Consider the following 49,812-nt stretch of genomic DNA (forward strand, 5'->3'; position numbering starts at 1 on the left):
GGTCGCCCTGTCCAAGCTCGTCAACAGCCTCAAAGGCGTCAGCTCCCGATACCTGCGCGCGGAGTACACCGGCCGGATCAACCGGATCGGCACGGACTCGGTGTTCTGGTCCCCGTCCTACTTCGCGGGATCCTGCGGCGGCGCCCCCCTGAGCATCGTCAAGGACTACATCGAGAACCAGAAGCGCCCAGCCTGACCGTCACCACGCAGGCGCAGAGATCTCCGGCACTTCGCGCCTCCGGGCCCAGGATCGCATTCCCCCCCGGCCTGAAGACCGGGATTCCCTGCGAAGAACAAGGGATGGAAGGCGAAAAGCGCTCTCCCGGTCGGGTCGGCCGGGTTCACACCCCGGGCTCCGGGTACTCGCGGCTAGGCACTGTCCGGAGCAGCCGCCGGTTGCCATCGAGGGATGTGAGGTCCATGGCCGACTCCGACCGCAGCACACTGCCCCTACCCGACTACGACCATCTGCCCCTCGGGGGCCTGGAGAGCCGCGTTCGCGCGCTCAACGCCGAGGAGGTGGAGGAACTGCTCGCGTACGAGCGGACGCATGCCGACCGCCTGCCGGTGACGGAGGTGCTGACGGCGCGCCTCGAGCAGCTGCGCGAGGGTGCCGAACCGACGTCCGGCGACCCCGGTGCCATACGGCCCGAGCAGCGGGCCACTCAGGCGGGCTCGCCGGTTTCACCAGCGACGTCGCCGGAGCCGAGCAGCCCGCCGCCGCACGGCACACCGGATCAGCCGGGCCGCCCCAAGGGCAATCGCACCTGACCACATGTCCACGGCGAGGCGCCCGCTGTCAGGCGCCCGCCGCCTCACGCGAGATCCGCTCGAACTGCGCCCCCATGGCCTCGGAGAGCGCGTGGGCCGCCGACAGCGGACGGACCATGACCATGAGGTCGTCGATCCTGCCGTCCTCGTCGAAGTGCAGGAAGTCGCACCCGTCGATCTCCTTGTCGCCCACCTTCGCCCGGAAGACCAGGGCATGGTCGCGACCGTCGGCGCCGGCGATCTCGCGCACGTAGCGGAAATCGGTGAAGACGCGGGAGACCGCCCGCAGGATGGCCGCGGTGATCGCCTTGCCGGGGTAGGGCTTGAAGGCGACGGGACTGGTGAACACGACGTCGTCGGCCAGCATGTCCTCGATCGCGGCGAAGTCTCCGGCTTCCACGGCCTTGCGGAAGGTATGCATGAACGCCCCGCCCCACTCTGTCCACTACTTGATCAGGTGCGGATGAGACTAGCCGAGCAGCCGTCCGGCCTCCAGGTATCGGGGCCGGCATTTCCCGCTGCCTCGTCTCATTGGTTGTCCTATGCCTGCAAGCGGGTTTCCTATTGGTCACCTGTGTGCGACACGCCCTAACGTCGAGGACATCGCCGCCCTGACGTGCTGGATGGAGAGCGCGAGGGCGTACGACCGGAATCAGCTGCCAGGTCCCTCGGGGCCCGCACCCTCGGAGAAACGCACCATGTCGAAGATCCTTTTCGTGATGACCGGCGCCGACCACTGGACGCTCGCCGACGGCACCCTGCACCCGACCGGCTTCTGGGCCGAGGAGGCCGTCGCCCCGTACGAGCTGTTCAAGGCGGCGGGGCACGAGGTCGTCGTCGCCACGCCGGGCGGTGTCCTGCCGAGCGTGGACAAGGGCAGCCTGGCGCCCGAGGTGAACGGCGGCCAGGAGGGCGCCGACCGGATCGCCGACGCCCTCGCGTCGATCGTCGAGTTCCAGCGGCCGATCAAGCTGGAGGGAGTGGACGTGGACGGCTACGCGGCGGTCTTCTACCCGGGCGGACACGGGCCGATGGAGGACCTCGCGGTCAACGCCGACTCCGGCCGGCTGCTCACCGACGCCCTGGACTCGGGCAAGCCGCTGGGTGTGGTGTGCCACGGCCCGGCCGCGCTGCTGGCGGCGCGGCGCGAGGACGGCGGCAACGCCTTCGCGGGCTACCGGGTCTCCGGCTTCACCAACACCGAGGAGGCGCAGGCGGGTTTCGCCGACAAGGCCAAGTGGCTGCTGCAGGACCGGCTCGTGGAGGCGGGCGTCGACTTCCAGGAGGGCGAGCCGTGGGCCCCGAAGGTCGTCGTCGACCGCAACCTGGTCACTGGCCAGAACCCGGCCTCCTCCGCCCCGCTCGCCGCCGAACTGCTGACGAAGCTGGCCTGAGGGACTCTTGGCCGAGTACACCTAGCCGTCATCGCCGCGCGGCGCCGCCGCCGTACCGCGCACCTCGAGAACCGGGTCGGCGAGGACGAGCGCGGCCGGGCGAGCGGGGTCGGCGATCCGGTCGAGCAGGCACTGGGCGGCGCGGCGGCCGACGTCGTGGCCGGCGTTGTCCACGGTGGTGAGCCACAGGTGTCGCAGGCGTGCCAGGTATGTGTTGTCGTAGCCGACGAGGGAGAGGTCGCGCGGCACGTGGAGGCCGAGTTCCTCGGCGGCCGACAGGGCGCCGACACAGGCGATGTCGTTGAACGCGAAGACGGCGGTGGGCCGTTCGCGGGCGCTGAGCAGCCGGACCGTTGCGCGGTAGCCGCCCTCCTCGGTCAGGTCGCCCTGCTCCACGACCGCTGTCTGGCCCAACCCGTGTTCGCGCATGACCGCCTCGAAGCCGCGCCGGCGCAGCTCGCCGACCCTGCCCTGCCCCGCGATATGGGCGATGCGCCGGTGGCCGAGGTCAATGAGGTGCTCGGTGGCGAGGCGGGCGCCGTGCTCGTCGTCATTGGCGACGATGTCCACGCCGGGCAGTTCCGGTTCGCGGGCGCCCGCGACCACGGTCGGGATCCGCCCCGCGGCCGTACGCAGCGCTTCGGAGACCGGGAGCGTGCCGACGGCGATCAGACCGTCGACCCGCAGGTCCATGAAGGTACGGGTGAGGTCCTCGCCGAGGCGCCGGCTGAGGTGGCCGTCGGCGAGCAGCATGTGCAGGCCGGAGTCGTGCAGCCGAGAGTTCAGGCCGTCGAGCAGTTCGACGAACCAGGGGTTGCGCATATCGTTGAGGAGCACGCCGACGGTGCGGGTGCGCCGCTCGCTGAGGCTGCGCGCGGCGGTGTTGGGCCGGTAGCCGAGCTCCTCGACGGCGGCCAGAACGGCCTGCCGTTTCTCGTCGCGGACCTGATCGGAACCGCGCAGCACGAGGGAAACCAGCGATTTCGACACTCCGGCCCGCTCGGCGACGTCGCGGATCGTCGGCGCTCTCATGGTCTGGACCGTTCCACACACGATGGGGCGGTGTCAAAGGTGTTGACACCTCCAGGAACGCGGTTCAGTGTGAGTCACGCAGGATTTGGACCGGTCCAAAGAGGGGCAGTCATGGTGCGTACGGTCGGCGTCGCGGTGGTGGGGTTCGGCTGGATGGGGCGGGTGCACACCCAGGCGTACGTCCGCGTTCCGCACCATTTCCCGGGGCTGTTCGTACGGCCCGAACTGGTCACCGTCGCCGATGAGGTGCCCGGCCGCGCCGAGGAGGCCGCCGAGCAGTACGGGTTCTCCTCCGCCACCCGCGACTGGCGCACGGTGGCCGCCGACCCGCGGGTCCAGGCGGTGAGCATCGCCGCGCCGAACTTCCTGCACCGCGAGATCGGCGTCGCCATGGCCGAGGCGGGCAAGCACATCTGGATCGAGAAGCCGGTGGGCGTGAGCGCCGAGGATGCCCGAGCCGTGTCGGACGCGGTCGCCAAGGCCGGGATCCAGGGCACCGTCGGCTTCAACTACCGGTGCGCGCCCGGCGTCGCCGCCGCCCGGGAACTGATCGCCACCGGCGAGATCGGCACCGTCACCCATGTCCGCGTCCGGCTCTTCAGCGACTACGCGGCACATCCACAAGGGGCGCTGACCTGGCGATACGAGCGGGAGCGCGGCGGCAGCGGGGTGCTCGGCGACCTGGCTTCGCACGGCGTCGACCTCGCGCGGTTCCTGCTCGGCGAGATCGCGGCGCTGACCGCAGACACCGCGATCTTCCTGCCACAGCGGGCCCGCCCGACGGGCGCCACCGCCGGTCACGCGCGTGCCGCGGGCGGCGAGCCGGGCCCGGTCGAGAACGAGGACTACGTCAACTGCCTGTTGCGCTTCGCGTCCGGCGCGCGGGGTGTCCTGGAGGCGTGCCGTGTCTCGGTGGGCGAGCAGAACAACTACGGCTTCGAGATCCACGGCACCAAGGGCGCTCTCTTCTGGGACTTCCGCCGCATGGGCGAGCTGGGGGTCAGCCGGGGCGCGACGTACCAGGACCAGCCGGTGAGCACGGTGTATGTCGGTCCGGGACACGGGGAGTACGGCGCATTCCAGCCGGGCGCGGCCAACAGCATGGGCTATGACGATCTGAAGGTCATCGAGGCGCACAATTTCCTGCGGTCCATCGCTGACAACACGCCTCACGGCGCGACGCTGGTTGACGCGGTTCACAGCGCGACCGCGCTGGATGCCATGTCACGCTCCGCCGAGCAGGGAACGTGGGTTTCACTGGCGTGAGCGCTCCCTGAGTTCACATCGGATCAGCGCGCCGTCCGACTTTCTGTTATCGGCCGCGTGCCACGACGTCTCCTGTGCGTAGGCGTCCCCAGGCACCCGACCGTGAAGGAACGAAGTCAGTGACAGCACAGATCAGTCGCCGGAACATGCTGAGGATCGCCGGTGCGGCCGCGAGCGCCGCCGGGACCGGCACGGCCCTCGGGGCGGCTGCGGCATCGGCGGCGGCCAGGGCCCTCGCGCACCCCGGGATGCTGCACAGCCAGGCCGACCTGAACCGCATGGCGGCCAAGGTGAAGGCGGGCGCGCAGCCCTACACGGCCGGCTTCGCCAAGCTGACGGCCAACGCGCATGCGCAGAGCACCTGAAAGGCCAACCCGCTGGCCACCGTCTACCGGGGGTCCGGCACCCCCGAGAACTACGCCACGCTCTACAACGACATCCACGCCGCCTACCAGAACGCCCTGCGCTGGCACGTCACGGGCGACACCGCGCACGCCGACACGGCCCGCGACATCCTCAACGCCTGGTCGGCCAAGCTCACCAAGCTCGACGGCAGCGCGGACCGGTTCCTCGCATCCGGCCTGTACGGCTACCAGTTCGCCAACGCCGCCGAGCTGATACGCGGCCACGACGGCTTCGAACTGCCCCGCTTCCAGAAGATGATGCTCGAGGTCTTCCACCCGCTGAGCGAGGACTTCCTCGCCCACCACAACGGCGCGTACATCACCAACTACTGGGCCAACTGGGATCTGACCAACATCGCCTCCGTGCTCGCCATCGGCATCCTGTGCGACGACCGCGCCAAGGTCGACCGCGCCGTCGACTACTTCAAGCACGGTGCGGGGATGGGCTCCATCAAGCACGCCATCCCGGTCGTGTACTCCGGCACTCTCGCCGAGTGGGCCGAGGCGGGCCGCGACCAGGGCCACGCCCTGCTGGGTGTCGGTCTGATGGGCACCATCTGCGAAATGGCCTGGAACCAGGGCATCGACCTGTACGGCTACGACGACAGCCGTTTCCTCAAGGGCGCCCAGTACGTGGCCAAATGGAGCATGGGCGGGGACGTGTCCTACACCTCGTACACGCGGAAGAAGGGCGCGCCCGGCGTCTGGTCGGGCACGGAGACCGCTTCCGCGGCGGCGCCCGTGGACCCGGCGATGGCCCGGCCGATCTGGGCCATGATCGCCAACCACTACACCAGGCGCCGGGGGCTGGACGCGCAGTACCTCACGCGGATCGCCGCCCGGTTCGCGCCCGAGGGCGGCGGCGGGGACTACGGCCCCAACAGCGGCGGCTACGACCAACTCGGTTTCGGCACCCTGGCCTTCACCCGGAGCCGGGCCTCCGCGGCCGAGACGACGGCGTCGCCCACGCCCGCCGCCACCGCGTCCGGCGCCGCGGGCTCCGCCAGCGCGTCCGCCGCCCCCTCATCCTCGGCGAGCCCGCTCGGCGGGAAGGGCGACGACCTGGCAGCCACCGGCTCCTCCGACCTCCCCGCGTGGACCGCCGCAACCGGTATCACCGCCCTCGCCGGCGGGCTGCTCCTGCTGCGCCGGCGCGGCAGGGCCCGACGCGGCACCGAGCAGTGAGGCAGACCGGCTCACGGGCGGACGAGCAACTGGAACTCGAACGCGTACCGGGAGGCGCGGTAGATGTGGGTGCCGTACTCGACCGCGCGGCCGGTGTCGTCGTAGGCCGTGCGCTCCATGGTGAGCAGGGCGGTGCCCTCGGGCTCGTCCAGCAGGCCGCCCTCCGGCGCCGTCGCCGAGCGGGCACCCACGCACTGGCGGGCGCTGTGCAGAGTGATGCCGGCGGCGCGCATCATCCGGTACAGGCCGGTCGACTCCAGCCGGGCGGTGTCGACGTCCAGCAGTCCCTGCGGGATGTAGTTGCACAGGGCGGCCACGGGCCCGCCGTGGGTGAGGCGCAGCCGCTCCACGCGGTGCACGCCGCCGCCCTCGGTGATGCCCAGGGCGGCGGCGGTCTCGGCGGACGCCGGTTCGATCCGGTTGAGCAGCACACGGGTCGTAGGGCTCTGCCCGGCGCTCTCCAAGTCGTCGTAGAGGCTGCTGAGTTCCAGTGGGCGCTTGATCTGGCGGTGCACGACCTGGGTGCCCACGCCGCGGCGGCGGACGAGGAGCCCCTTGTCCACCAGGGTCTGGATGGCCTGGCGGACGGTGGGGCGGGACAGGCCGAGGCGTCCGGCGAGCTTGGTCTCGTTGCCCAGCAGGCTCCCCGAGGCCAGCACGCCGCTCTGGATCGCGGACTCCAACTGCCGCGCGAGCTGGTAGTAGAGCGGGACGGGGCTGCCGCGGTCGAGCGCGAAGTCGAGATCGGCCGGCGTGGCGGCGCTCTTGGCCCGCGGGGATCGGGCGGTTCGGTCGACGGGAACCCTTGCCATCAGATCAGGAGTGGCTCGGGAAGCCGAGGTGGCTGCCGGCGTCGGCAGGATCCGGCCGGCGGGTGGTGATGACCTTGCCGTGGGTGCAGCAGGCGATGCCGCCGTTGCCGTAGACGTGCAGATCGCCGCGGAAGGAGGCCTTCGAGCCGCCGAAGGAGCCGCAGAAGGAGGCCTTCCAGCCGCCGAAGGAGTGGTGGCCGACGGACCCGTCCTGGGCGCCGGTGGCCGGGTGGTGGACCGGACCGAAGCGTCCGGAGGCGGACTCGACGGGCTTGCCGTCTGTCCAGTGGGTGAGGGTCTTCATGGTGCGGGGGCCTTTCGGTGGCGGGAGTTCAGAGGGGGCGGTGACGGCCTGCGGCGTGGCGCTCGTAGCGTTCGCGGGCGTGCGAAGCCGCTTCCCGCGCGGCCACTTCGGCGACGGGTACGTCCCACCAGGCCTCGGCCGGAGGGGAGGTGGGCGTCGGGTCGGTCTCGACGTACACGCAGGTCGGCCGGATGGAGGCGCGCGCTTCGGTGAGAGCGTCGCGCAGTTCCCGTACGGTCTTGGCGCGGAGGACGTCCATGCCGAGGCTGGCGGCGTTGGCGGCGAGGTCCACCGGGAGCGGGGCTCCGGTGAAGGTGCCGTCGGCGGCGCGATAGCGGTAGGCGGTGCCAAAACGTTCGCCGCCGGTCTCCTCGGAGAGGCCGCCGATGGAGGCGTAGCCGTGGTTCTGGATCAGGACCAGGTTGACCGGGAGGCCCTCCTGGACGGCGGTGACGATCTCGGTCGGCATCATCAGATACGTGCCGTCGCCGACCAGCGACCAGACCGGTGTGCCGGGGGCGGCCTGCTGGACTCCGATGCCGGCCGGGATCTCGTAGCCCATGCAGGAGTAGCCGTACTCCAGGTGGTACTGGCGCGGGCTGCGCGCCCTCCACAGTTTGTGCAGATCGCCGGGGAGTGAGCCGGCCGCGTTGATGACCACGTCGTCGTCACCGACGACCGAGTCCAGGGCGCCGAGGACCTGGGTCTGGGTGGGAACGGCGGAGTCTTCGGCCCGGTAGGCGGCCTCGACCACCTCGTCCCAACGCGCCTTGCCCGCACGGTACTCGGCCTCGTACGCCTCGTCGACGCGGTGGCCGGACAGCGCCTCGGTGAGTGCGGTGAGACCCGTCCGCGCGTCCGCGACGAGGGTGCGCGCGGCCAGCTTGTGGGCGTCGAAGGCAGTGATGTTGAGGTTGACGAAGCGCACGCCGGGCCTCTGGAAGAGGGTGCCCGACGCCGTGGTGAAGTCGGTGTATCTCGTCGCCACTCCGATCACCAGGTCCGCGGTGCGCGCGATGTCGTCGGCGACCGCCGTGCCGGTGTGGCCGATGCCGCCGAGGTCCGCGGGGTGGTCGTACCGCAGCGAGCCCTTGCCCGCCTGGGTGGAGGCGACCGGGATGCCGGTGGCGTCGACCAGGGCCTTGAGCGCTCGTTCTGCCTCGCTGTGGTGGACTCCCCCGCCGACGACGATCAGCGGGCGTTCGGCGGCGCGGATCGCCCGTACCGCTTCGGCGAGTTCGAGCGGGTCCGGGGCGGGACGGCGTACGTGCCACACTCGCTCGGCGAAGAACTCCTCGGGCCAGTCGTACGCCTCCGCCTGCACGTCCTGCGGCAGGGCGAGGGTGACGGCGCCGGTCTCGGCCGGGTCGGCCAGGACCCGCATGGCGCTCAGGGCGGACGGGATGAGCATTTCGGGGCGGGTGATCCGGTCGAAGTACTTCGACACGGGCCGCAGGGTGTCGTTCACGGACACGTCCGCCTCGACGGGGTGTTCCAGCTGCTGGAGCAGTGGGTCGGCCGGGCGGGTCGCGAAGTAGTCGCCGGGCAGGAGCAGTACGGGGAGGCGGTTGACCGTCGCGAGGGCCGCGCCCGTGACGAGGTTCGTGGCGCCGGGGCCGATGGACGTGGTGACGGCCTGCGCCGACAGGCGGTTGAGGTGGCGGGCGTAGCCGACCGCCGCATGCACCATCGACTGTTCGTTGCGGCCCTGGTGGAAGGGCATGGTTTCCTCGCCGGCCTGCAGGAGCGCCTGGCCGATGCCCGCCACATTGCCGTGGCCGAAGATGCCCCACGTGCCGGCGATCAGCCGGTGGCGTACGCCGTCGCGCTCGCTGTACTGGGCCGACAGGAAGCGCACCAGAGCCTGGGCGGTCGTCAGGCGACGGGTGGTGGTGCTCATCAGGACCTCTCGGGGGACGGGGCAGGCCCGGAGCGGGCGTGCGGTCGGCGGGTGCGGGGCTCTGGTACCGGTTTCACAGCACGGGTTCAGAGCAGGCCGACGGCGGTGTCGACCGCGGTCTCCACGCTGCCTTCGGCCGGATACAGCAGCGAGCGGCCGACGACCATGCCCTGGACGGTGGGCAGCCGCAGGGCCTTGCGCCATCTCTCGTACGCGCCGTCCTGATCCCTGCCGACCTCGCCGCCGAGCAGCACGGCGGGCAGCGTGGAGGCCTCCAGCACTTCGGCCATGTCGTCGGGATCGCTGGTGACAGGCAGCTTGAGCCAGGTGTAGGCGGAGGTGCCGCCAAGGCCCGAGGCGATGGCGATGGACCGTGTGACGGCCTCCGCGCTCAGGTCGTTGCGGACTGTGCCCTCGACTCGGCGGGATATGAACGGCTCGATGAACAGGGGCAGTCGGCGCGCCGCCATGTCGTCGACCGCGCGGGCGGTGGTCCGCAGGGTCTCCAGGGAGCCGGTGTCGTCGTAGTCGATGCGCAGCAGGAGTTTTCCGGCGTCGAAGCGGAGCCGCTCGATGTCCTCGGCACGGTGGCCGGTGAAGCGGTCGTCCATCTCGTAGGAGGCCCCGGCGAGCCCGCCGCGGTTCATGGATCCCATCACGACCTTGTTCTCCAGGACGCCGAGGAGCAGCAGGTCGTCCAGGATGTCGGCGGTGGCGAGCACCCCGTCCACTCCGGGCCGGGACAGCGCTACGCAGACGCGTTCGAGGAGGTCGGCCCGGTTCGCCATGGCCAGCCGGTGCTCGCCGACGCCGAGGGCTCCGCGCGCGGGATGGTCGGCGGCCACGATCATCAGGCGGCCGCTGTCGCCGATCAGCGGACGGCGGACACGCCGGGCGGCCGCTTCGGCGATGGCCTCCGGATGCCGGGCGCGCACCGTGACGAGGTCGGAGATGCTGATGGTCAAGACGGGCTCCGTTCAGGGGGTGGCGTCGGTCGGCGTGGCTCGTACTCGGCCGACCGCGCGCGAGGAGGGCTTCCGCCCCGGGCTCGGTCAGCCGCGCGCGAGGAGGTCCTCGACCTCGGACTCGGTCGGCATCGCGGAGGAACAGGCGAGCCGGGAGGCGACGAGCGCGCCGGCGGCGTTGGCGTACCGCACGGTCTTCTCCAGCTCCCAGCCGGACAGCAGACCGTGGCAGAGCGCTCCGCCGAAGGCGTCCCCCGCCCCGAGGCCGTTGACGACCTCCACCGGCACCGGCGGTATCTCGGCCACGGTGCCGTCGCGGTGGACGGCGAGGACGCCCTTGGGGCCCTGTTTGACGACGGCGAATTCGACACCGGCGTCGAGCAGGGCCTCGGCACAGGCCTGCGGTTCGCGTACGCCGGTGGCGATCTCGCACTCGTCGAGGTTGCCGACGGCGACCGTGGCGTGGCGCAGAGCCTCGGCGTAGTACGGGCGTGCGGCCTCCGGATCGCTCCAGAACATCGGGCGCCAGTCCAGGTCGAAGACCGTGGTGGCGGACTTGGCGCGGGCCTTCAGCGCGGCGAGGGTGGCCGAGCGGCTGGGTTCCTCGCTCAGGCCGGTGCCGGTGATCCAGAAGACGCGCGCCGCGCGGATGGCGAAGAAGTCCAGCTCGTCGGTGTGGATTTCGAGGTCCGGCGCCTTGGGCTGCCGGTAGAAGTACAACGGGAAGTCGTCCGGCGGGAAGATCTCGCAGAACGTGACCGGGGTGGGGTACGCGTCGACGGGTGCGACCCAGCGGTCGTCGACCCCGAACTCCCCCAGCGCCTGGTGGAGATAGCTGCCGAACGGGTCCTGTCCGGTGCGGGTGATCACCGCGGTGGCCCGGCCCAGGCGCGCGGCGGCCACCGCGACATTGGCCGCCGAGCCGCCGAGGAACTTTCCGAAGGACTCGACCCGCGCGAGCGGCACGCCCGCCTGGAGGGGGTAGATGTCGACGCCGATGCGTCCCATGGTGATGAGGTCGAAGGATTCAGCGGACTCAGGCATGCGCGAGCTCCTGATGCGGGGGATGCGGGCAACCTGGCGCCCGGTGCCTCCTAGGTGTAGGACCCACAGCAACAGCATGTCAAGGCTTTGTATGGACATTCGGACCTGCGCCTGAAGTGATGTCTTAACAAAGTATTGACAGGTGGGTGCAACAGGGACTTGTATCCCGTCCCAACGAAACAGCCATGACATCCCAGACGGCCCGGACGTCCCGTCCGGGCCCCGCACGGGCTAGCGCCCCGAGCCGTCCCCTTCCCTTTCCCCCGTCGCACAGTGAGGTGCTGGAAAGATGGACCGCACGTTTCACCCCCGCTCTCGCGGAGTCGCCCCACTCGTCGCGATGGCAGCGGCCTCCGCGCTGCTCATCGCCGGCTGCTCCAGCAGCTCCGGCGGCAAGAAGGCCGAGGAAGGCGGGGACAACGCCTCCGCGGGCAAGGCGAGCACCCCCCGTATGACGGTCGCGCTGGTCACCCACGCGCCGCCCGGCGACACCTTCTGGGACACCGTCCGCAAGGGCGCCATCGCCGCCGCGGCCAAGGACAACATCAAGCTCGTCTACTCCAGCGACCCGAACGCGGGCAGCCAGGCCAACCTGGTCCAGAACGCGATCGACCAGAAGGTCGACGGCATCGCGATCACCCTCGCCAAGCCGGACGCCATGAAGGACGTCGTCAGCAAGGCGGAGAAGGCGGGCATCCCCGTGGTCGGCCTCAACTCGGGCCTGAGCGACTGGAAGTCCCTCGGCCTGATGGAGTTCTTCGGGCAGGACGAGAGCGTGGCGGGCGAGGCGTTCGGCAACAAGCTGAACTCGACCGGCGCCAAGAAGATCGCCTGTGTGATCCACGAGCAGGGCAACGTCGGGCTCACCCAGCGCTGCGCCGGCGTGAAGAAGACGTTCAAGGGCACGACGGAGACCCTCTACGTCAACGGCACCGACATGCCGTCGGTGAAGTCGACGATCACCGCGAAGCTCAAGCAGGACACCTCCATCGACCACGTCGTCACCCTCGGCGCCCCGTTCGCGCTGACCGCCGTGCAGTCGGTGAGCGACGCGGGCAGCAAGGCGAAGGTCGCCACCTTCGACCTCAACAAGGACCTGGTGAAGGGCGTCCAGGACGGAACCATCCAGTTCGCCGTCGACCAACAGCCCTACCTGCAGGGCTACTTGGCGGTCGACTCCCTGTGGCTCTACAAGAACAACGGCAACTACAGCGGCGGCGGTGTGCAGCCGGTGCTCACCGGCCCGGCCTTCGTCGACAAGAGCAACGTCGACACGGTCGCCAAGTTCGCGGCGAAGGGCACCCGGTGATCTGAGATGACGCAAGCAACGGCACCGGCGACGAGCCCCTCGTCGCCGGCTTCGCCGGCCGCCCGGAAGGACGGCCGCACCAGCCGGCGGTCCCTCGGTCGCAGGATCCTCGCCCGCCCGGAGGTCGGGGCCCTGATCGCCGCCGTCGGCGTATACGTCTTCTTCTTCGCGGTGGCTCCCTCTTTCCGCGATGTGAGCGCCTTGTCCACCGTGCTCTACCAGGCATCGGTCATGGGCATCATGGCGCTGCCGGTGGCCCTGCTGATGATCGGCGGCGAGTTCGACCTGTCCGCCGGTGTCGCGGTCACCACCTCGGCGCTCACCGCCGCCATCCTCAGCTTCCAGCTGACGGTGAACGTGTGGACCGGCGTCTTCCTCGCACTGATCGTCTCCCTGGCCGTCGGCGCGTTCAACGGCTGGCTGCTGATCAAGACCGGGCTGCCCAGCTTCCTGGTGACCCTGGGCTCCTTCCTGATCCTCCAGGGCGCCAACCTCGCCGTCACCAAGATCTTCACCGGCAATGTGGCCAGCGACTCGATCGCCGACATGGACGGCTTCGACCAGGCCAAGAGAATCTTCGCCTCCGACTTCAGCATCGGTGGAGTGAGCTTCAAAATCACCATCGTCTACTGGCTGGTGTTCGCCGCGGCCGCCACCTGGCTGTTGCTGCGAACCAAGTTCGGCAACTGGATCTTCGCGGTCGGCGGCAACAAGGACAGCGCCCGGGCGGTCGGCGTGCCCGTCAACTTCACCAAGATCGCACTGTTCATGGGCGTGGGCGCCGGTGCCTGGTTCGTCGGCATGCATCTGCTGTTCTCGTTCAACACCGTGCAGTCCGGTGAGGGCGTCGGCAACGAGTTCCTCTACATCATCGCCGCGGTCATCGGCGGCTGTCTGCTCACCGGCGGCTACGGCTCGGCGATCGGCCCGGTCATCGGCGCCTTCATCTTCGGCATGGTCTCCCAGGGCATCGTCTACGCCAACTGGAACCCGGACTGGTTCAAGGCCTTCCTCGGCGTCATGCTCCTGATCGCCGCCCTCGTCAATCTGTGGGTCCGCCGCACGGCGACCCGGAGGTGAACCCGTGACAACCAACGGAACCGGAACCCATGGCGCCATCCTCAAGGACACCGCGCCCGAGGAGGACCGGCCCATCGTCGAACTGCGCGCCGCCGGAAAGTCGTACGGCAACATCCGTGCCCTGCACGGCGTGCACCTCAGTGTCCGTCCCGGCCAGGTGACCTGCGTCCTGGGCGACAACGGCGCCGGCAAGTCGACGCTGATCAAGATCGTCTCCGGGCTGCATCAGCACACCGAAGGCGAGTTCGTCGTGGACGGTGAGGCGGTGCGCTTCAGCACGCCCCGCGAGGCCCTGAACCGCGGCATCGCCACCGTCTACCAGGACCTGGCGACCGTGCCGCTGATGCCGGTCTGGCGGAACTTCTTCCTCGGCTCCGAGATGACCAAGGGCCCCTGGCCCGTGCGCCGTCTCGACATCGCCCGCATGAAGCGGACCGCCGACGAGGAACTGCGCAACATGGGCATCGTCCTGGACGACCTCGACCAGCCCATCGGCACCCTCTCCGGCGGCCAGCGCCAGTCCGTGGCCATCGCCCGCGCCGTCTACTTCGGCGCCCGTGTGCTCATCCTCGACGAACCGACCGCCGCGCTCGGCGTCAAGCAGTCCGGTGTCGTGCTGAAGTACATCGCCGCGGCCCGCGACCGCGGTCTCGGCGTCATCTTCATCACCCACAACCCGCATCACGCCTATATGGTCGGCGACCACTTCAGCGTGCTCCGGCTCGGCACCATGGAGCTCAGCGCCGAGCGCAGCGAGGTCAGCCTCGAAGAGCTCACCAACCACATGGCTGGCGGAGCCGAACTCGCCGCACTCAAGCACGAGTTGGCGCAGGTGAGCGGCGTCGCTGTCGAGGAGCTCCCCGAGGCGGACGACCTCCAGGCACCTGTGGCGGCCACTTCCGAAGGGACCCCCTGACATGACCACTGCCCTGGACCGCATCCGGGTCGGCTCCGCCCCGGACTCCTGGGGCGTCTGGTTCCCCGACGACCCGCGCCAGGTGCCCTGGGACCGGTTCCTGGACGAGGTCGCCGAGGCCGGCTACTCCTGGATCGAGCTCGGCCCGTACGGCTATCTGCCGACCGACTCCGCCCGGCTCACCGACGAGGTGGCCAAGCGCGACCTGAGGGTGTCGGCCGGCACCGTCTTCACCTCCCTGCACCGCGGACCGGCCGTGTGGGAGTCCACCTGGCAGCACGTCGGCCAGGTCGCCGCACTCACCCAGGCCATGGGCGCGCGGCACCTGGTGGTCATCCCGTCCTTCTGGCGGGACGACAAGACCGCCGAGATCATCGAGCCGCCGGAGCTGACCGCCGAGCAGTGGGCGCACCTGACCAAGGGCATGGAACGGCTCGGCCACGAGGTCAAGGAGACCTACGGTCTCGACATCGTCGTCCACCCGCACGCGGACACCCACATCGACACCGAGGACCACGTCGAACGCTTCCTCGACTCCACCGACTCCGACCTGGTCAACCTCTGCCTCGACACCGGGCACAACGCCTACTGCGGCGGCGACAGCGTCAAGCTCATCGAGAACTACGGCGAGCGCATCGGCTATCTGCACCTCAAGCAGGTCGACCCCGGCATCCTCGCCGACGTCGTCAAGAACGAGGTGCCGTTCGGCCCCGCCGTACAGCGGGGCGTGATGTGCGAACCCCCGGCCGGCGTACCGGAGTTGGAGCCGGTGCTGGTCGCCGCCCAGCGCCTCGGGGTGGAGCTGTTCGCCATCGTCGAGCAGGACATGTACCCCTGCGAGCCGGACAGGCCGCTGCCCATCGCCGTACGCACCCGCACGTTCCTCCGCTCCTGCGGCGCCTGACCCCGAAAGGACCACTCAGCACCATGACCCAGCGCGGAACACTCGGGATCGCCGTCGTCGGCACCGGCCGAATGGGAGCCGACCACGTACGCCGGATCACCGAGGTCATCAGCGGGGCGCGCGTGAGTGCCGTCGTCGACATCGACGCCGAGCGGGCCAAGCAGCTCGCCGACGGCATCGACGGCTGCACCGCCTACACCGACCCGGCCGCCGCCCTGGCCGCGGATGACGTCGACGCCGTGATCATCGCCTCGCCCGGCCCCGCGCACGAGGCCGCGCTGCTCACCGCCTTCGCGCACGATCTGCCGGTGCTGTGCGAGAAGCCGCTCACGCCGGACGCGGCCTCCGCGCTGCGTGTCATGGAGGCCGAGCAAAAACTCGGCCACCGGCGGGTCCAGGTCGGGTTCATGCGCCGGTACGACGCCGAGTATCTGCAGCTCAAGGCGCTGCTGGACAGCGGCGAACTGGGCCGGCCGCTGATGCTGCACAATCGGCACCGCAATGCGGATGTCCTGCCGTACTTCACCGAGCAGATGCTGATCAACGACTCCGTCGTACACGAGATGGACGTCGCCCGCTGGCTCCTCGACCAGGAGATCACCGCGATCACGGTGATGAAGCCGAAGCCCTCGGGCAACGCCCCCGAGGGCCTTTCCGACCCGCAGTTCGTTGTCCTCGAGACGGACGGGGGCGTCCTGGTCGACGTGGAGATCTACGTCAACTGCCGCTTCGGCTACCAGGTACAGGCGGAGGCCGTCTGCGAGAACGGCACGGCACGGATCGGCGAGGCCCACGGAATGCTGGTGAACACGGCCGGCCGGTGGGGCGGATCCATCGCACCGGACTTCGTGGAGCGGTTCGTGGACGCCTACGACCGCGAGGTCCAGGCCTGGGTCGACGCCACGCTGCGCGGCCAGGTCACCGGCCCCAGCAGCTGGGACGGATACGCGGCGGCAGCCGTCTGCGAGGCGGGTGTCCGCGCCCAGGCCGAGGGCCGCCGGACCGAGGTGGAGCTGATCGAACGTCCCGCCCTCTACCGCTGACCTCTACCGCTGACAGCGCCGAGAACGTCCGTACACATGACCATTGCCGTCCCAGAGCAGATAATTCCCACAGCGGACTGATCTGACCGGGAGGTTCCCATGAAGATGCTCATCAACGTGGCGGAGACGGTGGTCGCGGACGCGCTGCGGGGTATGGCGGCCGCACATCCGGAGCTGACGGTGGACGTGGACAACCGCGTGATCGTACGGCGGGACGCCCCAGTGGCCGGAAAGGTGGGCCTCATCTCCGGCGGCGGCTCGGGGCACGAGCCGCTGCACGGCGGTTTCGTAGGTCTCGGAATGCTGTCGGCGGCCTGTCCCGGCGAGGTCTTCACCTCCCCGGTGCCGGACCAGATGGCGCGGGCCGCGGCCGCCGTGGACAGCGGTGCGGGCGTGCTGTTCATCGTGAAGAACTACACGGGTGACGTGCTCAACTTCGACATGGCGGCGGAGCTGGCCGAGGACGAGGGCATCCAGGTCGCGAAGGTCCTCGTCAACGACGACGTCGCGGTCACCGACAGCCTCTACACGGCCGGGCGGCGCGGCACGGGCGCGACGCTGTTCGTGGAGAAGATCGCGGGCGCCGCCGCCGAGGAGGGCGCGCCGCTGGAGCGGGTCGAGTCGCTGGCCCGGCAGGTCAACGAGAACTCCCGCAGTTTCGGCGTCGCGCTCAGCGCCGGCACCACTCCGGCCAAGGGCACTCCGACCTTCGACCTGCCGCCCGGGGAGCTGGAACTGGGTGTCGGGATCCACGGCGAGCCGGGCCGCGAGCGGCGCGCGATGATGACCTCGCGGGAGATCGCCGACTTCTCGGTGCACGCGATCCTGGAGGACCTCAATCCGCGCAATCCCGTGCTGCTGCTGGTCAACGGAATGGGCGGGACGCCACTCCTCGAGCTGTACGGCTTCAACGCGGAGGTGCAGCGGGTACTGACCGAGCGCGGGGTAGCGGTGGCGCGCACCCTGGTCGGCAACTACGTCACCTCGCTTGACATGGCCGGCGCCTCGGTGACGCTGTGCCAGGTGGACGAGGAACTGCTGCGGCTCTGGGACGCGCCGGTGAAAACGCCGGGGCTCCGCTGGGGCGTGTGAACAGGCTCAACGCACCGGCGCGCGTGAACCGGGTCAATCCACCGGCCGTGTGAACCGAGTCAACAACGATCAATCGCCGGTGGGCCGGCAACCAGCCGAGACCCGGACCGCACAATCAACGGACACTCACGATCAACGCTCGTACCACGCAAGGAGATTCCGTGCTCGACGCCGATTTCTTCCGCCGTTGGATGACGGCGACCGCAGCGTCCGTGGACCGCGAGGCGCAGCGGCTCACCGACCTGGATTCGCCGATCGGTGACGCCGACCACGGCAGCAATCTGCACCGCGGATTCACCGCCGTGAGGGCCGTACTGGAGAAGGAGTCCCCGGACACGCCCGGCGCCGTGCTCACGCTCGCCGGACGGCAGCTGATCTCGACCGTCGGCGGGGCCTCCGGACCGCTGTACGGCACCCTGCTGCGCCGTACCGGCAAGGCGCTCGGGGACGCAACCGAGGTCACCGAGGAGCAGTTCACGGACGCGCTGCGCGCCGGCGTCGACGCGGTGATGACGCTGGGCGGAGCCGCGCCGGGCGACAAAACCATGATCGACGCGCTGGTGCCCGCGGTCGACGCACTGTCCGAGTCGTTCGCCGCGGCGAAGGCCGCCGCCGAGGAGGGCGCCACCGCCACGATCCCGCTGCAGGCCCGCAAGGGCCGGGCGAGCTATCTGGGCGAGCGCAGCATCGGGCACCAGGATCCGGGCGCCACGTCCTCGGCCCTGCTGATCGGGGCACTTGTGGAGGCGACCGGTGAGTGACGTCAAGGACACCCTCGTAGGGATCGTGCTGGTCTCCCACAGTGCCGCCGTCGCCGCCTCGGTCGCCGAGCTGGCGACGGGCCTGGCGGGCGGCGGCACCACCGCTCCCGTCGCCCCGGCGGGTGGCACGGTGGACGGCGGGCTCGGGACGAGTGCCGAGCTGATCGCCGCCGCGGCCGCTTCCGTGGACCGCGGCGCCGGGGTCGCCGTTCTCACCGACCTGGGCAGCGCGGTCCTCACCGTGAAGGCCCTGCTCGCCGAGGGTGACGAGCTCCCGGACAACAGCCGTCTGGTGGACGCACCCTTCGTCGAGGGTGCGGTGGCCGCGGTCGTCACGGCCTCGGCGGGCGCGGACCTCGCGGCGGTGGAGGCGGCGGCCGCGGAGGCGTACACCTACCGCAAGGCGTGATCGCACTGAACAGGAGTACACGTACCGGAAGGCGTGATCGCACCGAACAGAAGCACACGCACCCCAAGGCGTGATCGCGCCCAACAGAAGCACACGCACCCCAAGGCGTGATCGCACCGAACAGAAGCACACGCACCGCAAGGCGTCATCGCACCGATCAGGCGAACCCGCACTGGAGGCGCGAGCGCCTCGGTCAGACGTACCCGCACACGAAGACCTGAGCGCCCGCGCAACTGATCTCCGAGGAGGTCAGCCGAGTCCTTCCGCCGCGACGGCGAGGGCCGAGCGAACCGTCGCCTCCAGTTCGGCCTGTGCCGTCGCGGGGTCGGGCTCTCTTGGGGGACACGGACGCTCACCCGCACACATCTGGGGGCGTCTGACGACGCGCCCACCGGGAGGGGTCCGGACGGTGCACGGCCGCATCGGCGGTGCGCCGTGCGGCCGAGGGCCCGAGCCGCAGTAGGCTCCGGCCACTCGACCGCACTCGCCGGCGCGGGATCAGCGACGACAGCGTTCCGCACCGTTGACATGAACTCCCCTGGGACAGGGGCGAGTTCACACCGTGTCAGGGATCAGCATACGTACCCGCCCGGCGGCCCGGCCAACGGCCGCCCCGCCTCTTGATGTGTTTGCGTCAGCCGTGTCTTATAGGTACAGACCAATCTCGTCGAGGGAGGGCAGGACCGTGCGACGCGTCCCTCTTGCTGTGATGTGCGCGTTGACGAGCGGCTCGCTGCTCGTGCTGGCGTCCTGTGGGTGGGGCGCGCGAAGCGACGGCCGGGGTGAACGACTGCCGGCGGCACCGCTGGGCGTCACGGCCGCGGCCGGCAGCGCGACCAGCGTGCACGTCATGTGGAACCGGGCCTCCGAGGATCCCGAGGTCATCCGCTATGAGGTGTATCGCGGTACCACGAAGGTCAAGGAAGTTCCCGGTGCGGAGCACATGGCGGACATCACCAGACTCAAGCCGTCGACCACGTACGTCTTCACGGTCCGGGCCCGGAACGCCGCCGGGGACCCAGGACCGCCCAGCAAGCAGGTGCGCGCCACCACACCGGCGGCGGTCGCGGCCGATGAGAGGGCCCCCTCCCGCCCCGGCAGGCCGCACGGCAAGGCGGTCGGGAGCCGGGCGGCCCAGCTGTCCTGGGAGAAGTCGACCGACGAGAGGGGCGTGACCTCGTACGACATCTACCAGGGCGCCTCGAAGATCCACAGCGTCGGCGGCGGGCAGACCGCGGCCGTGGTCACCGGGCTGCGACCCGGCACCGCCTACTCCTTCACCGTGCGGGCGCGCGACGCGGCGGACAACGTCTCCCCCGCGAGCGACACCGTACGGCTCACCACCACGCCGGGTTCGGACGACGGTCGGCACACGGCACCGACCGGCTTCCGTGCGACGACCCATCGCGCGGACGGGGCGTACTACATCGACCTGTCGTGGGTGGCACCGGAGGTGGACGGACTGATCATGGAGTACCAGATCCATCTCGACGGCCGTCCGGTGACCTCGTTGGTGTGGGGCGGCACCCCGCCCCACGGCACGTCCACGTACAGCTTCTACATCGGCCGGGACGCCGGGATCGCGCACCGGGTGCGGATCAGGGCGAAGCTGCCGGACGGCACGTGGGGCGGGTTCTCGGCGGAGCGCACCGTGACGACGGGCGACCAGCGATAGGCACGGCATAGGGTTGCCCGTATGGCCCATAGGGAATCCAATGCTCCCGCACCGCTCGATCTCTCCCTGCTCCGTACCTTCCTCACGGTGCACCGCGCGGGATCGTTCACGGCGGCCGCGCGGCTGCTGGGCCTCTCCCAGCCGACGGTGACGACACGGATGCGGTCGCTGGAGGAGCAGTTGGGCCGGGAGCTGTTCGAGCGGGGGCCGCGGGGTGTGGTGCCCACGACGGTGGCGGACGAGCTGGCCGCGCAGGTCGCGACACCGCTGGACGCGCTCGCGGCGGTCGCGGACCGCGGCGGCTTCGGCGCCGACCAGCCGCCGGACCCGGTTCATCTGGCGGGCCCGGCCGAGCTGCTGTGCACCAGGGCGCTGCCCGCGCTGGCGCCGCTCACACGGCGGGGCGTACGGCTGCGGATCAGCGCCGGTCTGACCGACGATCTCCTGGAGGGCCTGCGCGGCGGCCGGTTCGACCTGGTGATCGCTACGGCCCGGCCTCGCGGCCGCACCCTGACGTCCCTACCCATGATGGACGAGGAGTTCGTGCTCGTCGCCGCCCGCGAGTGGGCCGAGCGCATCGGCCCGGTCCGGCCGGCGGCCGAGGGGGCGGCGGCATTGCACGGGGTGCCCCTGGTGGCGTACGCCGAGGATCTGCCCATCGCCCGCCGCTACTGGCGGCATGTCTTCGGGGTACGGCTGACCGGGCAGGCCGCGATCACGGTGCCCGATCTGCGCGGCGTCCTGGCGGCGGTCGTCGCCGGCGTCGGGATCAGCGTGCTCCCCCGCTATCTGTGCCTCGAGGAACTGACCTCCGGCGCCCTGGTACCGCTGCTGTCCCCCGAGGACCCGCCGATCAATACCGCGTATCTCACGCAGCGCCCCGGAGCCTCCGACAACCCGCACGTGACCCTCGTAAGGGAGCTGTTGCTGCGAGCGGGACGCGCGTGGTGAGCGACGGCCCACCTTTGTGACGAGGCCTCGGCGTCGTCACACGCCGCCGGCCGTCGGCCGTCAGCCGTGCGCCGGACGAAGGAATTCGTCACCTGCCCGGTCCCCGTCCGCATGCGGGTCCGGCCGCGAGCACGTTGGCTCTCCCTGAGGCAGCACGGGCCTTTCCAATCCTCGGCGGCGCATGGGATGTACCGCCAACCGTGCCGCTGGAGGGCAGTTCCTATGCGTACCACTCAGCTACTTCTCCGCTCCGGCCTGACCGTGGCCGCCGCCGCTGCGCTTCCGCTCACCCTGGCCGCTCCGTCGGCCGTCGCATGGGGTTCGGGGATCTCCGTGAGCACCAGCGGATCCACGGTCTCGGTCACCACGAGCGCCTGCCCGAGCAACGGCAGCAGCTTCGGCAACGCCTCGTTGCTCTCCAGTGGACAGGCGAACTTCGCCCAGGGGCGCCAAGCGGCGTTGACCGGGACGAGCAGCAGTCAGTCGGCGTCCTGGACGGGGGTGAGTCCTGGCACCTTCACCGTGATCGTGGTCTGCGGGAACGGGTCGACGGCGGGCACCCAGTCCATCGTCGTCTCGGCCCCCTCGACCCCCACGATCTCCGCTACGGCCTCGCCCTCGCGCGGGGTCATGGGCGGTTTCGGCGGAGCCGTCAAGGACTACGGCACGGTCACCGTGGTGGGCGGCGCGGCGCTGGTGGCCGCCGGTACCGTGGCGGCTGTCTGGTTCCTGCGCCGCCGGGCCAAGCCCTACCGGCTCTGATCCAGGGGCCCACCGGTCACACCGGCGGCCGTCCACCCGGCTCAGGTCGGAGGGACGGTCGCCCAGGACCCGCCCGGCCGTCCCCGAACTGCTCGAACTCCTGCAGTGCGTGCGCCAGCCACTGGGTCCAGAAGGTCTCCAGGTCGATTCCGGCGCGCAGCACGAGGTGCCGCAGCCGATCCTCGGGGCTGTCCTTGCCGGGTGGGAAGTCGCGCTCCTGGATCTCCTCGTACTCCGCCAACTGCCGCTGATGCAGTGCGAGATGGCGGCGCAGGTCGGCCTCGACGCCCGTGGTGCCGACGACGGCCGAGGCACGCAGCCGCAGCAGCATAGTGTCGCGCAGCGGCTTGGGGTCCTGGGAGGCTGCGGTCCAGCGTGCGAGTTCGGCGCGGCCGGCGGGCAGGACCTCGTAGCTCTTCTTCTGCCCGCGGGCCGGCTGCTCGGAGGGCAGGGCGCGGATGTGACCCTCGGCCTCCAGCTTTCCCAGCTCGCGATAGATCTGCTGATGCGTCGCCGACCAGAAGTAGCCGATCGACTTGTCGAACCGCCGGGTCAGCTCGAGGCCCGACGACGGCTTCTCGAGCAGGGCGGTGAGGATCGCGTGCGGGAGTGACATGGGGTCATCCTAGGGAGGGCCGCCCCGCGGACGGCCCAGGTCCCTACAGCGCCGCCGCCAGCTCTGTGCCCTGCTTGATGGCACGCTTGGCGTCCAGTTCGGCGGCCACGTCGGCGCCACCGATGAGGTGCACGCTGCGGCCCGAGGCGAGCAGTTCCTCGTAGAGGTCGCGGCGCGGTTCCTGGCCGGTGCACAGGACGATCGTGTCGACCTCGAGGACCTGGCGGTGCCCCTCGACGGTGACGTGCAGCCCGGCGTCGTCGATCCGGTCGTACTGGACCCCCGGGACCATGGTGACGCCCCGGTGCTTGAGTTCGGTGCGGTGGATCCAGCCGGTGGTCTTGCCCAGTCCGGCGCCGACCTTGGACGTCTTGCGCTGCAGGAGGTGGACGGTGCGCGGCGGGGCGGGCCGCTCGGGCGCGGCGAGGCCGCCGGGCGCGCGGTAGTCCATGTCGACGCCCCAGTGGCGGAAGTACGTCGCCGGGTCCTCGCTCGCCTTGTCTCCGCCGTCAGTGAGGTACTCGGCGACGTCGAAGCCGATGCCGCCGGCGCCGAGGATCGCGACGCGGTCGCCGACGGGGGCGCCGTCGCGCAGCACGTCGAGGTAGCCGACGACGCTGGGGTGGTCGACGCCGGGGATCTCGGGGGTGCGGGGACTGACGCCGGTGGCGACGACGACCTCGTCGTACGCGTCCAGTCCGTCGGCGGTGGCGCGGGTGTTCAACCGGACGTCCACACCGTGCTCTTCGAGCCGCGTGCGGAAGTAGCGGATCGTCTCGTCGAACTCCTGCTTGCCGGGGACCTTGCGGGCCACGTTGAGCTGGCCACCGATCTCGTGCGCCGCGTCGTAGAGGGTGACGTCGTGGCCGCGCTCGGCGGCGCTGACCGCGCAGGCGAGTCCGGCCGGACCGGCGCCGACGACGGCAACGCGCTTGCGCAGACGGGTCGGTGAGAGGACAAGCTCCGTCTCGTGGCATGCGCGGGGGTTGACCAGGCAGGAGGTGATCCTGCCGCTGAACGTGTGGTCGAGGCAGGCCTGGTTGCAGCCGATGCAGGTGTTGATGGCCTCGGGGCGCCCCGCTTCCGCCTTGGCGACGAAGTCCGGGTCGGCGAGCATCGGACGGGCCAGCGACACCATGTCGGCGTGGCCGTCGGCGAGCAACTGCTCGGCCAGCTCAGGGGTGTTGATGCGGTTGGTCGTCACCAGCGGGATCGAGACGGCACCCATGACCTTCTTGGTCACCCAGGCGTACGCGCCGCGCGGCACCGAGGTCGCGATGGTCGGGATGCGCGCCTCGTGCCAGCCGATGCCGGTGTTGATGATCGTCGCTCCGGCGGCCTCGACGGCCTTGCCGAGCGTGATGACCTCGTCCAGGGAGGAGCCGCCTGGCACCAGGTCGAGCATCGACAGGCGGTAGATGATGATGAAGTTCTCGCCGACGGCCTCGCGCACGCGCCGGACGATCTCGACGGGGAAGCGCATCCGGTTCTCGTACGAGCCGCCCCAGCGGTCATCGCGCGAGTTGGTCTGGGCGGCGATGAACTCGTTGATGAGGTAGCCCTCGGAGCCCATGATCTCGACGCCGTCGTACCCGGCGCGCTGGGCCAGGCGGGCGGCGCGCGCGTAGTCGTCGATGGTCTGCTCGACCTCGGCGTCGGTGAGCGCGTGCGGTGTGAAGGGGCTGATCGGCGCCTGCAGGGCGCTCGGGGCAACCAGGTCCTGGTGGTAGGCGTACCGCCCGAAGTGCAGGATCTGCATCGCTATCTTCCCGCCCTCGCGGTGCACCGCGGCGGTGATCTCGGTGTGCTGCTCGGCCTCCGCCTCGGTGGTCAGCTTGGCGCCGCCCTCGTACGGCCGTCCTGCCTCGTTGGGGGCGATGCCGCCGGTGACGATGAGGCCGACGCCGCCGCGGGCCCGGGTGGCGTAGAACTCGGCCATCCGCTCGAAGCCCCGCTCGGCCTCCTCCAGTCCTACGTGCATGGAGCCCATGAGCACGCGGTTGGGCAGAGCGGTGAAGCCCAGGTCGAGGGGGTTCAGCAGGTGCGGGTAACGGCTCATGGGGCCCTCCGTGCGCGGTGTGGTGTGTCTTTTGTAGACGACCGGCCACGCATTGTGCAACTAGTTGCACAATGAGGAGGGTCACTCTCTGAGGGCCACCCGGGCGATGAGTTCGGCGACCGGTGCGGGCTGATCGATCATCACCAGGTGGCCCGCGTCGGGGACGGTGACCATCGTGACGTTGGGGCTGTCGTCAAGGGCCGCCCGCTCCTCGTCGGTCAGACCGACCTCGTCGTGGTCGCCGCGTACGACCCAGGTCGGCACGTCCGACGCGCGGAGCCGGGCGACCAGCGAACCGTGCCGGCCCAGGTACTCGTAGTAGTGCCGGACCGCGTGGCGGCAGAACGCCGGGTCGTTCTTCTCGAACTCGGCGACCAGTGCCTCGCGGCGGGCCGGGGGCAGACTGCTCGCCATGGCTCGGGGCATCACCCTCATCAGGCGGACCAGGTCAGGGCTCCGATGCCGGGCAGCCGCCCGAGGCTGTCGGCGAAGGCGAGCACCTTGGACTCGTCGGGCGCCGAGAAGGTGGGGGACAGCAGGACGACCGGGCCGGCGAAGTGTCCGCCGGCCACCATCTCCAGAGCGACGTTGGCACCGAGGCTGTGGCCGACCACGACGTCACAGCCACGCTCCGCGGCGAGTGCGCCGGCCAGCGCCGCGTAGTTCTCCATGCTGAGGTTCCGCGGCGCCGGGGTGCCGGCGTGCCCCGGCACCGTCGCGGCCACCAGCCGCACCGGCGCGGAGGCGAGCGGCGATGCGGCCATCATGTCGTCGTAGAACGCCGTGCTGCACATTCCGCCGGGAACCAGCAGCACCGTCTTGCGGGGCGTCGACGGGCCCCGCCTCATGAATGTCCCACGCGCGGAACTCTGCGGGGCTGCTCATGGTCGGGCCTCCGTCTCCCACCTGCACTCAGCCAGAGTGTGGCGCGCGGGCCGAGATGATCGGATGATCCGGGGCCGAACGCGGCATGTCGGCCAGGGTCCTAGGGACGGACGCCGGTCACCACGTGGGCGTTTCTCTCGTCGGAGACGGCCAGGCGGGCGATCAGGCCGCTGCGGGCGAAGGCCTCCACGGCCAGGGGGGCCTGGTGTTCGCTCGTCTCGACGAGGAGGCAGCCGCCGGGCGCCAGCCATCGGGGTGCTTCGGCGGCGACCCGGCGTACGAGGTCGAGCCCGTCCGCGCCGCCGTCGAGCGCGACCAGGGGTTCGTGGTCGCGGGCCTCCGCGGGCAGCAGGCCCACCTCCTGCGTGGGGACGTACGGCACGTTGGCGGCCAGGATGTCGACGCGGCCGCGCAGCATGTCGGGCAGGGCCGCGAAGAGGTCGCCCTCGTGGACGTGACCGGCGAACGGCGCGACATTGCGGCGGGCGCAGCGCACCGCGGCCGGGTCGATGTCGGCGGCATGGAGCTGGGGGCCGCCGAGGGACGCGGCCAGGGCGGCGCCCACCGCGCCCGAGCCGCAGCACAGGTCCACGACCACGGACGCGCCGCGCGCGAGGGCGACGGCCTGGTCGACCAGGAACTCGGTGCGGCGGCGCGGCACGAAGACACCGGGCTCCACGCTCACGCGCAGTCCGTGGAACTCAGCCCAGCCGAGGACGTGTTCGAGGGGCAGTCCCGCGACGCGCCGGTCCACCATGGCGGCGGCCTCGTCAGGGGTGCGGGCCGTGGAGAGGATCAACTCCGCCTCGTCCTCGGCGAAGACACAGCCGGCGGAACGGAGCGCGGAGACAACGGAATCAGCGGAGAGAGGGGGCATGAAGCCGAGAGCCTTTCGAGGAGCCGAAGGGTGCTCTCGCGCTCACCTACAAGCGGTGGGCGGCGTTGCCTCGAGGGGAGAGCACCCGACCTGACACAGCGGTAATGGGTCTCACCTCCTCGGCAACTCATCGGCTGGGGTGGTCCGCAGCCGGGACGGCCACCCTACAGGAGCGATCAGACGGCGACCGACTCCTCCAGCTCTTCCTCCGCCTCCTCGGATTCCTCGGCCTCCTCGGCTGCGGGAACAGCCTCTTCCCGTACGACACGACGGGCGCGCGCACGCTCGACGGCACCGGCGACAGCCGTCACCAGCAGTCCGATCACCAGCCAGGCCGCCAGCGTCCCCACGTTGCCGGACAGGCCGTCGCGGCCGAAGTAGAGGAGGCTGCGGATGCCCTCGACGAATCCGGCGCCGTTCCAGAAGGCGTGCAGGGTGCCGAAGAAGCCGTTCTGCAGTTCCGGCCGGAACAGGCCTCCGGAGCTGGTGAAGTTGAGCATCACGAAGAGCACCATCATCGCGAGCGTGGTCCACCGCTTGAGGAACGTGTGCAGGCCGACGCCGATGAAGAGGATGCCCGCGGAGTACAGCCAGCTCATCGCCCACACGCTCGCGAGGTCGTGGTGCGCGAGGTGGAAGACGGGGCCGGCGAGCGCCGCGCCGATGACGCTCACGACACCGGAGACGCCCACGGCCAGCAGGGCCCGTATCCGCATGGGCAGGCCCGCGCCCGCCGCACCGAGCGCCGCGACGGACGCGTACGAGCCGATGCTCAGGGCGATGAGCAGGAAGAACAGGCCCTGGCCCGTGGGGTCGTCGTCGACCGGCGGGGCGACGTCGGTGACCTTCAGGGGCACGCCCTGCTGGGCGGCGACCGGTGTGAAGACCTTCTCGACGGCCGTGGCGCCCATGTCGGAGGCCGCCGTGGCGACGACCAGCTCCGGCGTCTTCGAGCTCGGCACGTAAGCGCCGGTGATGTCACGGGACTTGAGCAGGTCCACCGCCTCGGTGCGGTTGGCGACGGTCCGGACGTCGAGCCTGTCCCCCGCCGCGTCCTTGACCGTCTGGGCGAAGACCTTCATCTCGGGGCCACTGCCGACGACGGCGACGGGCAGGTGATGCGGCTCCGGCGTCACGAACGCGCCCATGTAGGCCAGCCCCATGCCGAGACACATCAGCAGGGGGGTGACCAGGTGCGTGAGCACATGGCGTAGGGCCGGTGAGCGCAGGCCGGTGAACACGGGACCTCCATTGATCAGCCAGTGGCTACTGGTGGAAATATTGGTTGGCATATACAACTCTCTATCAAGTTGTACTATACAACCAGACGAGCGAAGGAGGTCCCGTGAAGGCACCCGGAGGGTCCGATGAGACCGTTGTCACCACTCACACGTCCGCCGCCGACACCGCCGTCGAGACCATCCAGCGCGAGATGACCGCCTTCGCCCGGCGGGCCCGGGCCTCGGCGGGGCGTATGCACCCCGAGCTGTCCCTGGTCTCGTACACCCTGCTGGGTCATCTGGAGAACAGCGGCGGCTGCCGGGCCACCGACCTGGCCTCGCACTACGCGCTGGACAAGTCCACCGTGAGCCGTCAGGTGACCGCGCTGGAGCGGGCCGGCCTCATCGAGCGGCGGCTCGACCCCGAGGACCACCGGGTGCAGGTGCTGCATCTGACGGAGGCCGGCACTCAGATCCTCGCCCAGGTGACCCGCAGCCGCCGCGTGGCGTTCCGCGAGCGGCTCACGGGCTGGTCGGAGGAGGACCTCACCCGCTTCGCCTCGTACCTGCTGCGCTACAACGCGACGGCCTCGCAGGAGGAGCCGCTCGGCAGCCCGCCGACCGGCTGACCCGCGTTCGTCATCCGACGCCCACGGCCCGGCCCTCGCCCAGGTTCTCGGGCACCCGCGCCGCCATGAAGCGGGTGGAGCGGCGCAGGCGGAAGCCCAGGGACTCATAGAGCCGGATGGCGTTGGTGTTGCCCGCGGCGGTATGCAGGAACGGGGTCTCCCCGCGTTCGCGGATGCCGTGCCCGACGGCGAGGATCAGCCGGGTGGCCAGGCCCTCACCGCGAAAGTCCGCGGCGGTGCAGACCGCGCTGATCTCGGTCCAGCCCGGCGGGTGCAGCCGCTCCCCCGCCATCGCGATCAGGGCGCCGTTCCGGCGTATCCCGAGGTAGGTGCCCAGCTCTACCGTGCGCGGCAGGAAGGGGCCGGGCGTGGTCCGTTCGACCAGGTCCAGCATCTCCGGTACGTCGGCGGGACCGAGCCGCACCGCCTCGGCGTCCGGCGCCGCGGCGATCCCGTCGTCGACGAGCTGGACGCCCGCGATGTCGAAGGTCACCTCCCAGCCGTCCGGGGTCCGCCCACTGAAGCCGGCCAGCGGCACCTCGCCGCCGGGGCCCACCAGCGCCGCCAGGTCCGCCCAGTCCGCGCCGTCCGGCTCGTCCGGCAGCGCCAGCCACGGCGATACGTCCACGGGGTAGCGCAGCACACGTCCACGGCGCTCGGCGAAGTGAGCGTGCGGGCCGGTGAGGGAGCCGAGGGCGGGGTTGTCCAGGGGGTGCGGGCTCTTCGGCGAACCGAGCCGTGAGCTCTCCAGCACGGAGGCGCCGGTGGCCACGCCCTGGCCCGGGTCGTCCAGCGGGTACGCGCCGCTCGGCGAGCCCAGCCTTGAGCTGCTCAGCGGGTGTGCGCCGGGCGATGAACCCAACGTGGGACGGCCCGGCGACTGCCCGCCAGGCGACGAACCCAGCACCGCACGGTCCAGCGACTGCCCGCCAGGCGATGCACCCCGCACGGCATGGTCCAACGGCTGCCCGCCAGGCGACGAACCCCGCACACCATGGTCCAGCGACTGCCCGCCAGGCGACGAACCCTCGTCCAGCGACTGCCTGCCGGGCGACGCGCTCTCGTCGGGGCTGTTCAGCGGGTGTGTGGTCATGCCCGGACCTCGATCACGATCTTGCCGCGGGCGTGGCCGTCCTCGACGGTGCGCAGCGCCTCGCCCGCCCGGTCGAGCGGGAAGGTCCGCGTGACGAAGGGCCGCAGCTTGCCGTCGACCGCGAGGTTCGCCACCGCGTCGAGTACGGCGGCCGTGCGGGCGCGTTCGACGCCCGAGCCGCCCAGCTTCGCCACCGTTTCGCGGTCGGCACCGGTGATCACCTTCGCCGGCTCGGCCGGCAGGGTCGCCGCGGCTTCCAGGACCTCGCCCCCGACGAGGTCGAACACGGCGTCTACGCCGTCCGGCGCCGCCGCGCGGACCCGTTCCGCGAGGTCGGGCCCGGACGGCACGTGGACGGCCCCCAGCGACTCGACGAAGTCCTTCTTGCTCTCGCTCGCGACCCCGACGACGCGCAGCCCGAAGGCGCGTGCGATCTGGCTGGCGGAGACACCGACTCCGCCACCGGCGCCGGTGATCAGCACGGTCGCGCCGGCGGGCAGACCGAGCTGACGGATTCCGTCGTACGCGGTGGCCGCCGCGACCGGCAGCGCCGCGGCGTCCGTGAACGACAGCTCGGCGGGCTTGTGCGCCGTGACGGCGACGGGCAGCAGGGCGTACTCGGCGTATCCGCCCGCCACCGGATTGCCGAATACCTCGTCTCCGACGGCGAAGCCGGTCACCTCGGCGCCGATCTCCTCGACGACCCCCGCGACCTCGTTGCCGAACACCGCGGGCAGCTCGCGCTCGGGGCCGCCCGGGCGGCGATAACCGGTCCGCTGCTTCCAGTCGACGGGGTTCACACCGGCCGCGCGCACCGCGACGAGGACCTGGCCGGGGCCCGGGCTCGGGCGGTCCCGCTCCACCAGGGCCTCGGTCTCGGGACCGCCGTACCGCGTGAAGACATACGCCTTGGGCATCTGCTTCCTCATTCTCTCGTTCGCCGTCACCGGTCGCGGCGGCCACAGTCACCGGTTGTAGATGTACGGGCCACCGGAGTCGACTCCAGCAGCAAGGAAGATCCCGGCGCGGCTATTCCCCGGCCTGGGGAGAGTTCATGCGTCCGCAATGATCAGACCCCGCCCGGGCCAGGAGCACCGTCTACAGCCGCGTACGGTTGAATGCGTCAACATCGCTGCACCCGCAGGCACTGATCACGCTCGATCCGCGGGCCGCCGTCACGACGGCCCTGGAGGCACCACCCGTATGAACGTCACGCGAGGCTTCACCGGGCGCCCGCGCGCCCACAACTCAGGACTGCCGCCCGGCCAGTACGACGCGGGCGACGACTGGCCCGTCCTGTCCGCCGAGGTCACCCCGGACCTGGCGCCCACCGAGTGGACCTTCCGGATCGACGGTCTGGTGGCCGAGCCGCGCACCTGGACCTGGGAGCAGGCGCGGGCGCTGCCCGATTCGGCGTATGAGGGCGACATCCACTGCGTGACGAGCTGGTCGAAGTTCGGGGTGCGCTTCGGAGGCGTGTCCCTGGACGCGTTCCTGGACGCCGTGCGCCCGGACGCGGCGGCCACCCACGCGATCGCGTACTCACACACCGGGTACACCACGAACCTTCCGCTCGCCGACCTCAGCGGCGGCCGTGCCTGGATCGTGTGGGAGTACGACGGGAAGCCCCTCCCGGCCGAACACGGCGGCCCGGCACGGCTGATCGTGCCGCACCTGTACTTCTGGAAGAGTGCCAAGTGGATCGCGGGCCTCAGGCTTCTCGACCACGACGAGCCGGGCTTCTGGGAACAGAACGGCTACCACGCACGCGGCAACCCCTGGGAAGAGCAGCGCTACTCCGGTGACTGAGACGACCACTGAGACCGTGACGGAGACCTTCGTACCGCCGACACGCTTCGCCGTGCCCGGGCGGATCGGCGTGAGCAACCGGGCCGCCGCCACCTGGCAGACGGCCACGCTCACCGAGATCCGCCGGGAGACCCCGCACGCGGCCACCTTCCGCTTCGCGGTTCCCCGGTGGGCGGGGCATCTGCCCGGGCAGCATCTGATGCTGCGGCTGACCGCCGGGGACGGGTATGTGGCGCAACGCCACTACTCGCTCGCGTCACCGCCCGACGACGCCGGTCACATCGAGCTGACCCTCGACCATGTCGAGGGCGGCGAGGTGTCCGGCTGGTTCCACACGATGGCCCGGCCCGGCGACTCGATCGAGGTACGCGGCCCGCTCAGCGGCTTCTTCGCCTGGCCCGGCGACCGGCCCGCGCTGCTCATCGGCGCCGGCTCCGGTGTCGTACCGCTGATGTCGATGCTGCGCCATCACCGCGCACGCGGTCTGGACGTACCGGTACGGCTGCTCGTCTCGGCGCGCGGCCCCGAAGAACTCATCTACGCGCGGGAGTACGGCGAGGAGACCACGCCCGTCTTCACGCGTCGCGCCCCGGACGGCGTACCGGTGGGACGTATGGCGGCCGCACATGTGGCACCGCTCCTGGCCGAACAGCCCCCTGGTGGGTGGGAGGCCTATGTGTGCGGCTCCAACGGGTTCGCTGAGCATGCCTCGCGGCTGCTGGTGGAGGCGGGTCAGCCGGTGGACCGCATTCGTATCGAGCGCTTCGGCTGAGTAGGGGCGCCGGGGGCGCCGGCAGACGCGGGCCCTCTCGCCTCGACCCCGGGGTTTCGGGCGCGGTATGCCGGGGACTCCGCCCACAGAGGAGAAGTACGGGAAGCGCCCTACCGCGCGGGGCGGGTACGGCTGCGTGGAGCGGCCCCGCGGGCAGGAGTCGGGCGTGGCGGGTTCCTCATCATCGGGCGCCCGGAGCCGGAGTCCGTCCGTTCGCGCGGCGGCAACGAGCCGCTCGGCGGCCGGATCGGGCCGACGGCGGGGCTGTGGCGGCACGCCGGTGTCCTTCGCGTGCTGACGGGCTGTCCATCGCCACCGTGACTCCCGTTCGTCGCACGGAGTGGTGCGCGGGTCCACGGCGGCGCGGATCAGTCGTGCGGCGGTGAAAACGGCGCGGGCCGGCCCGCCCGGAGCGCTCGCCGTCGTGCGTGGTACGCGAGGAGGTGGAGATGCGAACCCGGGTGCGCGGCTGGCGTTGGCGCCGCAATCCGCTTCGGCGCCGCTGCGATGTCGTCGAGGCGTGGATCGTCGCGATCGTCGGGGTGCTGCTGTTCATCGGCGCGCCCCTGGCCGGGGCGGGCGCCGGACGGTGGACGTACGACACGGCGCGGACACAAGCGGCGGAACAGCGAGCCGAACGGCATGAGGTGCGCGCCGTACTCCTCGAGGACGCGGTCCCGGCGGTGCCCGCGACACAGGGTGGCGCCCAGCGCACGTTCCGGGTACTGGTGCGCTGGAGTGGGCCGGACGGGGTCACGCGGACCGGCCCGGCGCAGGTGCCCGCGGGCGCCCGGCGCGGTGAGCGCGCCGATGTCTGGCTGGACGTCCGGGACCGGACCGTGCGTCCGCCGTTGAACGACGCCGCGATCTGGCAACACACCCTTTCCACCGGGGTGTTCACCACCGCGGCCACCGCACTCGTCGTCCTCTTCGCGTACTCCGCCGTACGCCGGGCCGCCGTACACCGCCGACTGATCGAGTGGGAACGCGACTGGGCGCGCACGGAACCGGAATGGAGGCGACGCACGGCGTGACGCCGAAACACCACGCTCCCCCGGAGTCCGCGGCGAGTTCCGTACCTTGGCGGCCTCCAACGGCACACGTACGGTGTGATCATCCGCACTTCTGATGCCAAAGGTGGTCCTTCATGGCCCTGTTCGACCTCCCCCTCGAAGAACTCCGCGACTATCGCAGCGCGTCCGCCGAGCCGGAGGACTTCGACGCCTTCTGGGCCAAGACGCTCCAGGAGGCCCGCGAGCACGACCTCGACGCCCGCTTCGAGCCGGTCGCGACCCCTCTGAGGACCGTGAAGGTGTACGACGTCACGTTCGCCGGATTCGGCGGGCACCCGGTCAAGGGCTGGCTGACGCTGCCTACAGCGGCGGACGGGCCCCTGCCCGCGGTCGTGGAGTTCGTCGGGTACGGCGGCGGGCGCGGCCTCGCGCACACTCATCTCCTGTGGGCCTCGGCGGGCTTCGCGCACTTCGTGATGGACACGCGCGGCCAGGCCAGCGCCTGGGGCGGCGGCGACACCCCGGACCCGGTGGGCAGCACTCCCTCGTTCCCCGGCTTTATGACGCGGGGGGTCGAGGACCCCGAAAACTATTACTACCGGCGGCTGTTCACCGATGCGGTGCGCGCCGTGGAGGCGGCACGCTCGCATCCGCTGGTCGATGATGCCCGCACCGCGGCTCTCGGCGGCAGCCAGGGCGGCGGCATCACGCTCGCGGTGGGCGGTCTGGTGCCCGACCTGGCCGCGATCGCGCCCGATGTGCCCTTCCTGTGCGACTTCCCGCGCGCCGCGGTGCTCACCGACCGCGCCCCGTACCGGGAGATCGGCAACTACCTCAAGACCCATCGCGGCCGCACCGAGCAGGTGTTGCGCACGCTCTCCTACTTCGACGGTGTGCATTTCGCCGCACGCGGCCGGGCGCCCGCGCTGTTCTCGGTGGCACTGGAGGACCAGACCTGCCCGCCGTCGACGGTCTTCGCGGCGTTCAACGCGTGGGGGCACGACGAGAAGGAGATCGAGGTGTACGACTTCAACGACCACGAGGGCGGCGGCCCCTATCAGGAGGCGGCCCAGCTGCGCTGGCTGCCGTCGTACCTCTGAGGCCCGCGATGGACACGGCTGGTGCGGCGCGGCGCTTCGTCCGGGTATGGCAACGGGCCTGGGCGGCTCACGACGTCGAGGCGATCCTGGAGTTGTACGCCGCCGACTGCGTGCACCGGTCCATGCCGTTCCGTGAGCCGCACCGGGGCCGGGGCGAGCTCGCGGCGTATGTGCGGTGGTCCTTCGCGGCCGAGCGCACGACCGATGTCCGGTTCTCCGAACCGATCGTCGGACAAGGCGGCCTCGCTGTCGTCGAGTTCCGTGTCCTGGCGGAGGAGGAGGGACGGCCGTCGACGCTGGCCGGCTGTGTCTTCGTACGTTTCGACGCGGAGGGACTGGCCGTGGAGACCCGCGACTACTGGCACACGGCGGCGGGCCACCAGGAGCCCACCGGTTCGCTGTTCGTCACCTGACCGGGCGCCGGCATCCGCGCCTCGGCCGTGGAACGGATGCCATGCCGCGGCTTCCCTCCAGCGCCGCAGAGCGGATGCGGTCCCGCGGCTTCCCTCCAGTCCGACCAGTCGGTACGTTCGACGGGGCCCGGATCTCCTCCGGGGTTCACCCGCGGACGTATGACGGAGGGCTCATGTCCCCACAGGCGCCACACGTGCAAGGTCACTGCGACGCGCGCTTCACGGCGGTGCGTGCCGCGTTCGAGGAGAACTTCCGCGACCGGGACGAACTGGGCGCCGCCGTCGCGGTCACGCTCGACGGGGAGACCGTGGTGGACCTGTGGGCCGGCTGGGCCGACGCGGCACACACCCGCCCCTGGGAGCGGGAGACACTGGTCAACGTGTGGTCGACGTCGAAGGGACCGACCGCCCTGTGCGCGCACATCCTGGCCGACCGGGGGCTGCTCGACTTCGACGCCCCGGTGGCCGCGTACTGGCCGGAGTTCGCGGCGGCGGGCAAGGAGTCGGTGCTCGTCCGGCATCTGCTGTCGCACCGGGCGGGGCTGGCCGGGCTACGCGTGCCGCACACGTTCGCGCAGCTCTGCGACTGGGAGCTGACCGTGCGGCGCCTGGCCGAGCAGGAGCCCTGGTGGGAGCCGGGGACGCGGTCCGGGTATCACGCGTTCACGTTCGGCCACCTGGTCGGCGAGGTCGTGCGGCGGATCTCGGGGCTGCTGCCGGGCGCGTTCCTGGAACGGGAGGTGACCGGGCCGCTGGGGATCGACTTCACCATCGGCCTGCCGGAGAAGGAGGCCGACCGGACGGCCGAGCTGGTGCATCCGCCGACCGCGTCGAGCAGCGAACAGAGCGCTGTCTTCGCCCAGTTGGCGCCCGCCGCGCTGGCCGCCCTCGCCAATCCCCTCGTCGGCGCCACAGAGGCGAACACTCCACAGTGGCGGGCCGCCGAGATCCCGGCCGCCAATGGGCACGGCACGGCCCGCGCGGTCGCCGCGCTGTACGGGATCTTCGCTCTCCGGGGCGCGTACGGCTCCCGGCAGGTGCTCTCGCCCGAGGCCGCCGAGCGGGTGCGCGAGGGCCAGGGCGGCTGCCGTGACCTGGTGCTGGGCGCTGGGTTCGAGCACGAGACGGAGATCGGACTCGGGCTGTGGCTGAGCGGGCCCGGCGGCTCGTACGGGCCCAACCCGAGGGCTTTCGGACATGACGGGTTCGGCGGCTCCTGCGGTCTCGCCGACCCGGAGGCGGGCGTCTCCCTGGGGTACGTCATGAACCGTATGGGCCCGCACATCGCCGACGACCCAAGGAAGATGGCACTCGTCGACGCCCTGTACAGCGCGCTCTGAGCACGCCTTCACGGCATGGGGGTGTGGGCTGAAATCGGCCGAACTGCACGGCCGCTCTTTCCTGGTGGTTTAGACCAATGCTAGATGTGGTGCCGCAATGAACCCGCACGGTTACGTCTTGTCACCACGCAGGAGGCGCGGACATGGCCCGCACCACCCAACCATCCGACCACGAGCCGCTCTACGCGCGGATCGCCACGCAACTGCTCGGCGAGCTGAGCGACGGGAGCATTCCCCCCGGCGAACGCCTGCCGGGAGAACGGGAGTTGGCCGCCCGCTTCGAGGTGAGCCGGGAAACCGTACGGCAGGCGCTGCAGATGCTGCGACGCGGCGGTCTGGTCTCCACCGACCGGCGCGGCAGCCACGCGACGCTGCCCGGCTCCGCCGCCGAGCACATACCCTCCCTCGACTTCCCCGTCGGAGCACACAGCACCGAACCATGTGCCCGCCGACGCACCAGTGTGACCTGGGAGGCTCCCCCGCCGGAACACGCCGAGGCCCTCGGACTCGCGCCGCGCCGGCCGACGCTGGTCCACCGCTACGAGTCGGCCGCGGCGGACGGCAGCGGGCTGCGTACGGCCGTGACGTCCTTCTCCGCGGTCGCGGTGACCGAGGTCGAGGAGTTGGCCCGCTACCGCGACCGCGCGGACGGCACCGCGTCGGCACAACTGCGCCGGGCCTACGACTGGATGCGCAAGGCGGGCCTGACCCTCCACCATCGGGACGCGATCACCCGGCTGCCGCAGTCCGTACGGGTCACCCGGCGGGTGCACGACCAGTACGACCGGCCGCTGGAGATCACCGACCTCGTGGTGGACGCCCAACAGGACGCCCTGGTCTACGAGTTCACGCTGCCGGCGGCCGGATGACCTCCCCGGGGCGGCGGAAGTACATGCGTACGGTGGAGCCCGCGGGGCCGAGGCTCTCGGCCACGAGATCGCTCAACTGCCGCACCACCCACATGCCGTGGCCGCCCGCGGCCCGCGGGTCGGGCGGCAGATGGCCCGGGAACCGGGCGGTCGTCGCGGAGTTGTGCCCACCATGGTCACGGACCTCGCAGATCACGTAGTCGGCGTCGTTGCTCAGCCGCAGTACCCCGCCTCCGCCGCCGAACCGCACCGCGTTGACCAGCACCTCGTGCACCGCCGCCACAATGTCGTACGTCCGCTGCTCGGGCATCCCCGACCGGCGGGCGTACGCGGCGAGCGCGCCGCGCACGTCGGCCGACCGGCCACGTGAGAAGCGGATGTCGTCCAAGCAGTCGGGCAGCGGTACCGCAGGGCGGGCGGCGTCGCATTCGGCGGAGAAGTCGGCCGGGTCGACGTAGTGCCCGCTGGGGGCGGACGTGCGGGCGCCGAGGGCGAGTTCGGGGTGGGTGCGGGTCGCCGTGCGCAGGATGTCCGCGGACACCGCGCGGGTGTCGTAGGGGCACAGGATCCAGTGGCCGGAGTCGGCGAAGGCGACGTTCAGCAGCGACTCGTAGCGCAGCCACTCGCGCAGCTCGAAGTCGGTGCGGCCCGTCCAGACGGGTTCGCCGATGACACGGACGCGGCGGCCTGCGCCGTGCTCCGCGCAGTACGCGTGGTACTGGCCCAGGGTGCGCGAGGGACGGCCGTACCAGTCGTCGGCGTCGACGAACTCGACGCCGTCGCGGCGGTTGCCGAGGGCCGCTTCGAGGAGCGCGATGTTGGGATCCTTGACGACGGCCAGGACGGCGTCGCCCGCGGCCAGGCCGTCTCGGGCGAAGTCCAGGGTTCCTTCGAGGAACTCGTCGTCCGAGCCGTAGCACAGCGCCTGGTGGACGAAGCCGGTTCGGGTCATGGCTGGTCCTCTCCTTGTTCGATGCGCAGGCCGGGTACGCGGTCCCAGCCGGTCACCCGCATCACCCGCTGGATGTGCGGGGCGACGCCGTGCAGGACGAGGGTGCCGCCCGCCGCGTACAGACCGAGGGCGGAGAAGACCAGCAGACGCAGCGCGCCGACGTCGATGAAGCGCAGATCGCGCAGGTCGAGCCGGGTGCGGACGCCGCTCGCGCGGTTGCGGGCTCGGGATGTCTCGGCGTGCAGCGCGCGGGCCACCGCCGTGACGTTCGTGTCGTCGATCTCTCCGGACAGCGCCAGGCCGGGCGGCGCGAAGGTGCGGGTGATGGAGAGCAGTTCGTCGTGCCAGACGAGGTCGGCGGCCACCCGGCCGTGGTGCAGGCCTTCGAGCGGGACCAGCTCGTCCTGGTCGAAGACACGGCGGTCGTACTGGCAGACGCCGAGCACGGGCAGGGAGGCGAAGACCGGATCGAGCAGGAGTTCGCTGTCGTGCAGCGTCTTGAGGCGATTGTCCGCCCGTCCGCACAGCACCTCCATGCTGACGCGCAGGCCGAGGAAGCCGTCGGCGACCGCGCGGCGCGCCTCCCGGCGGATCACCTCGTCCAGGTCCCACAGCCCTTCGGGCGTGGCCAGATGCGGGTCGACCGCCAGCCGCCCGCTCGCGATCTCCTCGTCCAGCGGGCAGCCGTGCGCCTCCAGGAAGGACAGGGCCAGGCCCGCCGGAGCGTCTACCGGCGTCAGCACAAGTCCGCGTTGCCCGCTGGCCAGCCCGTCGAGGAGGAACGCGGCGAGTACGGTCTCGCGCTCCTCGTCCGTGTCGTAGCCGAGCAGCAGATGATCTCCGGGACGCATCTGCCCTACGGCTCGCAGCGCCGGTACGACTGCCATCCCCCGCACCCCCCAAGGTCGCCACTCGGTGTGCCGGGACGCTTCCACGCTACGCCGGAAGCGGCGGGCGCGTGAGGGGTTAGGGTGACCGCCATCGGGTCCGGTGAGGGGGAGCGATGGCGGCCTCTGTGCGCAACGGCACGACCGGCAATCTGCCCGCCGAGGCCAACGCCTTCATCGGACGCGAGGAGGAACTCGCCCGTATCTCCAGCCTGTTGGGCCGCACGCGCCTCGTGACCCTCACCGGCCCCGGAGGGGTCGGCAAGTCACGCCTCGCGCTGCGGGCCGCGCATGCCGCGCGCCAGACGTTCCCGGGCGGGGTGTGGCTCGTGGAGCTGTCGGAGCTGCGCGACCCCGATCTGCTCACCAACGCCGTGGCACAGGCGACCCGGCTGACCGAGCAGACCCTGCGGCCCCTGCTGGAGGGGCTCTGCGAACATCTCGCCGGGGCCCCGCTGCTGCTCCTCCTCGACACCTGCGAGCACGTGCTCGACGAGTGCGCGCGCGTGCTGCCGCAACTCCTCGCGGCGCTGCCCGAGTTGCGCGTTCTGGCCACCAGCCGGCAGCCCCTCGGCCTACCCGACGAGCGGCTGCTGGCGGTGGCGCCGCTCCCGCTCGGTGAACGTGACGACGCGGTCGCACTGTTCACCGCGCGCGCGGTGGCGGCCATACCGGCGTTCGCGCTGACCGACGCCAACCGGGCGAGCGTGGCCGCGGTGTGCGCCCGCCTCGACGGGATTCCGCTGGCACTTGAGCTGGCCGCGGTCCGGCTGCGCGGTTTCCCCCTCGACCGCCTCCTGAAGGGCCTCGACTCCCGCTTCGACCTCCTCGTCTCGCCCGCCCGGCCGCGGCTCGCCCGCCATCAGACGCTGCGTACGGCGATCGGCTGGAGCCATGAGCTGTGCACCCCGCTGGAGCGGCTGCTGTGGGCCCGCCTCTCGGTGTTCGCCGGTGGCTGGGACGTGGAGTCGGCCGAATTCGTCTGCCACGGCGGCCCGTTGGACGCCGAGGAGATACTTTCACTGCTCGGCTCGCTCACCGAGAAGTCGATCGTGACGCGCGAGGACGAGGGCGCGGCCGTGCGGTACCGGATGCTCGAAACCGTTCGATCGTTCGGCGCCGAGTGGCTCGGCGGCCTCGGCGAGGAGGGGGCGGTACGCCGCCGCCATCGTGACTACTTCCGCTGGACCGCCCGGCAGGGCGAGGCCGAGTGGCTCGGTCCCGGCCAAAGGATGTGGGCCGAGCGGCTGACCGCGGAGCACGCGAATCTGCGGCTCGCGATGGAGGAGTGCCTCGCGGCGCCGGAACCGGAGACCGCTCTCGAACTCGCGGGGACACTCTGGTACTTCTGGTTCGCCTGCGGCTTCGCCGAGGAGGGACGCGGATATCTGGAGCGGGCGCTACGCCGGGGGCACGACCTCGGCCCCGAGCACACGCTCGCCATCTGGACGCACCGGCTGGTCACCGTCGTACCCGACGACCTGGATGCCGCGGAGTCCGTGAGCGCCTCCTATGTGTGGCTCGCGGAGGAACGCCAACTGCCCGTACCAGCACTGCCGTTGACCGGGGCGAGTCTGGCCGTGCGGGGGGAGTCGGCCCGTTCGGCGGTGCTGTACGGAAGTGCGCCGCAGTGGCCCGGGGGTGGCGGAGGCGCGGAGTTCTTCCAGTTGCTGACGCTCGCCGTACAGGCCTATCTGCTGGCCGGGCAGGGTGCGTTCGAGCGGTGCGCGGCGGTGGCCGAGCGGCTGCGCGCGGACTGCGCGAAGCGCGGGGAGCTGTGGATGCGGGCATGGGGCGACTTCTTCGTCGCGCTCGCCGGGATCGGTCTGGGCCGTCCGGACGAGGCGCTGCGTACGGGGCGCGAGGCGCTGGCCGCGAAGTGGCGCGTGCATGACCGCCTGGGCGCGGCGGCGGTCACCGATCTGCTGGTGGCCGCGCAGGCGAGCCGGGGTGAGCCGGAGCTCGCCGCCCAGCTCCTCGGCGTCAGCAGACGCCTCTGGTACGCGGCCGGTCTCCCCCGGCTCGCCGACTCCGAGACGACCGTCTTCCGCAGGGAGTACGCACGACGGCTGCGCGCGATCCTCGGCACCGCCCGCTTCACCGAAGCGGTGCGCGAGGGACAGGAGTTGGGGCTGGACGAGGCGATGACGCTGGCGCTGGGCGGGGCGGCGGAAGAGGTCTGAGGCCGATGCGGTCCCGCCACATCGCAGGCCGGGTACGCGCCGGTCCTGCTGTCCCGGCCGGACGACCCTGACACGGTCGAGGAGGCCAAGGCCCACCCCGAGGTGTTCGCCGGCAAGACGGTCGGACAGGTCGCCGACCACCTGGGGCTCATCGGCGGACTCGACAAGAACGACCGCCGGGCGGCGGCGTCACCTCCGCCGCCCGGGCTTCCCACGGCCGTACGAGGCCGGGGACTGCATGAGTACGCGCCGCCGTCACCGGCGGCCGCCGGGCGGCGCGGAGGGTACGGGATCCCAGGTGCCCTGGACGACCCTGGCCTGTCGGGCGACGGCCAGGAGTCGGCCGTCCGCCGCCCACACCGCGCTGTCGTCGACCGCCCAGCCGCCGCCCGCCTGGTCGGTGCGGATACGGACCAGAGCCCAGCCTTCTGAGGTGCCGTCGTCCAGTGCGTTGGTGAAGTGGACGGTCAGCTCGGCGGTCGGCACGGGGCGCGGGGTGCGCCAGCGCGCGTAGAGGGCCGGCGGCAGGACGTCGGTGAGCGTCACGACCGCGCCCGCGTCCAGCGGCCGGCCGTCGGCGAACCTCACCCACGTGACCAGTTCGGCCCGCTCTCCCCCGGCCAGCGGCAGGGACTCGGTGGCAGGGCGTATCTCCACCTGCTGGGCGAAGGGCGCGAGATGGCCGGGCAGGTCCAGCGGCCGGCAGTCCGCCGGTCCCGGCACTTCGGGGGCGCCAGAGCCCTCGTAGGAGGGCCCCGGGCGGGCCGGGCCGAACACGGCCGAGCCGACCAGCACCGGCCTCCCGTCCTGCTGACCGGTGAACGTGCAGGTCGAGGCGCGGCGCCCGGCCGACGGCACGGTCACCGAGAGCACCAGGGGGCGTGCGTCGACCGGACGCAGGAAGTGGGTCGTCAGCGCGCGAACAGGGTCCGCGGCGCCGCTCAGGTCCCGTACGGCGGACAGCGCGACCGCCGCGGCGTGCCCCCCGTGCGCGCCTTCCCACGACCACCACAGGGGGTCGATGCGGGCCACGGTCGCCTCCGCGTCGTGCGTGCCGTCGGGCAGGGTGGTCGTCATCGCGTTTCCTCGCACGGTCGGTCCAGCAGAGAGGCCTGAAGCTACTCAGTTGGGAACTCGGACTCACTATAGGCGTGCGAGTTTGAAAAACAAACTCAAAGAGAAACAGGCCTCTGCCCGGTCAGGTGGACCTGGAGAAGCTATGCGGGCGCCGTGCCGGGGCCCCGCGTCGCCACGACCATCCGGCACCGCGGGCTGCCGTCCCGCCGGTATCCGAACTCGGGCAGCGCGTGAAGCTCCACCTCGAATCCGGCCCGGGACAGCTCCCGCTGTACGTCGCCGAGCCGGAACGCTCGGTAGTACATGACGAACGGCGGACGCCGGACGGCGTTGCGCACCCGCATCACCGCGTCGAAGCCAAGCAGCGCCCAGTACCACGGCGAGCTCGGCCGGGGCGGAGCCATGACCGGGAACGCGAAACGCCCGCCGGGCCGCAGCACCGAGTGGACCTGGGCGAACAGGCCCGGCAGCTCCCTCGGCAGAAAATGACCGAAGGCGCCGAAGCTCACCACCAGGTCGAACGCGGAGCCGAAGGGCAGGGCGCGGGCGTCACCGCGCACCCACGCCAGGGACGGCGGACCGTCACTCCGCAGCCGCTCGCGCCCGACCGCCAGCATCCCCGCACTGACATCGATGCCCGCGACGCTGTCGAGGCACAGCTCCCGCAGCACCTCCATGCCCGCGCCCGTGCCGCAGCACAGGTCGAGCCCCGCGCCGAACGGCCCCATCGGCTCCAGCGCCCGGCCGACCGCGTCGAGGATCGAGTCCGGTGTCCGGAAGGGCGTGTGGTCGAACTTCGGCGCGAGCAGGTCGTAGCCGTGCTCGACGGACGAGAGGGCCTGGACGGCCAGTTCGCGGAGGGTGGGGCCTTGCGGGGTGAACATCCCCTTCAGCTTAGGGGCAGCGCGCGCCGTCTGCGCTGATCTATGGTCGCGTGCATGACTTCGTTCCGTCCCGCCCCCGCCTGGCTGGCCGACGCCGTCTTCTACCAGATCTATCCGCAGTCGTTCGCCGACTCCAACGGCGACGGCATCGGCGACTTCAACGGAATCGCCGAACGCCTCGACCACCTCGCGTGGCTGGGCGTGAACACCGTGTGGCTCAACCCGTGCTTCGACTCACCGTTCCGCGACGCCGGATACGACGTCTGCGACTACCTGAACGTCGCGCCCCGCTACGGCAGTGACGACGACCTCGCCCAGCTCGTCGAGGAAGCGGGCCGCCGCGGCATCCGCGTACTGCTGGACCTCGTGGCGGGTCACACCTCGGACGCCCACCCATGGTTCCGGGCCGCCGCGAACGATCCGGCCGACGACCGCTACATCTGGGCGCCCGAAGGCCGCCCCGACGGCTTCGTCGCCTCCCCCGGCAGCCGCCCGGGCGCATACCTGCCGAACTTCTTCGCCTTCCAGCCCGCCCTCAACTTCGGTTATGCGCGCCAGGATCCGGCCGAGCCCTGGCGGGGCCCCGTCGACGCGGAGGGACCGCGCGCCAACCGCGCGGCCCTGCGCACGATCATGGACCACTGGCTGGGTCTCGGCCTCGCCGGCTTCCGTGTCGACATGGCCGCATCGCTCGTCAAGGACGACCCCGACAAGACCGAAACCGCCGGTATCTGGAGGGAGTTGCGCCACTGGCTGGACGGCGCCCACCCGGACGCGGTGCTGCTGTCGGAGTGGGGCGAGCCCGAGGTGTCCATCCCCGCGGGCTTCCACACGGACTTCTTCCTCCAGTTCGGCGGACCCACCGACGGCCTCGCCCTGCGGTCGCTGTGGAGCAACGGCGAGGGCACGGTCGACGAGCTCTGGGACCCGCTCGACTGCTTCTTCGACCCGGACGGCGGGGGCTCGCCGCGCCCCTTCGTCGAGGCCTGGGAGAAAGCCTCCGCCGCCCTCGGCCACAGCGGCTTCATCTCGCTGCCCACCGCCAACCACGACTTCTCCCGTCTCAACTGCGGTCCTCGCACGGCCGATCAGCTCCCCACCGCCTTCGCCTTCCAGCTGACCTGGCCGACCCTTCCGGCGATCTACTACGGCGACGAGATCGGCATGCGCTACGTCCCGGGCCTGCCCGACAAGGAGGGCAGCGTGCTGGGCCCGCGCTACAACCGCGCGGGCTCCCGCACCCCCATGCAGTGGGACGACAGTCCCAACGCCGGTTTCTCCACCGCCCCGCCCGACCGCCTCTACCTCCCCCTCGACCCGTCCCCGGACCGCCCGACGGTCGCCGCCCAGTTCGCCGACGACACCTCCCTCCTCCATCTCGTACGCCGCCTCGTCGCCCTCCGCACCAACACGCCGGAGCTGGGCCGGGGCGGCTCGGTGGAGGTGCTGCACGCCGGATATCCCTTCGTGTACGTGCGAGGCGGGCGGTATCTCGTGGTCGTCAATCCGCGGCGCGATGACGTGAGTTGCGTGTTCGACGCCGAAGCCGACGCACACCCTCTGGAGGTCGCCGGGGTCACGATCGACGAGGGCACCATCACGGCTGGGGGATTCGCGTACGGCGTCTTCGAACTCGGCCGGCGGGCCGGGCAGTGAATCAGCCGACCGTCAGGACGATCGCGCCCGAGTAGCTGCTCCCCGCCGCGATGGCCGTCGCGGCGCCGTCCACCGTCATCGTCACGGACTTGCCGCGCGGCGCCCGCACGGCCGCGTCGGCGGAAACGGTCAGCTTGGTCAGGTACGAGGTCCCGGTCACCGTCCGGGTCGAGCCGCTGCCCAGCTGGACGACCACGCCGTTGTTGACGGCCGCCTGGACGGTGTTGGTGACCTCACCCAGCTCGTAGAAGTTCGAGGAGTCGATCGTGCTGACGCGGTGCTTAGCGCGCGTCGCCGAGATGACGCCCTGGACAGTGGAGTCCTCGAAGGTGAGGACCATGTTCTTGCCCTTGCGCATGCCGTTGTAGAAGTCGCCCTTGAGGGCGATCGAGGTGAAGGCGGCGGCGCCGTCGGCCGTGTGGACCGGGGTCGTGTCGAAGGCGTAGTCCTTCGCCGGGTCGTCCGTGGGCTCGCTGTAGACGCCGACGTTCATCATCTTCCCGTCGACGTTCACCGGGCCCGGGTCGTCCAGCTCGATCATCTGCAGGATGATCCCGTTGCCCGGGTTGAGCCGGGCGCCCCGCGAGCCGTCCACACTGATCGTCGTCTGCTGCCCCTTGTTGAGGAAGGTGGACTTCTCGGAGTTGATGACCGTGCCACCGTCGAGCCTCAGAGTGCCGGCGCCGGAGCGGCCTGGACGTGCGCTACCGGCACCTGGACGTGTCCTCCCCGGACGACTGGGCCGCCCTCGCGGCGTCGCTGTCCGAGGTGCACGGTCTCGTCAACAACGCCGGGATCCCGATGCGCACCCGCCTCGGGTCGTTGGAACTCGCCGACTGGAACCGGGCGTTCGCCGTGAACACCACCGGCCCGATGCTCGGCATCCAGGCGCTCACCCCGCTCATGTCCTGCGGTGCGTCCATCGTGAACGTCGGCTCGGTCGCGGGCCTCACCGCCCACCACGCCGTCGCCTACACGGCCAGCAAGTGGGCGCTGCGCGGCCTGTCGAAGGTCGCCGCCCTGGAGCTGGCGCCCCGCGGCATCCGTACGAACGTGATCCACCCGGGTTACATCGAGACCCCGCTGATGGCGACCGCGAACCCGGTCTTCGTGCGGGCGCACCTGGCGATGACACCCCAGGGCCGCCCGGGCGCCGTCGACGAGGTGGCGCCCCTCGTCGTGTACCTCCTCTCGGACGAGTCGTCCTACGTGAACGGCGCCGAGATCACCGTGGACGGCGGCTACTCGGCGCACGACGGGGTGAAGGCGATCACGAACGCGCTCGACTCGTAGTGACCAGACGGTCGGGGCCAGGCCGTTCGGGCCGGCGCAACAGGGCGAGCGCGCAGCCCAGGCCGATCGCCGCGAGGACGGCACACGCCGTGAACGCGGCCCGGTAGCCGGCGGTCAGACCCGCGAGACCCGGGCCGCCGGTGCAGGACACGGCGACCGACGTGACGACAGCGACTCCGAACGCGCCGCCGATCTGGAAGGCCGCGGTGTTGATGCCGGACGCCACGCCCGACTCCCGCTCCCCCACCCCGGTCAGCGCCGCGATGGACCCGGCGACCGCGCAGGCGCCCAAGCCGGGCCCGAAGACCAGCAGCCCGGGGAACAGGTCGCGGACGAATCGGCCGTCCACCGGGACCCCGGCCAGCAGCAGACTGCCCGCGCCGACCAGCGCGAGGCCGCCGACCGCGACAGGGCGGGCACCGATGCGGGTGACCAGGGCCTGGCCCGCGTACGAGCCGATGACCGCGGTCGCGGGCATCACCACGTTGTAGAGGCCGAACCGCAGCGGCGAGTAGCCGACCACGCCCTGCCCGTACTGGGAGAGCGTGTAGGACATCCCGAAGGCGCAGCTGCCCAGCAGGAACACCACGAGGTTGCCGCCGCTCACCGACCGCGCCCGGAGCAGCCGCAGCGGCACCAGCGGCTGCGCCGACCGTGCCTCGACCCGGACGAAGAGCAGCGCCAGCGCGCCGGCGACAGCGAACAGGCCGATCGTCTGCACGGACAGCCATCCCGCGCGCGGGGCCTCGACGACGGCGTACACACAGGCCACGAGCGCGGCGGTGACGGTGAGCGCGCCCGCCGGATCGTACGAACCGGTACGTGCCCCCGTGCGGCTCTCGCGCAGCAGCAGGGGGCTCAGGACGAGGAGGAGCAAGGCGACCGGCACATTAAGGAAGAAGACCCACTGCCAGCCGAGCACGTCGGTGAGGGGTCCGCCGATCAGCAGCGCGGCCGTGGCGCCGAAGCCGCCGCTGCCGGACCAGATGGCGAGGGCCTTGTTGCGCTCGGGCCCCTCCTCGAAGGTGTTGAGGAGGAGGGACAGCGCGGTCGGCGCCATGACGGCGGCGGAGACGCCCTGCACGGCGCGCGCCGCCACCAGCACGCCCGCGCTCCAGGCGAACCCGCACAGCAGCGAGGACAGCCCGAACAACAGCGTGCCGGTCATGAAGACGCGGCGGCGGCCCAGCAGATCGGCGATCCGGCCGCCGAGCAGCAGCAGCCCGCCGAAGGTGAGCAGATAGGCGCTCATGACCCATTGCGCGCCGCCCGCCGAGAAGCCCAGTCCGTCCGCGATGGTCGGCAGCGCGAGGACGACGATCTGCGAGTCCAGGATGACCATGAATCCGGCCAGGCAGAGCAGGGCGAGAGCGCGCCAGCGACGGGGGTCGCGGGTGGTGAGGGACATGTCCGTGGGTTTGGTGGTGGCAGTCATGGCGGCTCAGCTCCCCAGGCGCAGGCCGGCGAGCCAGGCATCGGGGGTGCTCGGGCCCGGTACGACCGGATGGCGGGCGACCGGGCCGCCGGACGTGAGCGAGAGGCCGGACGCGTGGGGCGTCGGCTGCCCGCGGCGCGCGAGCAGCAGGGCGAGCGCCTTCCTGACGGGCGAGGTGGGGACAGCAGCGGTGGCGGTGGCGGTCACGGGAGTCTCCAATGTCGCGATCGGGTTCCTGCACCCCACCGACGAACGACCCCTACGCCGATCGACACTCCGCGAGCCGTTTCTCCAGGAAGCGCCGCTCGGCCGCGTTCTCCACCAACTCGAGCGCCCTGGCGTACGCCTTGGCCGCCTCCGCCGGGTGCCCCAGGCGGCGCAGCAGATCCGCGCGCGTGGCGGGCAGCAGGTGGTAACCGTCGAGCGTGCCCTCCTCCTCCAGCTCCGCCACCAGGGCGAGTCCCGCCTCCGGGCCCTCGGCCATGCCCACGGCCACCGCGCGGTTCAGCCGGACCACGGCGGAGGGCACGAAGCGCTCCAGCTCGCCGTACAGGGCGTCGATGTCGGCCCAGTCGGTGTCCTCGGCGGTGGCGGCGGTGGTGTGGCAGGCGGCGATGGCGGCCTGGATCTGGTACGGACCTGGACGACCGCGACGCAGGGCGGTTTCCAGCAGGGCGGCGCCCTCGTCGACGGCGGCCCTGTCCCAGGCCCTACGATCCTGGTCCTCCAGCGTCACCAGTTCGCCCGCCGCATCGACCCGCGTGCCGCGTCTGGCGTCGTGCAGCAGCAACAGGGCCAGCAGGCCCAGCACTTCGGGCTCGTCGGGCATCAGGCGGGCCAGCACGCGGGCGAGGCGGATCGCCTCCGCGCACAGGTTCGTGCGCACCAGATCGGCGCCTGCTGTGGCGGCGTATCCCTCGTTGAAAAGCAGGTAGAGCACGCCCAGCACGCCCGTCGTGCGCTCCGGCAGAAGGTGCGCGGGCGGAACGCGGTACGGGATGCCGGCGTTGCGGATCTTCCGCTTGGCGCGGACCAGGCGCTGCGCCATCGTCGCCTCGGGGACGAGGAAGGCGCGGGCGATCTCGGGCGTGGTCAGCCCGGCGAGGGTGCGCAGGGTCAGCGCGACCCTGGCCTCGATCGGGAGCGCCGGGTGACAGCAGGTGAAGATGAGCCGCAACCGGTCGTCGTGCACACCGCTGTCGTCCTCGGCGTCGTACGCCCTTTCCTGTAGCGCTGACACGGCCGCCTCCCGCAGCTTCTGTGCCCCGACCGCCTCCCGGCGCAGCACGTCCAGCGCGCGGTTGCGCGCGGTCGTGGTCAGCCAGGCGCCGGGGCGGCGCGGCACACCGTCGCGCCGCCACCGCTCCAGGGCCTGGGCGAAGGCGTCCTGCGCGCACTCCTCGGCGAGGTCCCAGTCGCCGGTCACCCGGATCAGGGTGGCGACGACCTGACCCCACTCCTCCCGGAAGGCGGCCGCGACCGCCTCCCGCACGTCGGTGTCGTTCATTCCCAGACCGGCCGCACCTCCACCGAGCCGCCGCCCAGCGCCGCCGGATGCCGTGAGGCGAGCGCGATGGCCTCGTCGAGGTCGGCGACCTCGATGATGTCGAAGCCCGCGACGTACTCCTTGGACTCCACGAACGGCCCGTCGCTGAGCAGGACTTCGTCGCCCTGGACCCGGACGGTGGTGGCGTCGCTGGACGGCCGCAGCCGGGCGCCGCCCTTCACGATGTCGCGGCTGCGCACCTCGTCGATGTACGAGGTGAAGCGGGGGTCGTCGGCGATCTGCTCGGGGCTGAGCTCCTCGCCGCCGACGGGGGTGCAGATGAACAGGACGTACTTCATGACCGCTCCTCCCTGAGGCCTGCCTCGAACGGGACCGACGCGTGCTCATGGGCGATCAGCCAACGGTCGCCCACGGCACGGTAGCCGGTGGTCACCCGCGCCGTGCTGTCCAGCGGCTCGCCCGTGGCGAACGTGCCGCGGATCCGGACGAGCCCGTGGCTGAACGCGACGCTCTCGTCGACCCGGAGACGGAATTCGAGCACCTCGCGCCACACGGGCCCGGTCACCGTGGAGAAGAACCACTCCTGGGCCTTGCGGAGGGCGTCGATCCCGCGCTGCTCCAAACCGCTCATGGGGTGGAACACCTCCGTGTCCGCCGTGTAGCAGGCCAGCCTGCGGTCGATGTCCCGCTCGCGCAGAGCCTCGGTCAGCTCGTTGTCGAGCCGGCGGATCTCCCCCTCGGCGTCCTCGTCGTCCCAGAAGGCGCGCACCTCCATGGCGCCGATGGACGCGACGGGATGCTTCGCCGCCGCTTCGATCGCCTCCTCCATGCTGTCGCATTCGAGGATGTCGAACCCGGCGACGTACTCCTTCGTCTCGGCGAACGGCCCGTCGGTGCGCAGTACCTCGCCGCCCCGCACCCGCACGGTGACCGCGTCGGCGGGCAGCCGCAGCCGGTGACCGTGCAGCCGTACGCCGCGCTCGGCGCCCAGCTCCTCGACCCAGGGTTCGACGGGTGCCATACCGGAGGCGTCTGCGGTGTCGTCACCGCAGACCAGCAGCATGTACTTCATGGTTCCTCCCGGTGCTCATGAGCTTCCTACACCCCACCGACGAACAGGATCACGCCGAATCGACAGACGCCGGTGATTTTTCCGCCGCGGGAGGACGCACGAGAGGGGGGGGGGGGGGGGGGCCCCGCCCCCCGGGGGGTGGTGGGGTTTTTTGGGGGCGCGGGGGACCCCCCCGGGGCCGGGGGGGCCCCC

50 protein-coding genes and 2 pseudogenes are annotated in these 49,812 nt (G+C 71.3%); 27 read left to right on the forward strand and 25 right to left on the reverse strand.

From position 1 onward, the window contains the following. Positions 1 to 196: transposase (locus tag AB0D27_RS31300; RefSeq protein ID WP_362515518.1), on the forward strand; the 196-nt coding region annotated here is incomplete at its 5' end. A 224-nt stretch (positions 197 to 420) separates the two neighbouring features. Continuing rightward, a complete protein-coding gene (locus tag AB0D27_RS31305) occupies positions 421 to 771 on the forward strand; it encodes a hypothetical protein (protein ID WP_362515520.1) in 351 nt (116 codons plus the stop codon). A 28-nt stretch (positions 772 to 799) separates the two neighbouring features. Here the strand turns inward: AB0D27_RS31305 and AB0D27_RS31310 are convergent, their stop codons facing one another. Then, a complete protein-coding gene (locus AB0D27_RS31310; protein ID WP_362515521.1) occupies positions 800 to 1,192 on the reverse strand; it encodes a nuclear transport factor 2 family protein in 393 nt (130 codons plus the stop codon). 277 nt (positions 1,193 to 1,469) lie between these two features. Between AB0D27_RS31310 and AB0D27_RS31315 the strand changes: the two genes are divergently transcribed. Continuing rightward, positions 1,470 to 2,165: a type 1 glutamine amidotransferase domain-containing protein gene (locus AB0D27_RS31315; protein WP_362515523.1), complete on the forward strand. Its 696-nt coding sequence runs from the start codon at positions 1,470 to 1,472 to the stop codon at positions 2,163 to 2,165. Between the two features lie 21 nt (positions 2,166 to 2,186). Here AB0D27_RS31315 and AB0D27_RS31320 read toward each other — a convergent pair whose 3' ends face one another. Continuing rightward, the gene (locus tag AB0D27_RS31320; protein ID WP_362515525.1) at positions 2,187 to 3,197 is read right to left on the reverse strand and encodes a LacI family DNA-binding transcriptional regulator; all 1,011 of its coding nucleotides are present in this window, start codon (positions 3,195 to 3,197) and stop codon (positions 2,187 to 2,189) included. A 111-nt stretch (positions 3,198 to 3,308) separates the two neighbouring features. On the opposite strand from AB0D27_RS31320, the gene AB0D27_RS31325 reads away from it, so the two are divergent. Next, positions 3,309 to 4,463, forward strand: a complete 1,155-nt coding sequence (locus AB0D27_RS31325; protein ID WP_362515527.1) for a Gfo/Idh/MocA family oxidoreductase — start codon at positions 3,309 to 3,311, stop codon at positions 4,461 to 4,463. A gap of 146 nt (positions 4,464 to 4,609) precedes the next feature. Then, positions 4,610 to 6,052: pseudogene (locus AB0D27_RS31330) on the forward strand (alginate lyase family protein). Between the two features lie 11 nt (positions 6,053 to 6,063). On the opposite strand, the gene AB0D27_RS31335 reads toward AB0D27_RS31330, so the two are convergent. From AB0D27_RS31335 to iolC, 5 genes are all read right to left on the reverse strand, one after another. Beyond that, positions 6,064 to 6,864 carry a GntR family transcriptional regulator gene (locus AB0D27_RS31335; protein WP_362515529.1) on the reverse strand — a complete coding sequence of 267 codons (801 nt, stop codon included), beginning with the start codon at positions 6,862 to 6,864 and terminating at the stop codon, positions 6,064 to 6,066. Between the two features lie 4 nt (positions 6,865 to 6,868). After that, a complete protein-coding gene (locus tag AB0D27_RS31340) occupies positions 6,869 to 7,168 on the reverse strand; it encodes a hypothetical protein (RefSeq protein ID WP_362515605.1) in 300 nt (99 codons plus the stop codon). A gap of 28 nt (positions 7,169 to 7,196) precedes the next feature. After that, on the reverse strand, positions 7,197 to 9,068 hold the full coding sequence (gene iolD, locus AB0D27_RS31345; RefSeq protein WP_362515531.1) for a 3D-(3,5/4)-trihydroxycyclohexane-1,2-dione acylhydrolase (decyclizing): 1,872 nt from the start codon (positions 9,066 to 9,068) through the stop codon (positions 7,197 to 7,199). A gap of 86 nt (positions 9,069 to 9,154) precedes the next feature. After that, entirely contained in the window at positions 9,155 to 10,033 is an 879-nt protein-coding gene (locus AB0D27_RS31350) for a deoxyribose-phosphate aldolase (RefSeq protein ID WP_362515532.1), read from the reverse strand. 87 nt (positions 10,034 to 10,120) lie between these two features. Beyond that, a complete protein-coding gene (iolC, locus tag AB0D27_RS31355) occupies positions 10,121 to 11,077 on the reverse strand; it encodes a 5-dehydro-2-deoxygluconokinase (RefSeq protein ID WP_362515534.1) in 957 nt (318 codons plus the stop codon). Between the two features lie 289 nt (positions 11,078 to 11,366). Between iolC and AB0D27_RS31360 the strand changes: the two genes are divergently transcribed. The 11 genes from AB0D27_RS31360 to AB0D27_RS31410 all read left to right on the forward strand — a co-directional run bounded on the left by AB0D27_RS31360 (position 11,367) and on the right by AB0D27_RS31410 (position 21,979). Continuing rightward, positions 11,367 to 12,386 carry a sugar ABC transporter substrate-binding protein gene (locus tag AB0D27_RS31360; RefSeq protein ID WP_362515536.1) on the forward strand — a complete coding sequence of 340 codons (1,020 nt, stop codon included), beginning with the start codon at positions 11,367 to 11,369 and terminating at the stop codon, positions 12,384 to 12,386. 6 nt (positions 12,387 to 12,392) lie between these two features. Further along, a complete protein-coding gene (locus AB0D27_RS31365; protein ID WP_362515538.1) occupies positions 12,393 to 13,466 on the forward strand; it encodes an ABC transporter permease in 1,074 nt (357 codons plus the stop codon). 4 nt (positions 13,467 to 13,470) lie between these two features. Then, positions 13,471 to 14,382, forward strand: a complete 912-nt coding sequence (locus AB0D27_RS31370) for an ATP-binding cassette domain-containing protein (protein ID WP_362515540.1) — start codon at positions 13,471 to 13,473, stop codon at positions 14,380 to 14,382. 1 nt (position 14,383) lies between these two features. Next, on the forward strand, positions 14,384 to 15,286 hold the full coding sequence (locus tag AB0D27_RS31375; protein ID WP_362515542.1) for a sugar phosphate isomerase/epimerase: 903 nt from the start codon (positions 14,384 to 14,386) through the stop codon (positions 15,284 to 15,286). 23 nt (positions 15,287 to 15,309) lie between these two features. Beyond that, on the forward strand, positions 15,310 to 16,329 hold the full coding sequence (locus AB0D27_RS31380) for a Gfo/Idh/MocA family oxidoreductase (protein WP_362515543.1): 1,020 nt from the start codon (positions 15,310 to 15,312) through the stop codon (positions 16,327 to 16,329). A 99-nt stretch (positions 16,330 to 16,428) separates the two neighbouring features. Further along, the gene (dhaK, locus tag AB0D27_RS31385; protein WP_362515545.1) at positions 16,429 to 17,421 is read left to right on the forward strand and encodes a dihydroxyacetone kinase subunit DhaK; all 993 of its coding nucleotides are present in this window, start codon (positions 16,429 to 16,431) and stop codon (positions 17,419 to 17,421) included. A 161-nt stretch (positions 17,422 to 17,582) separates the two neighbouring features. After that, a complete protein-coding gene (gene dhaL, locus AB0D27_RS31390; RefSeq protein WP_362515547.1) occupies positions 17,583 to 18,182 on the forward strand; it encodes a dihydroxyacetone kinase subunit DhaL in 600 nt (199 codons plus the stop codon). Further along, positions 18,175 to 18,591: a PTS fructose transporter subunit IIA gene (locus AB0D27_RS31395; protein WP_362515549.1), complete on the forward strand. Its 417-nt coding sequence runs from the start codon at positions 18,175 to 18,177 to the stop codon at positions 18,589 to 18,591. The genes dhaL and AB0D27_RS31395 overlap by 8 nt, the downstream gene beginning before the upstream one ends. A gap of 709 nt (positions 18,592 to 19,300) precedes the next feature. Then, positions 19,301 to 20,266: a fibronectin type III domain-containing protein gene (locus AB0D27_RS31400; RefSeq protein ID WP_362515596.1), complete on the forward strand. Its 966-nt coding sequence runs from the start codon at positions 19,301 to 19,303 to the stop codon at positions 20,264 to 20,266. Positions 20,267 to 20,287: 21 nt separating this feature from the next. Further along, positions 20,288 to 21,217, forward strand: a complete 930-nt coding sequence (locus AB0D27_RS31405; RefSeq protein ID WP_362515551.1) for a LysR family transcriptional regulator — start codon at positions 20,288 to 20,290, stop codon at positions 21,215 to 21,217. Positions 21,218 to 21,439: 222 nt separating this feature from the next. Next, positions 21,440 to 21,979 (forward strand): hypothetical protein, encoded by a 540-nt coding sequence (locus AB0D27_RS31410; RefSeq protein ID WP_362515552.1) that lies wholly within the window; start codon positions 21,440 to 21,442, stop codon positions 21,977 to 21,979. A 16-nt stretch (positions 21,980 to 21,995) separates the two neighbouring features. On the opposite strand, the gene AB0D27_RS31415 is transcribed toward AB0D27_RS31410, so the two are convergent. The 6 genes from AB0D27_RS31415 to AB0D27_RS31440 form a co-directional block, all read right to left on the reverse strand. Beyond that, the gene (locus AB0D27_RS31415) at positions 21,996 to 22,595 is read right to left on the reverse strand and encodes a PadR family transcriptional regulator (protein ID WP_362515554.1); all 600 of its coding nucleotides are present in this window, start codon (positions 22,593 to 22,595) and stop codon (positions 21,996 to 21,998) included. Positions 22,596 to 22,638: 43 nt separating this feature from the next. Beyond that, positions 22,639 to 24,654, reverse strand: a complete 2,016-nt coding sequence (locus tag AB0D27_RS31420) for an NADPH-dependent 2,4-dienoyl-CoA reductase (RefSeq protein ID WP_362515556.1) — start codon at positions 24,652 to 24,654, stop codon at positions 22,639 to 22,641. Between the two features lie 81 nt (positions 24,655 to 24,735). After that, the gene (locus AB0D27_RS31425; protein WP_362515558.1) at positions 24,736 to 25,068 is read right to left on the reverse strand and encodes an alpha/beta hydrolase; all 333 of its coding nucleotides are present in this window, start codon (positions 25,066 to 25,068) and stop codon (positions 24,736 to 24,738) included. A 20-nt stretch (positions 25,069 to 25,088) separates the two neighbouring features. Then, positions 25,089 to 25,502: an alpha/beta hydrolase gene (locus tag AB0D27_RS31430; protein WP_362515560.1), complete on the reverse strand. Its 414-nt coding sequence runs from the start codon at positions 25,500 to 25,502 to the stop codon at positions 25,089 to 25,091. Between the two features lie 137 nt (positions 25,503 to 25,639). Further along, positions 25,640 to 26,416 (reverse strand): putative protein N(5)-glutamine methyltransferase, encoded by a 777-nt coding sequence (locus tag AB0D27_RS31435; RefSeq protein WP_362515562.1) that lies wholly within the window; start codon positions 26,414 to 26,416, stop codon positions 25,640 to 25,642. A gap of 176 nt (positions 26,417 to 26,592) precedes the next feature. Continuing rightward, positions 26,593 to 27,645 (reverse strand): hypothetical protein, encoded by a 1,053-nt coding sequence (locus AB0D27_RS31440; RefSeq protein ID WP_362515598.1) that lies wholly within the window; start codon positions 27,643 to 27,645, stop codon positions 26,593 to 26,595. A gap of 203 nt (positions 27,646 to 27,848) precedes the next feature. Here AB0D27_RS31440 and AB0D27_RS31445 point away from each other — a divergent pair, with 203 nt between their 5' ends. Next, positions 27,849 to 28,265 (forward strand): MarR family winged helix-turn-helix transcriptional regulator, encoded by a 417-nt coding sequence (locus tag AB0D27_RS31445; protein ID WP_362515600.1) that lies wholly within the window; start codon positions 27,849 to 27,851, stop codon positions 28,263 to 28,265. Between the two features lie 10 nt (positions 28,266 to 28,275). On the opposite strand, the gene AB0D27_RS31450 is transcribed toward AB0D27_RS31445, so the two are convergent. Both AB0D27_RS31450 and AB0D27_RS31455 read right to left on the reverse strand, forming a co-directional pair. After that, positions 28,276 to 29,019, reverse strand: coding sequence for a GNAT family N-acetyltransferase (locus AB0D27_RS31450; protein WP_362515602.1), 744 nt, complete (start codon positions 29,017 to 29,019; stop codon positions 28,276 to 28,278). 335 nt (positions 29,020 to 29,354) lie between these two features. Beyond that, positions 29,355 to 30,275 (reverse strand): NADP-dependent oxidoreductase, encoded by a 921-nt coding sequence (locus AB0D27_RS31455; RefSeq protein ID WP_362515564.1) that lies wholly within the window; start codon positions 30,273 to 30,275, stop codon positions 29,355 to 29,357. A gap of 286 nt (positions 30,276 to 30,561) precedes the next feature. Here AB0D27_RS31455 and AB0D27_RS31460 point away from each other — a divergent pair, with 286 nt between their 5' ends. The 7 genes from AB0D27_RS31460 (at position 30,562) to AB0D27_RS31490 (ending at position 36,674) form a co-directional block, all read left to right on the forward strand. After that, on the forward strand, positions 30,562 to 31,167 hold the full coding sequence (locus AB0D27_RS31460; RefSeq protein WP_362515565.1) for a sulfite oxidase-like oxidoreductase: 606 nt from the start codon (positions 30,562 to 30,564) through the stop codon (positions 31,165 to 31,167). 16 nt (positions 31,168 to 31,183) lie between these two features. Then, positions 31,184 to 31,939 carry a ferredoxin reductase gene (locus AB0D27_RS31465; RefSeq protein ID WP_362515604.1) on the forward strand — a complete coding sequence of 252 codons (756 nt, stop codon included), beginning with the start codon at positions 31,184 to 31,186 and terminating at the stop codon, positions 31,937 to 31,939. A gap of 449 nt (positions 31,940 to 32,388) precedes the next feature. Further along, positions 32,389 to 32,973 (forward strand): hypothetical protein, encoded by a 585-nt coding sequence (locus AB0D27_RS31470; protein ID WP_362515566.1) that lies wholly within the window; start codon positions 32,389 to 32,391, stop codon positions 32,971 to 32,973. Between the two features lie 113 nt (positions 32,974 to 33,086). Further along, positions 33,087 to 34,052 carry an acetylxylan esterase gene (locus AB0D27_RS31475; RefSeq protein WP_362515568.1) on the forward strand — a complete coding sequence of 322 codons (966 nt, stop codon included), beginning with the start codon at positions 33,087 to 33,089 and terminating at the stop codon, positions 34,050 to 34,052. Between the two features lie 8 nt (positions 34,053 to 34,060). Further along, positions 34,061 to 34,465 (forward strand): nuclear transport factor 2 family protein, encoded by a 405-nt coding sequence (locus AB0D27_RS31480; protein WP_362515569.1) that lies wholly within the window; start codon positions 34,061 to 34,063, stop codon positions 34,463 to 34,465. A 173-nt stretch (positions 34,466 to 34,638) separates the two neighbouring features. Beyond that, a complete protein-coding gene (locus AB0D27_RS31485) occupies positions 34,639 to 35,805 on the forward strand; it encodes a serine hydrolase domain-containing protein (protein ID WP_362515571.1) in 1,167 nt (388 codons plus the stop codon). 143 nt (positions 35,806 to 35,948) lie between these two features. Then, positions 35,949 to 36,674, forward strand: coding sequence for a GntR family transcriptional regulator (locus AB0D27_RS31490; RefSeq protein WP_362515572.1), 726 nt, complete (start codon positions 35,949 to 35,951; stop codon positions 36,672 to 36,674). Here AB0D27_RS31490 and AB0D27_RS31495 read toward each other — a convergent pair. Continuing rightward, positions 36,652 to 37,626 carry a sensor histidine kinase gene (locus AB0D27_RS31495; RefSeq protein WP_362515574.1) on the reverse strand — a complete coding sequence of 325 codons (975 nt, stop codon included), beginning with the start codon at positions 37,624 to 37,626 and terminating at the stop codon, positions 36,652 to 36,654. The two genes, AB0D27_RS31490 and AB0D27_RS31495, sit on opposite strands and share 23 nt — an antisense overlap. Next, entirely contained in the window at positions 37,623 to 38,513 is an 891-nt protein-coding gene (locus tag AB0D27_RS31500; RefSeq protein ID WP_362515576.1) for an MEDS domain-containing protein, read from the reverse strand. The genes AB0D27_RS31495 and AB0D27_RS31500 overlap by 4 nt, the downstream gene beginning before the upstream one ends. A 116-nt stretch (positions 38,514 to 38,629) precedes the next feature. Here AB0D27_RS31500 and AB0D27_RS31505 point away from each other — a divergent pair, with 116 nt between their 5' ends. Then, complete coding sequence (locus tag AB0D27_RS31505) at positions 38,630 to 40,696, forward strand: hypothetical protein (RefSeq protein ID WP_362515578.1); 2,067 nt, start codon at positions 38,630 to 38,632, stop codon at positions 40,694 to 40,696. A 255-nt stretch (positions 40,697 to 40,951) separates the two neighbouring features. Here the strand turns inward: AB0D27_RS31505 and AB0D27_RS31510 are convergent, their stop codons facing one another. Beyond that, positions 40,952 to 41,773, reverse strand: a complete 822-nt coding sequence (locus tag AB0D27_RS31510; RefSeq protein WP_362515580.1) for a thioesterase family protein — start codon at positions 41,771 to 41,773, stop codon at positions 40,952 to 40,954. A gap of 140 nt (positions 41,774 to 41,913) precedes the next feature. Next, the gene (locus AB0D27_RS31515) at positions 41,914 to 42,657 is read right to left on the reverse strand and encodes a class I SAM-dependent methyltransferase (protein ID WP_362515581.1); all 744 of its coding nucleotides are present in this window, start codon (positions 42,655 to 42,657) and stop codon (positions 41,914 to 41,916) included. A 54-nt stretch (positions 42,658 to 42,711) separates the two neighbouring features. Between AB0D27_RS31515 and AB0D27_RS31520 the strand changes: the two genes are divergently transcribed. Continuing rightward, positions 42,712 to 44,313: an alpha-amylase family glycosyl hydrolase gene (locus AB0D27_RS31520; protein WP_362515583.1), complete on the forward strand. Its 1,602-nt coding sequence runs from the start codon at positions 42,712 to 42,714 to the stop codon at positions 44,311 to 44,313. A gap of 1 nt (position 44,314) precedes the next feature. Here AB0D27_RS31520 and AB0D27_RS31525 read toward each other — a convergent pair whose 3' ends face one another. After that, on the reverse strand, positions 44,315 to 44,908 hold the full coding sequence (locus tag AB0D27_RS31525) for a hypothetical protein (protein WP_362515585.1): 594 nt from the start codon (positions 44,906 to 44,908) through the stop codon (positions 44,315 to 44,317). Between the two features lie 98 nt (positions 44,909 to 45,006). On the opposite strand from AB0D27_RS31525, the pseudogene AB0D27_RS31530 reads away from it, so the two are divergent. After that, a pseudogene (locus AB0D27_RS31530) lies at positions 45,007 to 45,606 on the forward strand (SDR family oxidoreductase); the annotation flags it as partial. On the opposite strand, the gene AB0D27_RS31535 reads toward AB0D27_RS31530, so the two are convergent. Genes AB0D27_RS31535 through AB0D27_RS31555 form a run of 5 tightly spaced genes read right to left on the reverse strand, consistent with a single transcriptional unit; the run spans position 45,584 to position 49,620 of the window. Next, on the reverse strand, positions 45,584 to 47,041 hold the full coding sequence (locus tag AB0D27_RS31535; protein ID WP_362515587.1) for an MFS transporter: 1,458 nt from the start codon (positions 47,039 to 47,041) through the stop codon (positions 45,584 to 45,586). The pseudogene AB0D27_RS31530 and the gene AB0D27_RS31535 sit on opposite strands and share 23 nt — an antisense overlap. Positions 47,042 to 47,047: 6 nt before the next feature. Beyond that, the gene (locus tag AB0D27_RS31540; protein ID WP_362515589.1) at positions 47,048 to 47,248 is read right to left on the reverse strand and encodes a hypothetical protein; all 201 of its coding nucleotides are present in this window, start codon (positions 47,246 to 47,248) and stop codon (positions 47,048 to 47,050) included. 52 nt (positions 47,249 to 47,300) lie between these two features. Further along, complete coding sequence (locus tag AB0D27_RS31545; protein WP_362515591.1) at positions 47,301 to 48,548, reverse strand: RNA polymerase sigma factor; 1,248 nt, start codon at positions 48,546 to 48,548, stop codon at positions 47,301 to 47,303. Next, positions 48,545 to 48,886: a YciI family protein gene (locus tag AB0D27_RS31550; RefSeq protein WP_362515592.1), complete on the reverse strand. Its 342-nt coding sequence runs from the start codon at positions 48,884 to 48,886 to the stop codon at positions 48,545 to 48,547. Before AB0D27_RS31550 ends, AB0D27_RS31545 begins: the two co-directional genes overlap by 4 nt. Continuing rightward, a complete protein-coding gene (locus AB0D27_RS31555) occupies positions 48,883 to 49,620 on the reverse strand; it encodes a YciI family protein (protein WP_362515594.1) in 738 nt (245 codons plus the stop codon). The genes AB0D27_RS31550 and AB0D27_RS31555 overlap by 4 nt, the downstream gene beginning before the upstream one ends. Between the last annotated feature and the right edge of the window lie 192 nt (positions 49,621 to 49,812).

Source organism: Streptomyces sp. NPDC048415 (assembly GCF_040651675.1).
In the GTDB taxonomy this organism is placed as follows: Bacteria; Actinomycetota; Actinomycetes; order Streptomycetales; family Streptomycetaceae; genus Streptomyces.

Coding starts and splice junctions, on each gene's coding strand:
- AB0D27_RS31480 (WP_362515569.1), top strand. CDS start 34,061: ATGGACACGGCTGGTGCGGCGCGGCGCTTCGTCCGGGTATGGCAACGG.
- AB0D27_RS31550 (WP_362515592.1), bottom strand. CDS start 48,886: ATGAAGTACGTCCTGTTCATCTGCACCCCCGTCGGCGGCGAGGAGCTC.
- iolC (WP_362515534.1), bottom strand. CDS start 11,077: ATGCCTGAGTCCGCTGAATCCTTCGACCTCATCACCATGGGACGCATC.
- AB0D27_RS31425 (WP_362515558.1), bottom strand. CDS start 25,068: ATGGCGAGCAGTCTGCCCCCGGCCCGCCGCGAGGCACTGGTCGCCGAG.
- AB0D27_RS31535 (WP_362515587.1), bottom strand. CDS start 47,041: ATGACTGCCACCACCAAACCCACGGACATGTCCCTCACCACCCGCGAC.
- AB0D27_RS31445 (WP_362515600.1), top strand. CDS start 27,849: ATGACCGCCTTCGCCCGGCGGGCCCGGGCCTCGGCGGGGCGTATGCAC.
- AB0D27_RS31500 (WP_362515576.1), bottom strand. CDS start 38,513: ATGGCAGTCGTACCGGCGCTGCGAGCCGTAGGGCAGATGCGTCCCGGA.
- AB0D27_RS31410 (WP_362515552.1), top strand. CDS start 21,440: ATGCGTACCACTCAGCTACTTCTCCGCTCCGGCCTGACCGTGGCCGCC.
- AB0D27_RS31515 (WP_362515581.1), bottom strand. CDS start 42,657: ATGTTCACCCCGCAAGGCCCCACCCTCCGCGAACTGGCCGTCCAGGCC.
- AB0D27_RS31460 (WP_362515565.1), top strand. CDS start 30,562: ATGAACGTCACGCGAGGCTTCACCGGGCGCCCGCGCGCCCACAACTCA.
- AB0D27_RS31490 (WP_362515572.1), top strand. CDS start 35,949: ATGGCCCGCACCACCCAACCATCCGACCACGAGCCGCTCTACGCGCGG.
- AB0D27_RS31335 (WP_362515529.1), bottom strand. CDS start 6,864: ATGGCAAGGGTTCCCGTCGACCGAACCGCCCGATCCCCGCGGGCCAAG.
- AB0D27_RS31365 (WP_362515538.1), top strand. CDS start 12,393: ATGACGCAAGCAACGGCACCGGCGACGAGCCCCTCGTCGCCGGCTTCG.
- AB0D27_RS31520 (WP_362515583.1), top strand. CDS start 42,712: ATGACTTCGTTCCGTCCCGCCCCCGCCTGGCTGGCCGACGCCGTCTTC.
- AB0D27_RS31510 (WP_362515580.1), bottom strand. CDS start 41,773: ATGACGACCACCCTGCCCGACGGCACGCACGACGCGGAGGCGACCGTG.
- AB0D27_RS31470 (WP_362515566.1), top strand. CDS start 32,389: ATGCGAACCCGGGTGCGCGGCTGGCGTTGGCGCCGCAATCCGCTTCGG.
- AB0D27_RS31555 (WP_362515594.1), bottom strand. CDS start 49,620: ATGAAGTACATGCTGCTGGTCTGCGGTGACGACACCGCAGACGCCTCC.
- AB0D27_RS31475 (WP_362515568.1), top strand. CDS start 33,087: ATGGCCCTGTTCGACCTCCCCCTCGAAGAACTCCGCGACTATCGCAGC.
- iolD (WP_362515531.1), bottom strand. CDS start 9,068: ATGAGCACCACCACCCGTCGCCTGACGACCGCCCAGGCTCTGGTGCGC.
- AB0D27_RS31430 (WP_362515560.1), bottom strand. CDS start 25,502: ATGAGGCGGGGCCCGTCGACGCCCCGCAAGACGGTGCTGCTGGTTCCC.
- AB0D27_RS31435 (WP_362515562.1), bottom strand. CDS start 26,416: ATGCCCCCTCTCTCCGCTGATTCCGTTGTCTCCGCGCTCCGTTCCGCC.
- AB0D27_RS31405 (WP_362515551.1), top strand. CDS start 20,288: ATGGCCCATAGGGAATCCAATGCTCCCGCACCGCTCGATCTCTCCCTG.
- AB0D27_RS31485 (WP_362515571.1), top strand. CDS start 34,639: ATGTCCCCACAGGCGCCACACGTGCAAGGTCACTGCGACGCGCGCTTC.
- AB0D27_RS31455 (WP_362515564.1), bottom strand. CDS start 30,275: ATGCCCAAGGCGTATGTCTTCACGCGGTACGGCGGTCCCGAGACCGAG.
- AB0D27_RS31545 (WP_362515591.1), bottom strand. CDS start 48,548: ATGAACGACACCGACGTGCGGGAGGCGGTCGCGGCCGCCTTCCGGGAG.
- AB0D27_RS31380 (WP_362515543.1), top strand. CDS start 15,310: ATGACCCAGCGCGGAACACTCGGGATCGCCGTCGTCGGCACCGGCCGA.
- AB0D27_RS31495 (WP_362515574.1), bottom strand. CDS start 37,626: ATGACCCGAACCGGCTTCGTCCACCAGGCGCTGTGCTACGGCTCGGAC.
- AB0D27_RS31320 (WP_362515525.1), bottom strand. CDS start 3,197: ATGAGAGCGCCGACGATCCGCGACGTCGCCGAGCGGGCCGGAGTGTCG.
- AB0D27_RS31415 (WP_362515554.1), bottom strand. CDS start 22,595: ATGTCACTCCCGCACGCGATCCTCACCGCCCTGCTCGAGAAGCCGTCG.
- AB0D27_RS31310 (WP_362515521.1), bottom strand. CDS start 1,192: ATGCATACCTTCCGCAAGGCCGTGGAAGCCGGAGACTTCGCCGCGATC.
- dhaK (WP_362515545.1), top strand. CDS start 16,429: ATGAAGATGCTCATCAACGTGGCGGAGACGGTGGTCGCGGACGCGCTG.
- AB0D27_RS31420 (WP_362515556.1), bottom strand. CDS start 24,654: ATGAGCCGTTACCCGCACCTGCTGAACCCCCTCGACCTGGGCTTCACC.
- AB0D27_RS31505 (WP_362515578.1), top strand. CDS start 38,630: ATGGCGGCCTCTGTGCGCAACGGCACGACCGGCAATCTGCCCGCCGAG.
- AB0D27_RS31315 (WP_362515523.1), top strand. CDS start 1,470: ATGTCGAAGATCCTTTTCGTGATGACCGGCGCCGACCACTGGACGCTC.
- AB0D27_RS31325 (WP_362515527.1), top strand. CDS start 3,309: ATGGTGCGTACGGTCGGCGTCGCGGTGGTGGGGTTCGGCTGGATGGGG.
- AB0D27_RS31375 (WP_362515542.1), top strand. CDS start 14,384: ATGACCACTGCCCTGGACCGCATCCGGGTCGGCTCCGCCCCGGACTCC.
- AB0D27_RS31340 (WP_362515605.1), bottom strand. CDS start 7,168: ATGAAGACCCTCACCCACTGGACAGACGGCAAGCCCGTCGAGTCCGCC.
- AB0D27_RS31400 (WP_362515596.1), top strand. CDS start 19,301: ATGTGCGCGTTGACGAGCGGCTCGCTGCTCGTGCTGGCGTCCTGTGGG.
- AB0D27_RS31305 (WP_362515520.1), top strand. CDS start 421: ATGGCCGACTCCGACCGCAGCACACTGCCCCTACCCGACTACGACCAT.
- AB0D27_RS31360 (WP_362515536.1), top strand. CDS start 11,367: ATGGACCGCACGTTTCACCCCCGCTCTCGCGGAGTCGCCCCACTCGTC.